At 70.0% G+C, this 44,765-nt stretch carries 38 protein-coding genes and 2 pseudogenes; 25 read left to right on the forward strand and 15 right to left on the reverse strand.

The genetic code is table 11. The annotated features are described in order from the left end of the window. The first annotated feature begins 70 nt into the window (after nt 1-70). The 6 genes from IEZ15_RS24785 to IEZ15_RS24810 are packed head-to-tail and all read left to right on the forward strand — an operon-like array spanning nt 71 to nt 11,087. Complete coding sequence (locus IEZ15_RS24785; protein ID WP_189279414.1) at nt 71-3,718, forward strand: DUF4132 domain-containing protein; 3,648 nt, start codon at nt 71-73, stop codon at nt 3,716-3,718. Beyond that, the gene (locus tag IEZ15_RS24790; protein WP_114247762.1) at nt 3,715-4,851 is read left to right on the forward strand and encodes an AAA family ATPase; all 1,137 of its coding nucleotides are present in this window, start codon (nt 3,715-3,717) and stop codon (nt 4,849-4,851) included. The genes IEZ15_RS24785 and IEZ15_RS24790 overlap by 4 nt, the downstream gene beginning before the upstream one ends. Then, the gene (locus IEZ15_RS24795) at nt 4,851-7,211 is read left to right on the forward strand and encodes a DUF5682 family protein (RefSeq protein WP_189279415.1); all 2,361 of its coding nucleotides are present in this window, start codon (nt 4,851-4,853) and stop codon (nt 7,209-7,211) included. The genes IEZ15_RS24790 and IEZ15_RS24795 overlap by 1 nt, the downstream gene beginning before the upstream one ends. Beyond that, nucleotides 7,208-8,401, forward strand: a complete 1,194-nt coding sequence (locus IEZ15_RS24800) for a VWA domain-containing protein (protein ID WP_189279416.1) — start codon at nt 7,208-7,210, stop codon at nt 8,399-8,401. Before IEZ15_RS24795 ends, IEZ15_RS24800 begins: the two co-directional genes overlap by 4 nt. After that, nucleotides 8,398-10,530 (forward strand): YehQ family protein, encoded by a 2,133-nt coding sequence (locus IEZ15_RS24805; RefSeq protein WP_189279417.1) that lies wholly within the window; start codon nt 8,398-8,400, stop codon nt 10,528-10,530. Before IEZ15_RS24800 ends, IEZ15_RS24805 begins: the two co-directional genes overlap by 4 nt. Then, nucleotides 10,527-11,087 carry an AAA family ATPase gene (locus IEZ15_RS24810; RefSeq protein ID WP_189279418.1) on the forward strand — a complete coding sequence of 187 codons (561 nt, stop codon included), beginning with the start codon at nt 10,527-10,529 and terminating at the stop codon, nt 11,085-11,087. Before IEZ15_RS24805 ends, IEZ15_RS24810 begins: the two co-directional genes overlap by 4 nt. A gap of 394 nt (nt 11,088-11,481) precedes the next feature. On the opposite strand, the gene IEZ15_RS24820 is transcribed toward IEZ15_RS24810, so the two are convergent. After that, nucleotides 11,482-11,934 (reverse strand): hypothetical protein, encoded by a 453-nt coding sequence (locus tag IEZ15_RS24820; protein WP_189279419.1) that lies wholly within the window; start codon nt 11,932-11,934, stop codon nt 11,482-11,484. Nucleotides 11,935-12,194: 260 nt separating this feature from the next. Between IEZ15_RS24820 and IEZ15_RS24825 the strand changes: the two genes are divergently transcribed. After that, a complete protein-coding gene (locus IEZ15_RS24825) occupies nt 12,195-12,977 on the forward strand; it encodes an isoprenyl transferase (RefSeq protein ID WP_114247756.1) in 783 nt (260 codons plus the stop codon). 185 nt (nt 12,978-13,162) lie between these two features. Here IEZ15_RS24825 and IEZ15_RS24830 read toward each other — a convergent pair whose 3' ends face one another. Next, nucleotides 13,163-16,783 (reverse strand): WD40 repeat domain-containing protein, encoded by a 3,621-nt coding sequence (locus tag IEZ15_RS24830; RefSeq protein ID WP_189279420.1) that lies wholly within the window; start codon nt 16,781-16,783, stop codon nt 13,163-13,165. A 481-nt stretch (nt 16,784-17,264) separates the two neighbouring features. Here IEZ15_RS24830 and IEZ15_RS24835 point away from each other — a divergent pair, with 481 nt between their 5' ends. The 6 genes and pseudogenes from IEZ15_RS24835 (at nt 17,265) to IEZ15_RS24860 (ending at nt 20,355) form a co-directional block, all read left to right on the forward strand. Beyond that, a complete protein-coding gene (locus IEZ15_RS24835; protein ID WP_229846096.1) occupies nt 17,265-18,569 on the forward strand; it encodes a glycosyltransferase family 39 protein in 1,305 nt (434 codons plus the stop codon). Nucleotides 18,570-18,587: 18 nt separating this feature from the next. Next, nucleotides 18,588-18,863, forward strand: a pseudogene (locus IEZ15_RS24840) (DUF8825 domain-containing protein); the annotation flags it as partial. Between the two features lie 2 nt (nt 18,864-18,865). Continuing rightward, nucleotides 18,866-19,273: a DUF6233 domain-containing protein gene (locus IEZ15_RS44995; RefSeq protein WP_229846098.1), complete on the forward strand. Its 408-nt coding sequence runs from the start codon at nt 18,866-18,868 to the stop codon at nt 19,271-19,273. A gap of 364 nt (nt 19,274-19,637) precedes the next feature. Beyond that, nucleotides 19,638-19,799 carry a hypothetical protein gene (locus IEZ15_RS24850; protein WP_229846099.1) on the forward strand — a complete coding sequence of 54 codons (162 nt, stop codon included), beginning with the start codon at nt 19,638-19,640 and terminating at the stop codon, nt 19,797-19,799. Nucleotides 19,800-19,906: 107 nt separating this feature from the next. Then, nucleotides 19,907-20,029 carry a hypothetical protein gene (locus IEZ15_RS46450; protein ID WP_268250419.1) on the forward strand — a complete coding sequence of 41 codons (123 nt, stop codon included), beginning with the start codon at nt 19,907-19,909 and terminating at the stop codon, nt 20,027-20,029. Beyond that, nucleotides 20,029-20,355 carry a hypothetical protein gene (locus IEZ15_RS24860; protein ID WP_189279422.1) on the forward strand — a complete coding sequence of 109 codons (327 nt, stop codon included), beginning with the start codon at nt 20,029-20,031 and terminating at the stop codon, nt 20,353-20,355. The genes IEZ15_RS46450 and IEZ15_RS24860 overlap by 1 nt, the downstream gene beginning before the upstream one ends. Before the next feature lie 19 nt (nt 20,356-20,374). On the opposite strand, the gene IEZ15_RS24865 is transcribed toward IEZ15_RS24860, so the two are convergent. Beyond that, complete coding sequence (locus IEZ15_RS24865) at nt 20,375-22,366, reverse strand: SMI1/KNR4 family protein (RefSeq protein ID WP_189279423.1); 1,992 nt, start codon at nt 22,364-22,366, stop codon at nt 20,375-20,377. Between the two features lie 530 nt (nt 22,367-22,896). Between IEZ15_RS24865 and IEZ15_RS24870 the strand changes: the two genes are divergently transcribed. The 4 genes and pseudogenes from IEZ15_RS24870 to IEZ15_RS45000 all read left to right on the forward strand — a co-directional run. Next, nucleotides 22,897-23,517 carry a DUF7691 family protein gene (locus IEZ15_RS24870; protein ID WP_189279424.1) on the forward strand — a complete coding sequence of 207 codons (621 nt, stop codon included), beginning with the start codon at nt 22,897-22,899 and terminating at the stop codon, nt 23,515-23,517. A 436-nt stretch (nt 23,518-23,953) separates the two neighbouring features. After that, nucleotides 23,954-24,202: a hypothetical protein gene (locus IEZ15_RS24875; protein WP_189279425.1), complete on the forward strand. Its 249-nt coding sequence runs from the start codon at nt 23,954-23,956 to the stop codon at nt 24,200-24,202. Then, on the forward strand, nt 24,199-25,467 hold the full coding sequence (locus IEZ15_RS24880; protein ID WP_189279426.1) for an MFS transporter: 1,269 nt from the start codon (nt 24,199-24,201) through the stop codon (nt 25,465-25,467). The genes IEZ15_RS24875 and IEZ15_RS24880 overlap by 4 nt, the downstream gene beginning before the upstream one ends. A 137-nt stretch (nt 25,468-25,604) precedes the next feature. After that, nucleotides 25,605-25,991, forward strand: a pseudogene (locus IEZ15_RS45000) (NF041680 family putative transposase); the annotation flags it as partial. An 8-nt stretch (nt 25,992-25,999) separates the two neighbouring features. On the opposite strand, the gene IEZ15_RS24885 reads toward IEZ15_RS45000, so the two are convergent. The 6 genes from IEZ15_RS24885 to IEZ15_RS24910 all read right to left on the reverse strand — a co-directional run bounded on the left by IEZ15_RS24885 (nt 26,000) and on the right by IEZ15_RS24910 (nt 32,132). Beyond that, nucleotides 26,000-27,346 carry a 6-phospho-beta-glucosidase gene (locus IEZ15_RS24885; protein WP_189279427.1) on the reverse strand — a complete coding sequence of 449 codons (1,347 nt, stop codon included), beginning with the start codon at nt 27,344-27,346 and terminating at the stop codon, nt 26,000-26,002. Between the two features lie 150 nt (nt 27,347-27,496). After that, a complete protein-coding gene (locus tag IEZ15_RS24890) occupies nt 27,497-29,089 on the reverse strand; it encodes a cytochrome P450 (RefSeq protein WP_189279428.1) in 1,593 nt (530 codons plus the stop codon). A gap of 68 nt (nt 29,090-29,157) precedes the next feature. Continuing rightward, a complete protein-coding gene (locus IEZ15_RS24895; RefSeq protein ID WP_114247744.1) occupies nt 29,158-29,772 on the reverse strand; it encodes a GTP-binding protein in 615 nt (204 codons plus the stop codon). After that, nucleotides 29,753-30,124, reverse strand: coding sequence for a DUF742 domain-containing protein (locus IEZ15_RS24900; protein ID WP_189279429.1), 372 nt, complete (start codon nt 30,122-30,124; stop codon nt 29,753-29,755). Before IEZ15_RS24900 ends, IEZ15_RS24895 begins: the two co-directional genes overlap by 20 nt. Further along, nucleotides 30,121-30,528, reverse strand: a complete 408-nt coding sequence (locus IEZ15_RS24905) for a roadblock/LC7 domain-containing protein (RefSeq protein ID WP_114247742.1) — start codon at nt 30,526-30,528, stop codon at nt 30,121-30,123. The genes IEZ15_RS24900 and IEZ15_RS24905 overlap by 4 nt, the downstream gene beginning before the upstream one ends. Further along, the gene (locus IEZ15_RS24910; protein ID WP_189279430.1) at nt 30,525-32,132 is read right to left on the reverse strand and encodes a sensor histidine kinase; all 1,608 of its coding nucleotides are present in this window, start codon (nt 32,130-32,132) and stop codon (nt 30,525-30,527) included. The genes IEZ15_RS24905 and IEZ15_RS24910 overlap by 4 nt, the downstream gene beginning before the upstream one ends. Before the next feature lie 429 nt (nt 32,133-32,561). On the opposite strand from IEZ15_RS24910, the gene IEZ15_RS24915 reads away from it, so the two are divergent. Beyond that, nucleotides 32,562-32,708: a hypothetical protein gene (locus IEZ15_RS24915; protein WP_189279431.1), complete on the forward strand. Its 147-nt coding sequence runs from the start codon at nt 32,562-32,564 to the stop codon at nt 32,706-32,708. 26 nt (nt 32,709-32,734) lie between these two features. Here IEZ15_RS24915 and thrS read toward each other — a convergent pair whose 3' ends face one another. The 3 genes from thrS to IEZ15_RS24930 form a co-directional block, all read right to left on the reverse strand. Continuing rightward, the gene (gene thrS, locus IEZ15_RS24920; protein WP_308427438.1) at nt 32,735-34,033 is read right to left on the reverse strand and encodes a threonine--tRNA ligase; all 1,299 of its coding nucleotides are present in this window, start codon (nt 34,031-34,033) and stop codon (nt 32,735-32,737) included. 191 nt (nt 34,034-34,224) lie between these two features. Next, nucleotides 34,225-34,731 (reverse strand): MarR family winged helix-turn-helix transcriptional regulator, encoded by a 507-nt coding sequence (locus IEZ15_RS24925; protein WP_114247739.1) that lies wholly within the window; start codon nt 34,729-34,731, stop codon nt 34,225-34,227. After that, nucleotides 34,728-36,446, reverse strand: a complete 1,719-nt coding sequence (locus tag IEZ15_RS24930; protein WP_189279433.1) for an FUSC family protein — start codon at nt 36,444-36,446, stop codon at nt 34,728-34,730. The genes IEZ15_RS24925 and IEZ15_RS24930 overlap by 4 nt, the downstream gene beginning before the upstream one ends. A 148-nt stretch (nt 36,447-36,594) precedes the next feature. Here IEZ15_RS24930 and IEZ15_RS24935 point away from each other — a divergent pair, with 148 nt between their 5' ends. Together IEZ15_RS24935 and pcaB are read left to right on the forward strand one after the other, a co-directional pair. Further along, nucleotides 36,595-37,362 carry a VOC family protein gene (locus IEZ15_RS24935; RefSeq protein ID WP_114247737.1) on the forward strand — a complete coding sequence of 256 codons (768 nt, stop codon included), beginning with the start codon at nt 36,595-36,597 and terminating at the stop codon, nt 37,360-37,362. Between the two features lie 255 nt (nt 37,363-37,617). Next, entirely contained in the window at nt 37,618-38,985 is a 1,368-nt protein-coding gene (pcaB, locus tag IEZ15_RS24940) for a 3-carboxy-cis,cis-muconate cycloisomerase (RefSeq protein WP_114247736.1), read from the forward strand. Nucleotides 38,986-39,034: 49 nt separating this feature from the next. Here pcaB and IEZ15_RS24945 read toward each other — a convergent pair whose 3' ends face one another. Continuing rightward, on the reverse strand, nt 39,035-39,643 hold the full coding sequence (locus IEZ15_RS24945) for a GNAT family N-acetyltransferase (protein ID WP_189279434.1): 609 nt from the start codon (nt 39,641-39,643) through the stop codon (nt 39,035-39,037). 148 nt (nt 39,644-39,791) lie between these two features. On the opposite strand from IEZ15_RS24945, the gene IEZ15_RS24950 reads away from it, so the two are divergent. From IEZ15_RS24950 to IEZ15_RS24970, 5 genes are all read left to right on the forward strand, one after another. Then, entirely contained in the window at nt 39,792-40,250 is a 459-nt protein-coding gene (locus IEZ15_RS24950; RefSeq protein ID WP_189279435.1) for a hypothetical protein, read from the forward strand. A gap of 88 nt (nt 40,251-40,338) precedes the next feature. Beyond that, a complete protein-coding gene (locus tag IEZ15_RS24955) occupies nt 40,339-40,989 on the forward strand; it encodes a thioredoxin-like domain-containing protein (protein ID WP_114247732.1) in 651 nt (216 codons plus the stop codon). Beyond that, entirely contained in the window at nt 40,986-41,630 is a 645-nt protein-coding gene (locus IEZ15_RS24960) for a DUF305 domain-containing protein (protein WP_189279436.1), read from the forward strand. Before IEZ15_RS24955 ends, IEZ15_RS24960 begins: the two co-directional genes overlap by 4 nt. A gap of 22 nt (nt 41,631-41,652) precedes the next feature. Next, entirely contained in the window at nt 41,653-41,793 is a 141-nt protein-coding gene (locus tag IEZ15_RS24965) for a hypothetical protein (RefSeq protein ID WP_157987214.1), read from the forward strand. A gap of 33 nt (nt 41,794-41,826) precedes the next feature. After that, nucleotides 41,827-43,068 carry an ROK family protein gene (locus tag IEZ15_RS24970; protein WP_189279437.1) on the forward strand — a complete coding sequence of 414 codons (1,242 nt, stop codon included), beginning with the start codon at nt 41,827-41,829 and terminating at the stop codon, nt 43,066-43,068. 119 nt (nt 43,069-43,187) lie between these two features. On the opposite strand, the gene xylA is transcribed toward IEZ15_RS24970, so the two are convergent. Beyond that, a complete protein-coding gene (gene xylA / locus IEZ15_RS24975; RefSeq protein WP_189279438.1) occupies nt 43,188-44,357 on the reverse strand; it encodes a xylose isomerase in 1,170 nt (389 codons plus the stop codon). Between the two features lie 155 nt (nt 44,358-44,512). Next, nucleotides 44,513-44,765, reverse strand: a 253-nt coding sequence (locus IEZ15_RS24980; protein WP_308427437.1) for a transposase family protein, incomplete at its 5' end; no start/stop codon positions are given.

Genomic DNA, 44,765 nt, shown 5'->3' on the forward strand with positions numbered 1-44,765 from the left:
GTTCTACTGTGGCACCACTGATCGAAAAGCCCGCGCCAGGCGGGCTGTCCGGGTGTGAAGGGGCGGGACTGTGCGTCGCTGGGAGTACGTCGAGGGCAGCGCCTCGAAGTTCTGGGAGACCGAGGCCGAGGGTGCCGTGGTGACGGTGCGCTACGGGCGGTGCGGGAGCGACGGGCGTACGCAGACGAAGGAGTACGCGTCGGCCGAGGCCGCGTCGGCGCAGGTCCGCAAGACGATCGCGGAGAAGGAGAAGAAGGGGTACCGCGAGGTGGGGGTGTCGGCTGCGGGGACCGCAACGGCCACAGGGGCTGCCGCAGCGACTGCGACCGCGCCGGGCGCGGTTCCCGGAGGGGACACTTCTGGGCTTCCCGAAGCGGACGCTCTTGCTCTGCCCGACGAGGACACCTTTGTTCTTCCCGCGAGCTGGCGGCGAACGCTCCACCCCCGGCGCGGCGGAGTACACCGGGTGCCCGGCAAGGCGCGGCAGGAGGCGCTCGGCAAGGTCGAGGACCGGATCACCGAAGAGACCGCCTGGATCCAGGAGTTCGTGAACGCGCCGCGTTCGGATGCCGGACTGGCCGACCATCTGCGGGCGCATGTCGCCGGAAGCCCTTCGCCGGTCGGAGCAGTCGCTATGGCCTCGGTCGTCAGACTTCCCGTGCCCGACTCCGCGTGGGCGGACCACTGGTCCGGGCGCTACGGTCTGCCGTTCGCCGCCCGGGCTGCGGTCGAGATGTTCTCGGTCGACGCCGACTGGCACCAGAGCGGCCACCGGCGGAGCGCGCCCCGGCTGGAGGCGCTCGCACGCCCGCGCCACTCGTACTGGGCGAGGGACCGACGATTGCCGATTGACCGGGTCCGTGCGCTGCTCGCGGCGGCCGACGAGGAGACCTATCGGGCGACGGTCGAGGTGCTGGCCAAGTGCCGCACCGACGCACTGCGCAAGATCATCGTCTCCTATCTGGTACCGAGCGAGACCGACTGGGTCGACGAGCTCTGCGCGGATCCCGAAGTGAGCGCGGAGCAGGACCGCACCCTGCGGACCATGGTGTTCAGCTCACTGAACTCGGCCGACCAGATGACGCGGTTCCCCTACCGGCCGGACTTCACCGACGGCGTCGCGTTCATCGCGACGGTCGCCGAGGGCATCGGCCCGGCGATCGCTCCGCTGCTGGCCGACTCCCTCAACGGCAACCACTACTACGCCGACGGCGTGAAGCTCGCTGCCAACTCCCTGGTCGAGCTTCCCACCGACGAGGCCTTCCTCGCTCTGCTCGCCCACGCGGACTCGAAGCACGTCCGCCCCGCTCTCCTCGACGCCATGCGCCGCTATCCGGTGCGTGCGGTGCGACTGCTGGCCGCCGAGGTTCGCGGCAGCTCGGCAGCGTCGTCCAGCCGGACGCTGCAACTGCTGCGCGGTCATATCGGCGCCCACCAGGAACTGGTCTCGCTCGCACTCGGGGAGCTGGACGCCGAGGTCGTGGAGATCGTCGAACCGCTGCTCAACCCTGCGGACCTGATCGCCGACGCACCCGTGGACGCCCTGCCCACCGTGCTGACGACGCCGCCGTGGTCCCGGCCCCGCACCCAGGCCAAGGCCGCGGTGGTGACGGGACTGACCGCGGTGTCCGAGCCCTCGCTGGAGTGGCTGCCCGAGGAGCAGGCGGCATGGGCGGCCAGCTCCTCCTGGTACACGGCCCGGCACAGCAACGGCGACTGGGAGAAGGACACCGCCACCCTGCATCACGACCTGGCCGTGGGCGGTCTACGGCCGGCCTGGGTCTTCGTGCACGGACCCGAGGAACTGGTCGCCCCACTGCTCGCCACCTGGGATCCGACCGACCTGTGGGACGGCGAGGACACCTTCAAGCCGATCGCCGCCCGCTTCGGCCTCGCAGCGCTGCCACTGCTGCTGCGCGCCGTGCCCCGGCAGCCCGGTGCGCTCGCGCCGCTGCTGCTCCCGTTCGTCGATGCGCAGGTCGCCCGGCACATGGCGGACTGGGCTGCACGGCTCAAGTCCACTGCGGCGACCGCCCGTTCCTGGTTCACCCGGCACGGCGTCGCGGCCGCCCCGCTCCTGGTGCCGGACGCCGTGGGCAAGGCGGGCGCCGCACGGCGCGCCGCCGAACAGGCACTGACGCTGATCGCCGCGGTGCACGGCGACACCGCGGTGCGTGATGCCGCCCGGTCGTACGGCCCAAAGACGGTTGCCGCGGTGGAGGCGCTGCTGTCCGCGGACCCGCTGGAGCGTGCGCTGCCCGCCAGGATGCCTGTGCTGCCGGGCTGGGCCGAGCCCTCGCTGCTGCCCCAGATCACGGTCCGGTCCGGCGGTGCGCTGCCGGTGCGGTCGGTGCGCCACGCCCTGACGATGCTTGCGCTGTCGAAGCCCGGCGAGGTGTACCCGGGGGTCGCTTCGCTCGTCGAGACGGCCGATGCCGCTTCGCTCGCCGAGTTCGCATGGGCCCTGTTCGAGCAGTGGCAGCTGGCCAATCTGCCCGCGAAGGAGTCGTGGGCGCTGCACGCGCTGGGACTGCTGGGCGACGACGAGACGGTCCGCCGGCTCACACCGGTCATCCGGTCCTGGCCCGGTGAGGGCGCGCACCATCGGGCGGTGGAGGGCCTCGATGTGCTGGCGTCCATCGGCACCGATGTCGCGCTCCTGCATCTGCACGGCATCTCGCAGCGGGTGAAGTTCAAGGCGCTGAAGGCACGCGCCCAGGAGAAGATCGCCGAGGTCGCCGCAGGGCTCGGGCTGACCGGGGAACAGCTCTCCGACCGTCTGGTGCCGGACTTCGGTCTGGACGCGGAGGGTTCGACGGTCGTCGACTACGGCACCCGTTCGTTCACGGTCGGCTTCGACGAGCAGTTGCGGCCCTATGTGCTGGACGGTGACGGCAAGCGCCGCAAGGATCTGCCGCAGCCCGGCGCCCGGGACGAGGCGGAGCTCGCCGCGGCGGAGCGCAAGCGGTTCATGGCTCTCAAGAAGGACGTCCGGACAATCGCCTCGGACCAGGTGCGCCGGCTCGAGGCCGCGATGGTGACCGGGCGTTCCTGGACGGCCCAGGAGTTCCAGGAGCTGTTCGTCGGTCATCCGCTGCTGTGGCATCTGGTACGCCGACTGGTGTGGCTGAGCGAGACGGACGACGGCGTGCGCACGGCGTTCCGGGTCGCGGAGGACCGTACGTTCGCCGACGCGGAGGACGATGTCTTCGCCCTGGCCGACGACGCTACCGTGCGGCTCGCGCACCCGCTGCATCTCGGGGAGGAATTGACCACCTGGTCCGAGGTGTTCGCCGACTACGAGATCCTTCAGCCGTTCGCGCAGCTCGGACGCACCGTGTTCGAGCTGTCCGAGGAGGAGAGGCCGGGTTACCGGCTCACCAGGTTCGAGGGGCTCAAGGTGCCGACCGGGAAGGTCCTGGGGCTGGAGCGGCGGGGCTGGGAGCGCGGGGTGCCGCAGGACGCCGGAGTGGAGCGCTGGATCTCCAAGAGGCTGACCGACGACTGCTACCTGGTGATCGCGCTGGACGAGGGCATCGCGGTCGGGGTGGTCGACATGTTCCCCGACCAGATCCTCGAAACGGTCTGGCTCGACAGCCAGCCCAATGATCACTGGGACAGTCGCAGCCACCTGCTCCGTTTCGCCGACCTGGACGCGGTGACCGTATCCGAACTCCTCGGCGACCTGACGGAACTCACCGAGGGCGTCGCATCATGACCGTACGGAACGAGACGCGCCTCGAGACACCGGACGGCGGTCCGGCACCGGTGCAGAGGCCACCGGCAGAGGTGCGGTACGCCGAGGAGCTGACCGCGCTGCGGGCCGGCGACCGTGATCCGCGGCCGCCGGGCTGGGAGTTGAGCCTGCGCGCTGCGCGCCGCTTCGTCATCGGTGACCCGGACGCGGGTATCAGCCGGAAGTTCGTCGGCAATCCCTCATTGGTGGACCGGGCGCTGGTGACACTGGCGACAAGTCGTGGGCTGATGCTGGTCGGGGAGCCGGGCACCGCCAAGTCGCTGCTGTCCGAACTGATCGCGGCCGCGGTCAGCGGTGACTCGACGCTGACGGTTCAGGGTGGCGCGGCAACCACTGAGGACCAGATCAAGTACGGCTGGAATTACGCACTGCTGGTCGCCGAGGGTCCCTCCACCCGCTCGCTGGTCCCGGCTCCGATGCTGCGCGGCATGGCAGAGGGCAGGCTCGTGCGGTTCGAGGAGATCACCCGCTGTCCGCTGGAGGTGCAGGACTCGCTGTTGTCGCTGCTCTCCGAGCGGGTGGTGGCGATCCCCGAGCTGACAGGGCCGGATGGCATGGTCTTCGCCCGGCAGGGCTTCAATGTCATCGCGACGGCCAACACCCGGGACCGGGGCGTCAATGAGATGAGTGCGGCGCTCAAGCGGCGGTTCAACTTCGAGACAGTGTTCCCGATCCCCGACCTGGACACCGAACTGGCGCTCGTCGAGGCGGAGGTGACCACTCTTCTGCGGCGTTCGGGAGTGGAGCCGCCACCGGACCGGGATGTGCTGGAGGTCCTGGTCGGTACGTTCCGGGAGCTGCGTGCGGGGGCCGGCGAGAAGGGCGGACCCGGTGGGGGCTCGGACCGTCCTTCGGCGGTGATGAGTACCGCGGAGGCCGTCTCGGTCGCCCATGCCGTGGGCGTTCGCGGCTGGTTCCTGCGCGGTGAGCCTGGCAGTGCCGCCGATGTGGTGGCGTGTCTGGCGGGGACGGCGGCCAAGGACAGCCCGGAGGACCTGGCCCGGCTGCGCCGCTATCTGGAACAGCAGGTGCCGCGCCGTCGAAGCCCGGCTTGGAAGGCCCTGTACGACGCACGCCATCTGCTGGCCGACTGATGTCCGCGGTGTTCCTGGGGGTTCGTCACCACTCCCCCTCCTGCGCACGGCTCGTCGAGCGGACCATCGAGGAGCTTCGGCCCGCCCAGGTGCTGATCGAGGGTCCGGCCGAGATGAACGGACGGCTGGACGAGTTGCTGCTCGGGCATGAGCTGCCGGTCGCGGTGTTCAGCCACTACCGCGACGGGCAGCGGTCCGCGACGTCCTGGGCGCCGCTCTGCGACTACTCGCCCGAGTGGGTCGCGCTGCGGGCGGGGCGGGCGGCCGGGGCGGAGGTCCGCTTCATCGATCTACCGGCCTGGCACCCGGCGTTCGCCGAGCGCACCAACCGCTATGCCGATGCGGAGGTCCGCTACGCGGAGGCGACACAGCGGCTGTGCCGGCACTTCGCGGTGGACTCCTCGGACGCCCTGTGGGACCGCCTTTTCGAGGTCGAGCCCGACGACGGTCTCGCCGAACGGCTCGACGCGTACTTCGCGCTGGTGCGCGGGGACGCGGAAGCCGATGCCTGCGACCGGGCGCGCGAAACGTACATGGCGACGTGGGTCCGGGCGGCGGTCGCCAAGGCCGGGGACCGGCCGGTGCTGGTGGTCACCGGCGGCTTCCACCAGCCCGCGCTCCGGGCTCTCACCGGATCCGGCGGGCAGAGCGCTGCCGGCGGCGACGGCTGGGAGCGGGGGGCGGACGGGTGGCCAAAGGTGCCCGCCCCGCCGGACGGGGCCATGGCCGGGAGTTTCCTCGTGCCCTACTCCTTCCGGCAGTTGGACGCCTTTGCCGGGTACCAGTCGGGGATGCCGTCTCCCGGCTACTACCAGCAGGTGTGGGAGGCGGGCCCCGAGGCCGCGGCGGACGGCTTGCTGCGCGTGGTCGTCGAGCGGCTGCGGGCGCGTGGATTCCCGGTGTCCACCGCCGATCTGATCGCCGCGCGAAGTCTGGCCCAGGGGCTCACGGCGCTGCGCGGCCATCCGCGCCCCGCCAGGATCGATGTGCTGGACGGTCTCGCGGGCGCCCTGATCACGGACGACCTGGACCGCCCGCTTCCGTGGACGAGCCGGGGCACGCTGACGCCGGGGGCCCATCCTGCGGTCGTCGAGATGGTGGCGGCCTGCAGCGGCGAGCGTACCGGGCAACTCCATCCCCGCACTCCAACGCCGCCACTGGTTCACGATGTGGCGGCGCAGCTGGCCGCGCTGGCGCTCGACGGCGGCCCCGAGGCCTCGTACCGCCTCGATCTCACGGACGCCACCGACCTGGAGCGCAGCCGGGTGCTGCACCGGCTGCGGGTGCTGAGGATTCCCGGTCACGGGCGGACGGCCGGTCCCGAGCACGGAATCGACCCGGTCTTCACCGAACGCTGGGAGGCGCAGTCCTTCTCGGGGCGCGAGGCCGCGCTGGTGGAGGCGGGGGCCTACGGCGCGACCCTGTCGGAGGCGGCGGCGGCCACGCTCACCGAGCGCACGCAGGACGCCGCGGCCGGGGCCGATGGCCTGGCCCGGGCCCTGTTCGACGCCGTGCTGTGCGGGATGGACGGGTGCTCCGAGCAGTTGCTCGGAGAACTTGCCGCCGGCGTAGGTGAGTTGAAGGACGCAGGATCGCTCGGAGACATACTCTCCACGGCCCTGGGGCTGTGGCGGCACGACCGAGTGTTCGGGGTGGCGCACGGTCCGCTGCTCGCCGCTGTGATCGACGGGGCGACGGGTCGGCTGCTGTGGCTTCTGGAGGGGGCGCGCGGTGCGTCGGGGGTGGACTTCCCTCGTCTGCGGGCCGTGGTCGCGGTGCGCGACGCCCTGCTGCACGCGCCGGAGTTGCTCTCCGTCCCGCGGGAGACGGCGGCCGCGATCGCGTGGCGGATCAGCGGCGATCCGGAGACACCGATCGATCTGCGCGGGGCCGCGTTCGGACTGCACCGGAACCTGACGCAGGCCCCGGACACCTCCGGGGACCCGGCCGAGGCGGTACGTACGGTCGTGACGGCCGGCACTGATGCGCTCGGCGACTGGCTGGCCGGACTGTTCGCGCTCGCCCGCGAAGAGGTGACGGGCGCGGTGCGGAACAAGGGTGGGAACGAGCGCGGCGGTGGCGCGGAGTCGCTGATCGATGTGCTGGACAGCCTGGTCTGCGCGCTGCCCGACAACGAATTCCTGTCGGGTCTGCCCGCTCTGCGCCAGGCCTTCGCATTCTTTCCGCCGCGCGAACGCGACCGGATCGCCGGTCGCCTGTTGGAACGGCGCGGGGTGCGCGGCTCGTCGCGTTCCCTGCTGCGGACCACCGAGGACCCGCTGCTGATCGCCCGGGCCCGCTCCCTGGAGGAGTCCGTGTCCCGACTGCTGGCCCGCTATGAACTGGGAGCCACCCCATGACCACGCCCGAACACGTACCCGGCCGGGCACCCACGCCCGGGGAAGGAGCCGACACGGCTCCCGACGCCGGGCTGGAACGCTGGCGGCTGGTCCTCGGTTCCGCCGCCGAACGGCACACCGGACCGCTGGGGCCGGGCGACGCCGGCCGGGATGCCGCACTCGACTGGCTCTACGGCCGCGACCCCGACCTCGCCAGACGTGGTGTGCGCCGCTCCGGCACCACCTCCCGTACGGGAGGTGACGGCCCGTCCGCCGTGACCGCGGTCGACTGGCTCGACGACATCCACCGGCTCTTCCCCAAGGAAACCATCGAGCGCCTGGAGCGGGACGCCGTCGAGCGGTACGGCATCCAGGAGATCGTCACCGACCCCGCGGTGCTGGAGCGCGTCGAGCCGAGCCCCACCCTGCTGCGGGCGGTGCTGCGTACCAAGCATCTGATGAACCCGCAGGTGCTGCGATTGGCCCGACGCATCGTCGAGTCGGTGGTGAAACAGCTCCTGGCCAAGCTCAGGCCGGAGATCCGCCGGGCGTTCCACGGCACCCGCTCCCGTAAACCCAGCCGGGTGCCGCTGGCGAGGGACTTCGACTTCCGGCAGACCGTACGGGCCAACCTCGCCCACTACCAGCCGGGCGAGCGGCGTCTTCTGATCGAGCGCGCCCACTTCCACTCCCGTACCCAACGCCATGTGACGCAGTGGCAACTGATCCTGCTGGTGGACCAGTCGGGCTCGATGGCCGGATCGGTGATCCACTCGGCGGTGACCGCCGCGTGTCTGTGGGGCCTGCCCGGCCTCAAGACGCACCTCGTCGCCTTCGACACCCAGGTGGTGGACCTGACCTCGGATGTGACGGACCCGGTGGAACTGCTGATGCGGGTCCAGTTGGGCGGCGGCACCGACATCGCTCGGGCCGTGGAGTACGGCGCGGGTCTGGTGGAGAATCCGCGGCGCACGATCGTCGCGCTGATCACCGACTTCTACGAGGGCGGCGACCCCTACCGGCTGCTGCGCACGGTGCGTGCGCTGGTGGAGCAGGGCAGCACCGTGCTGGGGCTGGCCGCGCTCGACGAGGACGCCAACCCCGAATACGACCGTGAGCTGGCCGGACGGCTCGCCGCGGCCGGGGCACACATTGGAGCGATGACACCGGGCCGCCTTGCCGAGTTCGTCGCCGAGAGGCTGGGACGATGACCGACACAACGAGCGGCGCCGTCGCCGCACGCCCCGATCTGCTCGCCCTCACTGCGGACACGCTCGCGGCACTGGCCAACCGCGGCCTGGTCAAACGGGCCACGAAGGAGCTGGACGCGGGCACGGTTCCCGCTCTGACGACCGACCCGGACACCACAGTGCGAGCCCGCTTCGGTGACGGCACCACCACGGCGCTGCCGCCCGGCAAGGGTCTGGACGACGGCGAGTGCAGTTGCGTCGCACCGGGCGTGTGCCGCCACCTCATCGCCCTGGTGCTGGCCTATCAGCGCCGGGCCGAGGCCCGAACGGACGGCGGCGCCCCCGTCCCCGTCGCCGACTGGTCCCCCGGCAGCACCGACGACGCGGCCCTGGCCGAAGCCGTCGGCGCCCGTCCGCTCGCCGTGGCCCGCCGCACCTTCGAGCGGGGTTACGCCGCCGTTGTTCACCGTCCGTCCCCGGACCACCCCGAGCCCCGGGTCGAACTCCCCACCTGCACGGTGCGGTTCCCGGTCCCCGGCGAGATCGCGTACGCGCTGACGGATGCGGCAGCCTCGCTGCGCGGCGAGGTGGTGGCGCTCGCGGTCTGGGCGTTCCGGGCCGCCGACGCAGCGGGGACCGACGAGCGGTCCGCCCCCGTCCAGGTCGGCGGACGCGCCACCGCCCCGTCCGCGGCCGGGCCCGTACTCGACGCGGCCGTCGGGTTGGCGGGTGAACTGCTGGCGGAGGGCGTGGCCCATGTCGGACCGGTCCATGGCGGAGCCCTGGCACGGGCCGGTGCCGGGCTGACCGCCGAGTCGCTGCACTGGCCCGCGGGTGCGCTCGCCGAGTTGACGGACCAGCTCACGGCGTACGCCGACCGCAACGCCCATTACCGCCCGGAGCTGGTCGCCGCCCTGGTCACCGAGTTGTACGCGCGTAGGCGGGCCGCCACACTCCCCGGTGTACTGGGTACCCTCGAGGCCGGGGACACCCCGCTGCGCCGGGTCCGGCTCACCTCGCTCGGCTGCCGTGTACACGGCACACCGCAGTCCCTGATCTGCGAGGTGTATTTCGCTCATCCCGGTGCGGGCACCGTCCTCGTCCTGCGAAAGACCTGGACGGCTGCCGAGGGCAAGGAGCTCACCGGCCACCTGCTGTCCACCCGCCGCGTCCTCGCCACGCCCCTGAGCTCACTGGCCGCCGGAAACCTGGTCAGCGAGAGCGTGCGGCGCACGCCGAGCCGCGCGCTGACGGTCGCCCGGGGCCGACTGGGCACGACGACCATCACGCCCGTCGGCGCCGCCTGGACGGAGCTTCCGGAACCGTTGCTCGTACGGGATCTGTCCGCGCTGACGGCGGGCTGGGAGGGCAGGGCACCCCGGCTGATCCGGCCGCGGATCGAGGCGGAGGCGGTCCATGTCGTCGCCCTGTCAGAGGTGGAGAGCGTCGGTTACGACCCCGGCGAGCAGCGCCTCGAAGCCGTCGTGCGCGATGTCTCAGGGACCCCCGCGCTGGTGACGTCGGGCCACCGGCCGGAGTGCCCCGGTGCGTTGTACGCCCTGGCCGACGCGCTGGAGGGCGGCGCCACGCACGTCAGTGGTTCGGTGCACCGCTCCGGCGGTGGAATCCGGATCGATCCGATCGCGGTGCTCACCCCTGCCGGGGTGGTCGTGCCGGATCTCGCGCCCGGTGACGGTTCCACGGCGTTGGCAGCGGCGGTGCACCGTCCGTCCGATCCGCTGACGGCGGTGCTGGACGAGGCGATATCCGCCATGTCGGCGGTGCCGCACAGCGGACTGCGCCATCTGAACAGCCCCGCCCGTTCCCGTATCGACGAGGCGGCGACCGCGCTGTCACACACCGGCCTGACCCGTGCCGCGACCCTGCTGCGCGCCTTCCTCGACGCCCTGGACAACGGCGCCGCGCCGAACGAGGAGGGCCTCGCCGCCCGTTGCGATGCGTGGCTGGAAGCACAGCTCCATCTCCTGGTCAGCAGCGAAGTCCGGTCTTCTCAGACGGAATTCGTGGCCGCGTCGGCACCCGTCCCGGGGCGGGTGCCGAAGGTGGATCAAGTAGTCGCCGGCTCGGCGGATCACGGGGCAGCGCGTACTCTCAGGGCCCTGATCGCTGCGCCTGGAGAAATCGTATGAGCTTGAATCCGGTATCCATCGACCGCGAGTCGGCCGCCGGTGCTGTCCTGCTGACCGGCATCCCGGGGAGTGGGAAGTCCACAGTGGCCGCTGCGCTGGCCGGCCGGCTCCGGATGTCGGCCCATATTGAGGTGGACGCACTCCAGCAGATGATCGTCAGCGGTGGGCAATGGCCCTCACCTGCCGAAAACGCGGAAGCCGACCGGCAGATCTTTCTGCGAGCTCGCAACGCGTGCCTTCTGGCGGACAGCTTCGCGCGGGCGAGTTTCGTCCCCGTGCTCGATGATGTGGTGGTCAGCCGTGCCCACCTTGACTTCTACCGCACGACGCTGGCGGCAGTGCCGCTCCACATCGTCATCCTGGCTCCCGGCCCGGCGGTCGCATGGCAGCGCAACCAGGCGCGGGAGAAGGTCTTGACCACGGACTGGTCGCCCCTGGATGAGCTGATGCGCTCCGAGCTCGGGCAGCAGGGAACCTGGATCGACAACGCTGCGCAGACGGTCGAAGAGACAGTCGAGGCGATCCGGTCGGTGACCGGTCTGGCGTCCATCCCCTGAGTCGGTCAACCTCTACACCCGGTTCAGACCGGACCTGGAGAAGATCCGCGTCCCCCGGCCCGGAGGGCAGGCCCCGCAACAAGCCGGACAGCCTCGCCGCCGACAAGGCCCACGGCAACGGGCCTGCCGCGAATACCTGTGGCGACGCGGCGTCCGGCGCCCGATCCCGGAGAAGAGCGACAGCCAGGCCGCCCGCCTCCGCGAAGGATCGCGCGGCGGACGGCCACCGGCCTTCGACGAAGAGCGGTGCAAGAAACGCAACACCGTCGAGCGGACCATCAACAAGTTCAAACACGCACGGGCCGTGGCGACTCGCTACGACAAACGCGGGTACGTCTTCCTCGGCACCTCGACCGCGGTAGCCGTCGTCATCTGGCTTCGAGCCTGATTGCCCTCACCAGGCCGGAGGCCGGGACTGGTCGCCGCCTTCGATCTCCTCCGGCCAGTCGATGGGGTGACTGTCCGTCCTGTTCAGGATCCCGGGGTCGGGTGGGAACGCTTCGTCGTGCGGTCTGGACCAGTAGGCCCGCCGCGTGCGCGGAAGGGGTATCTCCACCAGCTTGCCTTCGTGGATCATCCACAGCCCGAAACAGTCGTCCTCCTCGTCATGGATCAGGACCTGCACTGTCTCCGGCCGGGGCCACGGCAAGGACTCCAGGTGCTTCAGCAGCCCTGATCTGCTGTGCATCCGCACGAACTCCGCACCCCAGCCGAACCCCCAGTTTCCGCCGGGCCGCATCTCGGAGAACGCGCCGTTCCAGGTGCGCGTGTCGTCGTGCCGCGTCAGTGGCTCCATGACCTCGTCCGCGTCCTGCGCCAGCACGATGACCTCAGCGATTCTGCTCATGCCGGAATACCACCGTGAACCACGGATGCACCGCAACATCGCGCGTGCGCACACCGCGTCCTCGCGTCCGGTTCCTCCGGGCCGACGTGTTCGCATGGCAGCCGCCGCGCCGCTACGACACGGTCGCCCCGGGCTTCGTCGCTGAATAGCGCCCCGCGCCACCAGGCCGGCCCGCTCGTCGCCGGCCATTGAGCACGAGCCGAATCAAAGAAGCCCCTGGTAGGGTCCGCCGGGGTTCCACGACGCAATGGAGATGGTTCATGAAGCTGCTCCCGCTGTTCCTCCGACGGCCGATCGAGGCGGTGTACGAGCGCCGACTGGCCGCCACCCTGGCAGGGCTGCCACGCCCGCAGCACGTCGGAATCATGCTCGATGGCAACCGGCGCTGGGCCCGACAGGCGGGACACGCGGACGTCCGGGAGGGGTACCGGGCGGGCAGCGCCAAGGCGACCGAGTTCCTTGGCTGGTGTACTGCCGCAGGAATCGAGCACGTGACCCTCTTCATGCTCTCCGACGACAACCTGGGGCGCCCTGCCGAACAGCTCGGCCCGCTGATCGAGATCATCGAAGAGACCGTCCGGGACATCACGGCCGTAGGCCGTCCCTGGGAGGTCCAGGTGATCGGCTCGCTCGACATGCTGCCCGGCGTCAGCGCCCGGGTACTCAAGCAGGCCGCCGCCGCGACGGCCGGGCGCGGCGGGCTCAAGGTGGACGTCGCGGTCGGCTACGGCGGCCGACGGGAGATCGTCGATGCAGTGAAGAGCGCCTTCAAGGAACACATTGCGGCCGGTGGCGACCCGGCCGAACTGGTCGAGCGGTTCGAGATCGAGGACATCTCCCGGCATCTGTACTCGCCAACCACCGACCGCACCGACTTCATCATCCGAACCTCCGGCGAGCAGCGGCTGTCCGGCTTCCTGCTCTGGCAGTCCGCGTACGCCGAGATGCACTGGGTGGACTGCTACTGGCCGGCGTTCCGTCACGTGGACTTCCTGCGCGCACTTCGCTCGTACGCGAGTCGCGAACGGCGATTCGGTAAATGACCGTCTTCAGCGCCGGGCATCACCGGGGCGAGCGGGCCGGTGAGCTTCGCGGTCGCCTCTGAAGACGGCTTGAAGTAGCGGCGCACACTCTCGGTCTTCTTGTGCCGGGACTTCGCCATCAGCATCAGCAACGACGCGCCCACGAGGGCAAACCGATCGCCGACGCACGTTAGGCCCTGCAGGGTCTAGCAGGTCTCCCGGTAGGGGATCTTCGGGAGATAGGCGTCCCACTGTTCCCTCCCGAGTCCGCCCCCGACTCGTTCGCACACCCGTCGCGCGGCCCGTTGCGGGTCGAGCACGCCGATTTCCCGGTGTATGCCGTTCGAGGTCGCGATCCGCAGAGTGTCGCTGTTGTCGGTGAATCCGAGCCCGAGGATTCGGCCCTCGTCGATCTGGATGAGCGTGCCCGGGGTGCCGGGCGAGGCGGTTTCCCAGACTCGTACGGAATCGTCTTGGGTTCCGACCGCAACGAACGCGCCGTCGGCCGAGAAGGCGACGGCCGGCGACTCGTGTCGCCCGTCGTGGTTCGACGGTGCGAGGATCGCGATCCGGTGTTGGCCGAGGCGGTCCCAGAACGTGACCCGGCCCTGAAGGGTGCTGACCGCCAGGTGGTTTCCGTCCCGGCTGAACCGCGCAGACTGCAGCGTGTCCTCGCCGTGCAGGCCGGTGAATTTGCGGCCGGTGTCCAGGTCGTATCGATCGCCGTTCGACGTGAGCAGAGCGGTCGCGTCCGGTGTCAGGAACGCGGAGAACGTCTCCGTCTGCTTGCGCAGGAGACGGTGTCTGGCCTGCTCGGAGGCCCGCCACACCTCGACGACGCTCGGGGCGTCGTTCTGCCCGCCGATCGGCCGGGAGGTGGCGAAAAGCAGGGACGCGCCGTCCGAGCCCACGGCGATGGTCCAGATCAGTTCCGGCACCTTGATTCGCGCGGTCTCGCGCCGGTGATCCACGTTCCACAGGCGAACTTCGGAGTCTCCGTATGCGACGGTACGGCCGTCCGGCGAGAAGGCGACGTGGGGTGCTGCATCCCCGCGTGCCCGGCCCGGAAGGAGGATCGTCCTGCCGCCTCGTTCGTGCAGCTGGAACTCCCAATCCTGGCCGTGTCGCTGTGTCGTCACGGCCGTGTGTCCGTCCGGGCTGAACTCGGCCTGTTGGTAGGGCTGCTCTTGCCGCCCCGATCCGGGAGTCTCCAGTACGGCGCGGACGTCGAGCGTCTTCACGGTGTTCGTTCCGCCGACGACGAAGCGCAGCACTCCGTCTGCCGGATTGATCCGTGGCTCGATGGCGTCGGACGCTTCCGGTGTGTAGGTCGTCAGTGGGTGGTTCGGGCGCGCGGTGTGCCACAGGGCGATGCCGCCTTGGAGGGTGACGGCGTATACCCCGTCGGTGCTGAACGACACCTCCGGCCTGTCCTTGCCACCCGTCTTGATCACAGGGCGCTCCCGGCCGTCCCGTACATCCCAGGTTCGGACTCCGCCTTCCACCCCGACGGCGACGGCGCGGCTGTCGGGCAAGAACATGAATCGGGCGCCGTTGTCGCACAGTTCGCGATCCGCCTCGCGGGTCCAGGGCGCGGGCAGCCGGCGCTTCGACTTGATGTCCCAGACAGACAGTCGGGCGCCCTCGTATGCGCAGGCGGCCAAGAGCTTCCCGTCCGGGCTCAGCCGGGCGATCGGGCCGTCACCCTGGCGTGCTCCCACCGTGAACACGACCCGGCCCGTCTCCACGTCCCACACCTGCACCCTGGCTCTGCTCTGCTCCCCGTCCTCGTCCTCGGTGATGAGGAGCCGCCCATCGGGGCCGAACTCGGCTTCTGGATGGTCCCCCTGAAGATCGCCGATTCGCTGCGACCGCTGCCCGTCGCGCAGGTCCCGCACAACGACGGTGCCCCGGCTGTCGAGGTACGCGACCTGCCCGGCGTCGCCGCTGACGGTGAGGACTGACGCGAAGGCGTCGCCTGGGATCTTGACCGCGCCGAGCGAGCGGCCGGTGCGTGCATCCCACTGATTCACGCGGTCCCTGCCGACCTTTGTCAGGATCCGGCCGTCCGAGCTGAGCCGGCCCTGCGATTGCAGGTCGCCCGTGCCGTCGCGCGGTGTGAACGACGACTGCTCGCGCTGGGCGGCGGCGCCTCGCACCGCCCCGCGGGTTTCCGGCAGGTCGGCAATCCGCCAGGAGGCCACACTCAATTGCATGGCCAGGTGCGGGTCTGATGCGCGCAGGGCTGTGGCGACACCGGCGATGCGGCGGGCCTCGGCCTCGTCGCGGCGGCGGTCGCTGATGCGGCTCTGCTGCCAGGCCGCCGTGCCCGCTACGGCTGCCAGGCAGGTCAGCAGGGCCAGGGCTGCGATCAGAGTGCGGCGTCGGCGGGCACCACGCATGCGTGTCCGAAGCGCCTGCTCGTGGGCGGTCAGGCTCGCGAGGTAAAAGTCGCCTTCCAGGGCCGTCAGCTCATCGGTAGCTCTCTCGTGCCCCCGCGCCGCCTTGTCCGGATCGCCGAACGCCTCACGGGCCGCCGAGAGTCGTACGCCCCGAAACAGCGCCCCGGGGTCCCGATCCAGCGCCTCCCACGCACGGGCCGCCTCCGTCAACGCCCGATGCAGGCGCAGCCGTTCTCGGTCGGCCTCGATCCAGCCGCGCAGCCGCGGCCAGGCAGTGAGCAGAGCTTCGTGGGCGAGGTCGACCGTGGCACCGTCGATGGTGAGCAATCGGGCCCGCACCAGTTCCTCCAGGACTGCCGACTCGGCGAGCGCCGGTGAAAGTTCGGAACGTTCCACGGGCCGGCGGGTGTCCTGTGTGCCATCACCCGGGGAAACCATACGCAGCAGCAGCCGGCGGGCAACCGCAGCCTGCTCGTCGGTGAATCGGGTGTACACCGCCTCGGCGGTGTGGGCGATCGCGCCGCGCACTCCACCGATCGCGTCGTACGCCTGCTCGGTGAGCGTCTTGCCACGGCGTCGGCGCCAGACTTCGAGGAGGGCGTGTGCCATCAGCGGCAGACCACCCGGCTGCCTTTCGACGTCGGCAACGATGCGGGCGGTCAACGCCCTCTCCACGATCAGATGGTCGCGCTGTGCCGGCCCGATGACGGCCTCCCTGAGCTGGGCGGACGTCATCGGGCCGACGAGGAGCGTGGCAGATCGTAAGGCGTCGGCGAGCGGACCGTGCTCGGCGCAGCGGCCGTAGAAGTCCGCGCGTACGGAGATGACAACGCGCAGTCGGCTCTCGCGGGCGCGGGCTGCGAGCAGCGCGTCGACGAACCGGGCGCGGGCGGAGTTGTCGTGGCAGAGCGTGAACAACTCCTCGAACTGGTCGATCAGGACGATCGTGTCGCCCTTTTGAGCAGCGACCGGTGCGAGCAGGGAGGGATCGGGGCGATCCGACGGGGTGATGACACGGACGACGGCGGGTCTGCGCCGCGGGTCCTCTTCGTCGCGCAGGGCTGGGACGAGCCCCGCGCGCAGCAGGGACGACTTGCCGCTTCCAGAGCCGCCCACCAGAGCGACGATGCGGTGGCGGGCGATGGAGGCAGCGAGTTCCGCAACAAGTTCGCCGCGCCCGAAATAGGTATCTCGGTCGTCGGGCTCAAACCGGGCCAGGCCCTTGTAGGGGGAGGCCGCCACCTCCTCCACGGCCTCGGCTTCCTCGGCAGCGTCCGCGGTTGCCTCGCGCCAACGCGGCCCCCAGTCGGCCTCGTCGCCACCGCAGGCCCGCACATAAGCAAGCAGCACGGGCAGAGTCGGCACTCGCTCACCGGAGGCGGCGGCGGACAGGGTCGGGGCCGAGAATCCGACGCGCTCGGCCATCGCCCGATATGTAGGCCCGCCCGCTTCCCCACGCAACTTCCGCAGCTCGTATGCGAGGCGTGGAGCGGCGCCCGCAGCCGGGTCGAGCGGCTTCTCCCGGCGCCCCATCGGTGGCTCCCCCCGTCGTGCGATGCGCGCCCCACAACCACCGGTCGCGTCCCCCGTCAGCCCCACGACCCTATCCGGCCGGCGTTACTGCTGTTCGGCGTCCTGTCGGGAATTGATTGGGCCCCGCAACGGGGACTGCGCATCAATTCCTCGGCGGCTGGACTCGACCTGTCCCACCCGTCGAGCCATGCCGGAGTCAGCCATCGCCACCGTCCAGCCCCGCACGCTCCTCGCACGGTCTCGCACCACGTCCGCCCCCCGTGCAACAGTGGCCCTCGGCCGGCGGTGCGTTGTCGTCGTGCCGGTGCTGCTCGCTCTCGTGCTGGGTCTATGGGGTCTGCGGCGCGATGGTGCCGTTTGGCATGACGAGGCCGTGACAATCGGGCTGGCGAGTCGCGATCTTCCCGATCTGTGGCAGACGTTAGGGCGCATCGACGCGGTGCACGGTCTCTACTACCTGCTGATGCACGGCCTGTTCGACGTCTTCGGTACGGACGTGGTCGTGCTGCGGCTGCCCTCGGTGCTCGCCGCGGCGGCGGCCGCGGGCGGTGTCGCGATGATTGGGCTTCACCTGGCAGGGCCGCGTGCCGGGCTGTGCGCGGGCATCGTGTTCGTCGTTCTGCCCGGGGTGCAGCGGTACGCGCAGGAGGGCCGCTCGTACGCGCTGGTGTGCGCCCTTGTCGTCTGGGCGACCTACGCCTTGGTGCGAGCGGTCGAGCGCGATCGGCGGGGCATGTGGGCGGCGTACACGGCGCTGCTGCTCACGGCCTGCTTGGTGCACGAGTTTGCGGTGCTCGCATTGGCCGCGCATGCCCTGGTGGTGCCGCGCGCGATGCGCCGGACCTTCGTGGCGGCGGCCGTGCGTGTCGTTGCGGGGCTCGCCCCGCTTGTGCTGGTGAGTATGCGGCAGTCCACCCAGGTGGGTTGGCTGGACGCCACGAAACCTGACGAGTACGCCCACTTCTCACTCATGGTCGGCGTGGCCCTGGCGGCAGTACGGATCGCCGTGGCGGGCCGGCGGACCCGCACCGCGTGCGAGCGCCGGCTGGTTGTCCTCGGTCTCGGTCTGTTCCTCGTGCCAACCGGACTCCTGATGCTCCTGGCCCTGGCCAAGCCTCTGTACCTGGACCGGTATGTGCTCTACGGTGTCGCGGGCCTCGCGCTGCTCCTCGGTGCCGCGTTCGACCAGGTGCTGCGGCGCGGGCGCAGGATCCGCGCGGGCGCGGTCGTCGCGGCCGTCATCGCCTGCGCGGCACTGGTGCCGACCGCCCTGGACCTGCGCACTCCCGCAAGCCGCTCGGACGACATGACCGCACTCGCCGCCGTTCTGCGCGAAACCGTCCGGCCCGACGACGGCTTGGTGTACCTGTCCGTGAAGCGAAGGGCCTGGGAACTTGCCGCGCCCAGGCCCGCCCCGGGGGTGGATCCGGCAAGGGCACGCGGCCCGCTCACTTCGCACAGCCTGTACGGCACCGAGGTGGCCCCCGACGAACTGCGCACTCGAATGCTCGCACGCCACCGGATCGTCGCCATCGCCTCGCCATCCGGCGTGACGGTAGAGGACAGTGCCATGGCCCGGGTGAAGCGTGACACGCTCGCTGACCACTTCGAGGCGTGCGGCAAGCAAACGGTCGACGGTTCGGTGATCACGGTGTACGCGCGCCCCGGCCGCTGCTGAGGCCGGGTCCGCGAGCATCTCGCGGATACCCGACCCGCCAAGACCCTCCCGTGGTCGGCAGAGCCCATGCCGGGGTGGGAAGGTGAGAAGCAGCTGCACTCCGAGTACCGGTCCGGCAAGGCAGACAGCCCCGGGTACACGGAGGAGCAGGCCGCAGAGGTCGCCCGCTTTCAGGCCCGGCTGCTGGAACTCAGCATCACCGTGTCCACGCACTCCTTCTGGGGCACTCTCGATGGACGTGTCGTCGAAGCGCGAATGGCACTCAAGCACGCCCACGAGCCAGAGGCGTCGTAGCCGTGCCCGACGGCGGCATATCTGGCCTGGACAAGAACCGCGCCCTGGCCGAGTGGCTGGAGTGGCAGCTTCGCCAGGTCAGGGGCCGGATCCGGGAGCTCGAAGACAAGGCGGAGCAAGAACGGCGTGCCCGGAAGCGGGCACGTGCCGAGCAGTCGTGGAAGATCCAGCCCCGGCGTTCGGGCGAGATGGCGATGCTGCACCGCGGAGGGTGTGGCTTGTACAGCGCCCAGCTCGGGTTTCTCGACCGGGAGGAAGCGATGATTGCTCTGGCTGAGCCTTCTCTGAACTATGTCGGACCGCGCCCTGGCAGTGACAGACTGGGCAACATGACCGCGCACCCCAGGGTCGGCTCCGTCTGGGCCTTTCGCTATCCAGGCGCCCGCAGGGCGACCACGAGTTCCAGGTGACCGGGGTGTTCACGACAGACGGTGTCACCTACATCGAGTCTGAGCGGCTCGACAGCGGCGCACACCGCAGGGAACGGCTTGATTACGCCCTTGACTACGCGGAGCCCGTCAGCACCGACTAGACAGGCACCCTTCACGGCGTAGACATCGTCGCTATCTGCTACCTCAAGCCCCATGACGGCACGCCGTGCTGATCGTGTGCTTACGGGCGGCCGACTGACGCCCTACCTGGACACGGCCTAGTCAGCTGGAAGTGGTGTTGCCCCCGCCTCTTGGAGGCCACGGGCACGTTGACGGTCTTGCCCGTGGCCTCCGTCGCCGGATACCTGCCGGACGGAGTTCCCTCGATGGTGGCCGCTGGTGCGTGCTGTGCGAGCAGCCCACGCCGATGCGCTCCCACTCCAAGGAGCCCATTCACAAGGCGTGCGCTGAGGACTGGATCGCCGCAAACCCAACCGAGGCCCGCCTCGGCAGGTTCGCCTCCGACGCCCAGCCCAGGAGCCGGCGCGACGACGACCACGCCTGACCCCCTCCACCTGGAGGCACCCCATAAGCAGCACCGACCGCGACGTCGACTACGCCCTCGCCTGCCCCGAGCCGCCCGCGTCCCCGCTCTGGCACCGCCACGGCGGCGTGAAGGTGCGGCCGCTCACCAACGCCCAGAAGAAGCGCAACCGCGAGCTCCTGCTGCTCGCGCAGCGCACCACCCGACCCCACTCCCCTCGCCCCACCGAGACCCTGGCGGAGGCCAGCTGATGAACCCCCAGACGCACCTCGTCATAGACGGCTGCGTCGACGCGATCCCGGCCCCCGGCTGGGGCACCGCCGTGTTCGACCTGATCCACTCCCCTGCCAACGCGGACCGGGTCGCACCCGACGCCCCCGACACGGTGTATGCCTGCACCACCGGAGACCCGCGCATCGCCGACGTGCTGCTGCGCGAGATCCAGCCCGGCAACCTCCTGCGCGTCACCGGCACCGTCATCCAGCCCGACGACCCCGACGCCCCGGCCCGGCTCACCGTCGACGCCCTGAAGGTCCTGGAGGCCGCACCGCTCCCCGTTACTGGTAACTGCGGCTAACGGAACCTGCGGAGTGCGGTCAGGAGTCGGCGGACACATGAACGTGGCTCTGACAAGATTTTCGTAGCCGCAGATCATCCCAGGGTGAGGGGCGGCCGGTCCGCGCATGCGCGGCACAGGGGCGATCCGTACGACGCGACGTGTTACTCAGGTGAGCAGGTGAGCTGGTATGCCTGGGCAGATTGCCCTCGATCAGACAATGACGCTCGTCGGCCGACACCGGGAGGAGGGAAACCTGCAGCTCACGGCTGCTCCCGCAGCACCTGCCGCTGCCGTTCCTGCTCGATGAGCGGCACGCCTTGTCACTTTCCGGTGAGTTGGGCCACGAGCTGCTCTCGCCAGCGGGGGTCACGGCGCTCGTGGACCACAACTCCGATGGCTTCCCGGAGGGGCAGGGAGAGCGCTTCGATGAAGGCTCGCGCCGTATTGGCGCGCTGCTGCCAGGCGAATATGTCGTGACCTCCGAGCAGGGGCTGACCGTTGTCGTCTCGGGGGCATCGTCGTACGGCGCCCGCCTCCGGAGGATCAGGCGCAGCCGTACTCCCAGGGGTGAAGTTTGATCGATTCCGTGTTCCTCGTCCCATTCGGCCCGATGTACCGCTTCAAGGATCTCCGGGTAGATGTCGAGGCCGTTGTCGGCTGCGGCACTGGCTAGTTGCGCTCCCAGTGTGGGGCGCAAGTATGCCTCCGGTGCTGTGGTTATGTATTCGGCGACCTCAGCCGGTGGGCGGGTTCTTCCGTGAGGTGCGGGCAGCAGCGGCAGCACATGGGCACTGGTGAGGTCGCCACTGAGGGCCTCTGATGGCAGGCCGATACCGAAGTGGTCGCGGACGACCTCGCACACCTGCTGCAGAGCTGAACGCTGCCGCGCGGGCTCCTGCTCGCTGGACGACCACACGGCCCGTCCGTCCGGCAGAAGCCGGCCTGCGGCTGCATCGTGCGCAGGCAGCGCGGGAAAGACCCCGAAGGGATCCGCCTCACCAGGCAGCTGGTAGGCACGCCGCGTGTCGTAAACCGTCACCAGTTGCCCGTCCTCGTAGAAGGACAGCCTGGTGAAGCCCGAGAAGGCCACTGACACGGCCTGACTGCCGTGGGACAAGCGACGCAAAACCTCGCCGCGAGCACCTTCCCCCACCCCTTCCTCGATTCCGAACGCCCACTGCCCACAGCTGCCGGCCCGAACCACCGGGAGGTAACCACTGGTCCACCGGGCAGCATCGTCGCGGGCCTCCGCGCGTGAACGAGGGCGCCACGTTTCATTCAGGGCGCCGAAACGACGCAAGAGCTCTGCCTCGTCCACGCCGTGTACGAAAGTGAGACAAAACGCGTGGTATCCACCGGCCCACCCATCCTCCACGATCGGCGGCACGTGGCCGTATTCAGGTTCGGGAACGGCGGGTGCAGAAGCCGCTGCCGCGAGCTCGAAGACAGACCGGAGGGCGGATGGCGGTTCCGGAGCCTCCTCCCACAGCAGAGCCCCCTGCCAGGCGACCGGCACGCATTTCCGCGGCCACCCCATGGCATGCCCGTGCTCGAGGCATTCCGCCAGCTCATGCAGGAACGCCGCAAGGGAGGCCCACTGCCCGAAGCTGGTCCCTTCTCCCTTGAAATGCCAACCTAACGCTCCGAACGTGGCACCGCTGCGGCAGTCGAGGGCCAGCCCGTCCGGAGTGACGTTCCGCTCCGCGAACATCAAAAACTCCGGGTTCCAGTATCCGCTCTCAATAATCTCGTGGTCCCTGCCCCACAACTGCTTGTACATCCGCCCCCGTTCCAGCAGACCCTCCAAGGACATCAGCACCTCCCCACCGGGGAACGCGAAGCCGCCGTCGCCTCGAGCGACACCGTCGTGACGCAGAAGAGACTCGACCAGATCTGCGGGAAACCGCATCCCCAACTCATCAGCCGCGGCGCTGATCGCGTCCGCGGAGGCAGGCTGACTCAGCGACGCGAACGTCCGCGGCGCATGCACAGCCAGCCACATCTCGATCCGCTGCCACGATTCACTCACAGGTCTCACTGTCATGAACGGATAGTCGCAGCCACCACTGACACGGCAGGCCCCCTCAGAAAACCGACTGACCGCAGGGCATCGCCCCGGCGGTGTGTCAGGCCGAGGCATGAGGTCCCGCCCCGACGGGCAGTGCGCACCGCAATCCAGCCCAGATCCACCGGGTTTGAGCTGGCGGAGGTCTTGAGGGGCTTTACACCGCTGGTTCCTCGCGTCCACCTTCCCGTCTCGCTTGCCGAACCCGCGTCATCCGGTAGTTTCGGTGCGTCCCGTCGTTGTCCGGGCTGCTCTCCATCAGTTCCGGCCGACTCGCCGGGCCCGGCTGCCCCCTGCTTCTGTCGTCCCGCTGCGACGGGACAACGGTGTGGGTCTCACACCCGCACGCGGATCACAGCGCCTCGTGGCGCACGGTCCTCCACCTCCACTCGAACCAACAGCGCCTCACGGCGCAAACGGAAAGTGAGCCAGAACCGCAAGACGTGAACGAAGCCACGCGCAGCAATGTCAGCGGCTTCCCTTAGGTTCGTCCCATGAGTTCTTCTCTGAGCGTCTACCTGCTCGACGTGGCCGCTACGCGTGCCTTGGTCGGATCCCGTGATGACCAGTTGCTGGAGGTGATCCGCAACAGCTTCGGGGACGACCTGGCACGCGACGACGACTATTTCAGCCACGCAATCGAGGAAGGTGCCCCTACGGCCTACGAGGCACTGCGCGCGGTCATCAACGGCGGACCCTTCGGCGAGAACAAGGACCACGCCTTCCAGTACGGCTACGCCTACAAGCGGCTGTGCTCGCTCACCGGCTCGTTCCTGGACAACAACTGTTTTACGCCGCACCGGGGTGACTGGCTGTCGGTGGTCGACGAGGGCCTGAATGCTCTGGATGTCACCGCCGTGTCTGTCGAGGACTTCAGCTACAGCGACCTGCCCGGTCCTCTGCCGTACACATACATGCCGGGCTGCGGCGAGTGGACGCCCGATCACATTGCACAGGCGCTGGAGCAGTTCGAGGCCACCAAGCGGGCGGTCGACGAGTCGGGCCAGGCGCCACCGCTGGAGCCTGAAGTCATGGAGGCCGTTATGCAGTGTCTCGGCTGGATGCGGCACGCGGCGGAACGGCCGGGCTTTGGCGTTATCGGCTTCCGTTCCTGAAGTCCCGGACGGGGCACCGGGCTTCCCGTGCCACGGCTCCCCACGCCTCGCGGGTTCGTTGCTCTTCTTGAGCGGCTTGGCCCCGACGGGCAAGGGCGACGTCGTCGGTGCGATCGGCTGCAGTGCCATGGTGCTGACCGCACTGGTACCCGTCCTCGGCGGCAGCCACCCGAACCGCAGACTCCCGCGCCGCCCGGGGGCGGAGCGCCGTCGATACCGGCGCCACCCGCTCCCGGCCCGTGAGCCGGTGCCGGCACCCTGGAGCACGGCGCGGGGAGATTTCCTACTACATCGCCTACTGCCCCGCGGACACCACGCTCGATCAGCTGATCCGCATCGCCGGCAGCCGCTGGGCTGTCGAGGAGTGTTTCGTGCGACACGAGGCTGCTTGAGCTGAGTGAACTCACTGAGGTTTTCTCACTGAAGATCACTTCCAGTGGCAGTTGAGAGCGATGGCTTTGAGACCGCCGTGGAGTTTCCGGGCGGACGGGTCGAGAATCCCGTTGAGATCCCCAAGGACCAGCTGGGCAAGGCGGCCGAAGCGCGCCTCGGCGATGCCCGGTTCGTCCTCGACGAGCGGATGGCCGGCCCAATATCCTGCGCGAAGTATGGACTGGAGGTTCCGGTCCGCGGCGGAGGCCCAACACTAATGATCACCGGAGTCACCAGGGAGCCCGCAGCGTGACCGGCACCACGGAGGCCCTTAGCGGGTCGGCTGCAGTCGACAATGCAGCACGAAGTGTCACGCGCCCGTTCTACGTATACGCCGTGCTCGCCAACACCCTGTTCCAGCGCGGCGTATTCGTCCTCTTCCTTCAGCAGCGAGGCTTCTCCGCCGGGCAAGTGGCCCTACTGCAGACACTGCTCTACCTGGTCAGCGGACTTGCGGAGTTGCCGACGGGGGTCATCGCCGACCGAATCGGCAGGCGTGCCAGCATCGTGATCGGCCAGATGCTGATAGCTGGATGTCTGCTCGGCCAGGGGACGTTCTCCAACTACTGGGTGTTCCTGGCGCTGTTCATCGGGCAGGGCGTGGGCATGGCATGTGTGTCCGGCTCGGACACCGCCCTGCTGTACGACCTGCTCGTGCGTCGTGGTGCAACGGCCAACTACGTCAAGATCAAGTCCCGGTTCACCATGCTCGGGACGGTCACCTCGGGAGCCGCCATCGTCCTCGGCGGCCAACTGCAGCAGATCTCCTGGGGAGTCGTCTACGTCGGTTCGGCGGTGTGCCTCGCCCTAGCCGTGGTGGTGCTGATGTCACGGGTGCCCGAGATCCGCGGCGCGGACGCGGTGGACGAGCAGGACGGAGCCGAGGAGCACGGCGACGCCACAGCATGGCGGGCGATGCTTCGGGTCGCCACGCCGGCGCTCGTGACGCTTGTCGTGGTGTCCGGATTGATGCATGCGACTTTGACGCCGTACATCATCTTTGCGCAGAAGACCCTCTCCGATCAGGGAGCGGGCACCGCATTGGTCAGCGTGGTCATATCGGCGGGATTCTTCGCTGGCGGGCTCACTCCGCTGCTGTCGGACCGCGCGGACCGGCGCATCGGGTATCGGGTCATAGTCCCGGTGGCCCTCCTGACGCTCGCCGCGGCACTCGGCCTGAGCGGCCTCGGCCTTGTCTGGGTCACCATCGCCGCGTTCCTGGCCCTGGTCGGGATTCCCGAGATCACCGCCGTGATCGTGGACAACGTGTTCAACGAGGCCGTGCCGTCGCGCCACCGGGCGAGCCTGCTGTCGATGATCGCATTCGTGGAGTCGGCGCTCATCGGCATCGGCTATCTCGTCCTCGGCGCGCTCATGGACGGGCTGGGCTCCGGTGTGGGCATGGCCACCTACGCCGCGGTCCCCCTGCTGGCTTGTCTCCTGTGGCTCCCGGTGCTCTTCCGAGGGGCACGGGTGACCACCGAGATCGAGAAGCCCGCCGACCAAAAGGCATCCTGAAACAGACCATCTCGAGCAACGCCCTGCCCGATGGCAGAGGCGCGGCGCGGATAAGGTCATGGCGGTCGGACCAGCGCCGGTAGAGCACTGGGCGGCTGGTTCCGGCCGCCGTACGACAGCGTCCATGGTGAACGTGGCTGTTCAAGCAGACCCTGGGCTGGACCTGCCCGAAGATCCGCACCCCCGAAGCAGCCGACCGCTGGACCTGGCTGATCCTCGCCGTGTTCACCCAACTACGTCTGGCCCGCCCGCTGGCGGCCGACCTGCGACGGCCGTGGGAAAGACCGAGCCCGCCCGACAAGCTCACTCCCGCCCGAGTCCGCCGCGATTTCCGGCACCTCCGCCCGAAGGCGGCCTGTCCTGCCAGAGCACCGAAATCCTCCCGCCCCGGCCCAGGACGGCCATCCGGTCGCAAGAACACCTGGCCCACACCACGCTACGACGTGCACACAGTCGGCAAACCGGGCCCCGCAAAACGACGGACGAAGAAGTCAACAACCCCGCGTCCGCGCCGCACAGGTTAAAGATCAAGCTAGGGCCGGTTCAGATAGGCGAGCCCGGGATGGGCCTTTGTGTACCCGTCGAGGAGACGTCCGGCCACGGTCACCGAGTCGACCAGCGGGTGCAACGCGAAGGCCTTCACGGCGGCCGCCCGTGAGCCGCTCTCCGCCGCATCCAGTACCGCGCGCTCGACGGCCTTGACCGCGGTGACCAGTCCGACGGCGTGGTACGGAAGCGGATCGACGGCGACGGGACGGGCGCCGTTCGCGTCGACCAGGCACGGCACCTCGATGACGGCGTCCGCGTCGAGTACGGAAAGTGTCGTGCGGTTGCGGACGTTGAGGATGAGCGAGGTCCGTTCGTTGCGGGCGACGGCCCGCATGAGGGCGAGCGCCACCTTCTCGTAGCCGCCGGACTCCAGATCGCTCTCGTCCCGCTCGCCGACTCCGGCGACCTCGCGGTTCTCCGACATATAGGTGGCTTCGCGTTCGGCGCGGGTCCGGTCCCAGGCCGGCAGCGCGGGGGCGGCCGGGTCCTTCACCCGGGCGTAGAAACCCGCCTGCTGCTCACGGAGAAAGGCTCCCCGGGTCTGCTCGGCGTCCTGGTAGGCGCGTACGGCTTCCCGGTTGAAGTAGTAGTAGTGCAGATACTCGTTGGGGACGGCACCCAGCGACTGCAGCCAGTCGACGCCGAAGAGTCTGCCTTCCTCGAAGGAGCCGAGGAGGTCCGGGTCCGCCAGCAGCCGCGGGAGTTCGTCGCGGCCGTCGACATGCAGTGCGCGGACCCAGCCGAGATGGTTGAGGCCGACATAGTCGATCCGGGCCCGGTCGGGGTCGGAGCCGAGCACCCGGGCGATTCGGCGGCCGAGGCCGACCGGGGAGTCGCAGATGCCGATGACCCGGTCGCCCAGGTGACGAGACATGGCCTCGGTGACCAGGCCGGCCGGGTTGGTGAAGTTGATGACCCAGGCGTTCGGGGCGAGCCGCGCGATGCGCTTCGCGAGGTCGACCGCGACGGGCACGGTGCGCAGCCCGTACGCGATGCCGCCCGCCCCGACCGTCTCCTGGCCGAGTACACCTTCGTCGAGGGCGACCCGTTCATCGGCGGCCCGTCCTTCGAGGCCGCCGACGCGGATCGCCGAGAAGACGAAGTCGGCGCCCCTCAGCGCCTCGTCGAGCGCGGTGGTGGCGGTGACGGCGGGCGCGTCCGGAACGTTCGCGGCCTGTTCGCGGAGCACCCGGGCGATGGCGGTGAGCCGGTCGGCGTCTGTGTCGTAGAGGGTGACTGCGGACACGCGGCCCTCGGCGTGATCGGCGAGCAGCGCCCCGTACACGAGTGGAACCCGGAATCCGCCGCCGCCCAGAATTGTCAGCTTCACGCTTCCGCATGGTACGTGGGCGGGCCCGGACGGGGCCCGAGCGACTCCGGACGGCAGCTCTCCACCTGCTCCGACAGCGCCCGGCCCGGTGGCCGCAGACCTGTGGGTCCGCAGCCACCGGGCCGGCGATCCGTCTCGACTCCCGCCGGTTCAGTTGCCGCTCCACCAGCGCGAAACGGCCCGCCACAGCCTCGCCGGTGCGGTTTCGCTGCGCTGCTGCGGGATTCGGCCGGCGGCGGACTGCCCGGCGGACGTGCCCCCGGACTCGTCGGTCACCGTCGCGGTGGACGTAACGCCAGGCACACCAGGCACGCCCATCGCACCCGTCGAGGCAGGCGCCGGTGCCGCACCGGGAGGGCGGCCGGGTGTGGGGGCGGTGCGCCGGACCGTGGGCTGCACCTCCCGGTCCTGGCGCGGCAGGTTCGGCTTCCCCATGGACGGCGGTTCCTTGTCGTCCTGCGGCTCACGCGCGGCGAAGTCCGCCGGAAGCTCCACCAGGTGCCGGCCCAGGATGTTCCCGATCCAGCTCAGCTCGCTCTCGTCGACGGCGAGTTCGAGGTCGGGGAGCCGCATGAGCAGGGCGTCGACACCGACGTCCGCGATGGCGCGTCCGATGTCCTGCCCCGGGCATTCATGGGGGCCGCCGCTGAAAGCGAGGTGGGCGCGATTGCCTTCCATGTCGGCATTGAGGTCGGGCCGCACCACCGGATCGGTGTTGGCCGGTGCGATGCCGACGATGAGGGCGTCGCCCGCCTTGATCTGCTGCCCGCCCAGTTCGGTGTCGCCGACCGCCCAGCGGCCGAAGACCGCGGTGAACGGCGGTTCGTCCCACAGGATCTGCTCGACCGCTTCGGGCACCGTCATATGACCGCCGCTGAGCCTGGCCCGGAAGCGGGGGTCGGTGAGCACCATGCGCAGGACGTTGGCGATCAGGTTGGCGGTCGCTTCGTAGGAGGCGATGAGGATCAGCCGCAGATGCTCGCTGACCTCCCGGTCGTTCATTCCTGCCGGATGGTCGACGAGCCAGGTGGCGAAGTCGTCCGCGGGTTCGCGCCGGCGGCGTTGGACGAGCCGGGTCAGCACGTCAAGGACGTAGGCGTTGCTCGCGATCGCGGTCGCCGTGCCGCGGGTCATGTCGCGGGCGGCCCGGACCATCCGGTCGTTGTACTCCTCGGGCATGCCGAGGATCGCGCACATCACCATCATCGGCAGCCGCTCGGCGAACTGGCTGACCAGGTCGACACGGCCTTCCTGGCAGAAGTCGTTGACGAGCCGGTTGCTGTAGCGGTTGACATGGCGGCGCACCCCGCGGGTGTCGATGCGGCCCATGCTGTCGGTGACCGCGCCGCGCTGGCGTTCATGGGTGGCGCCGTCGGCGAAGACACAGACCGGCTGCCAGGTGAAGATCGGGGCCAGTGGGTGGTCCGGGGCGACGGTGCCGTCCTGAAGGGCCCGCCATCGCCGGGAGTCGCGGGAGAACTGCGAGGGGGTACGGGTCATGTGCAGGTTCTCGCTGTGCCCGAGTACCAGCCAGACGGGTACGTCTCCGTGCAGCAGTACGGGGGCCACGCTGCCGTGTTCGGCGCGCAGCTTGTCGTACAGCCCGTGGGGGTCCCGCTCGGCCTCCGGGCCGTAGAGTCGACGCAGTCCGCCGGGACCGGTACCGAGGCCGTGGGCCGGGCACTCGGGGGGCGGAACCGGCCCCTGGGCCGCTCCGGGCTCGTAGTGGAATGGGGTTGTCACGATCGCTCCAGGGATCAGGATTCCAAGGACCAGACGGATGGGACGCGCGGGGGGTGTGTGTACTGCTGTCAGGCGAGCGGGAGGGCCAGACTGTGCAGATAGCGCATCAGCGTCATCAGTACGTCGCGGCTGGAGGCACGCAGTCGGGCGTCGCAGTCGATCACCGGGACCTCTTCGGGGAGGTCCAGAGCGGCACGCAGCGCCTCGGCGGGGTGTTTCGGGGCGTCGGGGAAGGTGTTGACGGCGACGACGAACGGCACGCCGCGCTCCTCCAGCCGTCCGATGACGTCGAAGCTGACTTCGAGGCGGCGGGTGTCGATGAGGACCACCGCGCCGAGGGCGCCTTCGAACAGGCCGTTCCACAGGAACCAGAACCGTTCCTGGCCCGGGGTGCCGAACAGATAGAGGATCAGTTCCTCACTGATGGAGATCCGGCCGAAGTCCATGGCGACGGTGGTGGCGGTCTTGCTCTCCACCCCGAAGTTGTCATCCACGCCGACTCCGGCCTGAGTCATGGTCTCTTCGGTGGTCAACGGCCGGATCTCGCTGACGGATCCGACCATGGTCGTCTTGCCGACCCCGAACCCTCCGACGATCACGACCTTCACCGCGGCTGTCGCCGTGGTGGGGAGGACGTCCTCGCGCCGGGGGCCGGTGATCGTGTCAGAGCTTCTGAAGTCCATGCATCACCGCTTCGAGAAGGGACCTGTCCGGGAGAGTGGCGCGGACGATGGGCGCGCGCGATTCGATGAGTTCGGTCGCGAGGAGTTCCGTGAGGAGCGATGTCACCACGCTGAAGGGCAGTCCGAGGTACGCCGAGATCTCGGCGACGGATAAAGGCGCCTGACAGAGCCGCAGGATCACCGCCTGCTCGGGCTGGACCGTCGGCGTCGGCTGGGCCTTCGCGACGACCATGGTGACCAGGTCGAGCGGCGCCCGCTCGCTGCCGTCGGGATCGCCGGTGATCACGTACAGCCGTTCCGGGTCGCTCAGTGCCGGGTCGGCCTTCCGGCGTTCTCGTCGGGGAGAATTCATCCGGCCTGCCCGTCATGGCGCGGCGGGCTCGTCAGGTGGGCACCGATCCTGGCGACCATGTCACGCATCCGCGACCCGACGAGCCCCGCGTCGACCGTCTCACCGGCAAGGACCGCGAGGTACGCGCCGGTTCCGGCGGCCATCAAGTAGAAGAAACCGCCGGTGACTTCGATGACGACGAGGCGCATGAGGCCGTCGCTGTACGGGATTTCGGAGGCGACGGCGGCGGCCAGGCTCTGCAGCCCCGCGCAGGCCGCCGCGAGGCGGTCGGCGACATCGGGGTCGCCGCCGTGCCGGGCGATGCGCAGACCGTCGGCGGAGAGCACCACGATCTGGTGGATGTCCGGCACGTCGTCTGCCAGTTCCTTGAGCATCCAGTCCATATTTCCCCGCTGCTGGATCACTTCAGGTCTCCCTTGTCCCAGGCATCGTCAGAGTCTTCGTCGGTCTTCGGCTCCTGCGGCACACCGTTGACGGCGTTGGTGAAGGCCTCCAGCCAGAGTCCGGGGGGCTGCGCCTTGCCGCTGTCGTTCCCCTGGCCGCGGCCGCCGGTGTGGCCGTTGCGCTGTCCTGCGGTGGAGTCGACGGCCTGCGCGGGGAGGTTGTGCGAGCCCAGAGGGGCGCGGCCGCGGCTGCGGCGTTGCGGGAGACCGTCCGCGGTCCACTCGGTCACCACGGGGACGTCGTCCTCCATGGCGGTCGCGGGGACGGCCGGCCGGGTGACGGGTGCGACCGGTCCGGTGACGGGGCGCTGGGCCACGGGGCGGGGCTTGCGGCGTGCCGGCACGACGTGCTTCATGGCCTCCTGGTCGATGTCGCTGGTGGGCCTCGATGTGGCGCCGATACCGTGGGCGATGCCGGGAGCGGGTCCGGTGGTGATCATGGCGCGGGGCACGATGAGTACGGCGCGGACACCGCCGTACGCGGACTGCCGCAGCGAGACCTGGAGGTCGTACATCCGCGAGAGTCGTCCGACGACTGCCATGCCGAGTCGCGGGGACTCGCCGAGGTCGTTCATGTTGGAGCCGGCCTGGGCCCTGGCGAGCATGTTCTCGGCCCGCGCGCGGGCCTCCTCGCTGAGCGAGACGCCGCCGTCCTCGATCTCGATGGCGATGCCGGTCTGCACCTCGACGGCGGTGACGTGCACCCGGGTCTGCGGCGGCGAGTAGCGGGTGGCGTTGTCGAGGAGTTCGGCGCAGGCGTGGATGAGCGGTTCGACGGCCGTGCCGATGATGGCGACCTTGGCGATCGAGTGCAGATCGACGCGCGGGTACTCCAGGATGCGGGACATGGCGCCGCGCAGCACGCTGAACAGCGGTACGGGCTTGGGCCATTGGCGACTGGGGCGGGCGCCGCCGAGTACCGCGATGGAGTCGGCGAGACGGCCGATCAGCGCGGTGCCGTGGTCGATGCGGAGCAGGTCGTCGAAGACGTCGGGGTTGCGCCCGTGGTGCTCCTCCATCTCCCGCAGTTCACTCGCCTGGCGGTGGACGATCGCCTGGACGCGCCGGGCGACGTTGACGAAGGCGCGCTGCGCGGAGTCACGCATCGCCTCTTCGTTGTCGATGATGTTCAGCACCGTGTAGACGAGGGTGCGCTGGGCGTCGGGCAGGTCGCGGTACAACTCGTCCGCGTCGACGACGTCCCGGAGCACCTCTTCGGGTGAATTGCCCACGCGTAGCCGGTGGATGGCGGCCGGCAGGAGCTCCTTGCTGATCCGCACGGTCTCGTCGTCGTGTGTGGCGATGCGCCGCTCCAGGTCGACGAAGCGCCGTTCGTACACCGCACGCTGGGTGCGCAGATCGCGTGCCCGGCGGGCGAGTTGAAGGGTGAGTGCGGCGACCACGACGGTGGCGAGCGCGCCGCACCAGACGACTGGTATCCGCGCGGCCGCGGAAACCAGTGTCACCGCGGCGGCGGTGGCACCACCCATCAGGAGCACGGGCAGCAACATGGCGCGAACGACGGGGGTTTCTCGTTCGATCGGCGGTGATTCAACACGAACCATCTAAAACCTCTGGCGGTTGATTCTGGAGGTATACGCGCTTGCAGGACACTCGGGAACAAGCGATCGAATTCATATCAACTCGACTTCGCTGCGCGTGAGCTTAGTCAGATCGGAACAGTGCTTCGGCACATTCACCCAACCCCCTGCGCGAGCACTCCCGCGGTAATACACTCACGAGTTTTCGCACGCACCGCCTCCGCACGTACACAAGGAGTTACGAGTGAGGGGAATTCGCAAGGCGGAGCACTCGTCGTACTTCACATGGGGACAGTCACAGAGGTGCCCGGAAGGCCGATTCGAGCACTCTCACGGAAGGAGCACGGTGGATGGAGAAGTAACCGAACGACTCGATCCCAGGACCGATCCATTCCGTACCGCAGTGAGGGACGCTGGCACATGTGATCGAAGCGGATCGAAAGGAGCACGTTCATGACTGAAGGACGGGTGCACGGCAAGGTCGCCATGGCGACGGGCGGTGCGGTCGGTATCGCTGCGGAGATCTGCCGCGTCCTCACCGCACAGCTGATCCTGGCCGTGCATCCACGGATGAACAGGCACCCGGAGCAGGCCTTCTGAGGGCCTGTTCCGGGGCCCGGCATCTCTCACTGGTCCCAGAGGCCGGTGCTGTGGGCGTCCACCAGGGCGACGATGCGGGCGAGGACGTCGTCGGCGGACTGTGGATCGTGCCGGCGTCCGTCGCGCAGGCGCAGGGCGACATGGTCATCGGCGGCTTCCCTGGCACCGATGACGGCTTGGTAGGGCACCAGGCGGGCTTCCCGGATGCGGGCCCCCAGAGTGCCGCGTTCCGGTCCGGCGATCTCGGCCCGCAGCCCGAGACCGGTGCACCGCCGGGCGAGCGCCTCGGCATTCGGCAGTTCGGCTTCGGAGACCGGGAGGATCGCCAACTGGGTGGGGGCGAGCCAGGCGGGGAAGGCCCCGCCGTGTTCCTCGATGAGGTGGGCGACGGCTCGCTCCACGCTGCCGATGATGCTGCGGTGGATCATGACCGGCCGGTGCTTCGCGCCGTCCGGGCCGATGTAGTGCAGGTCGAACCGGGCCGGCTGGTGGAAGTCGACCTGGACGGTGGACAGGGTGGACTCCCTGCCCGCACTGTCGGCGACCTGGACATCGATCTTCGGGCCGTAGAACGCGGCCTCTCCCTCGGCCGCCTCGTAGGGCAGGCCGGAGCGGTCGAGGACCTCGGCCAGCAGGGCGGTGGACCGCTGCCACATCTCGGGGGCGGCGACGTACTTCCCGCCGGGTCCCGGGAGGGATAGCCGGTAGCGGGCCGGGCGGACGCCCAGCGCCCGGTACGCCCGGCGGATCAGCTCCAGCGCCGCCTGCACCTCCTCGGCCACCTGGTCCAGGGTGCAGAAGATGTGCGCGTCGTTCAGCTGGATGGCCCTCACACGGGTCAGTCCGCCGAGCACTCCGGAGAGTTCGGAGCGGTACATGCCGCCCAGCTCCGCCATGCGCAGCGGCAGTTCGCGGTAGCTGTGGGAGCGGGAGCGGTAGATGACCGCGTGGTGCGGACACAGGCTGGGCCGCAGCACGACCTGCTCCCCACTCAGGTCCATCGGCGGGAACATGTCGTCGCTGTAGTGCGACCAGTGCCCGGAGATCTCGTACAGCTCCCGCTTGCCGAGCACCGGCGAGTACACGTGCCGGTAGCCCGCCCGCCGTTCGGCGGTGCGGATGTACTCCTCCAGGGTGTGGCGCACGACTGCGCCGTCGGGCAGCCAGTACGGCAGTCCCGCGCCGATCAGCGGGTCGGTGTCGAACAGGTCCAGCTCACGGCCGAGCTTGCGGTGGTCGTGCATGACGGTCTCCTCGCGATCGTCGGACGAGTGACCGCAGCCGGAAGCCCCGGGGCACTCGCCCCGGGGCTTCGGACTGAACAGCTGTCAGCGCGCCGGGACACTCTCCGGCGTCGTCGTCATGGCAGCGCGCTTCATACGGCGGACGTTAGCAGCGACGTACCGATGTCCGCGCGGGATTTGTTTCCGGCGCCGGCGGCCCTGCGGTGCTGCCCGGTCCTCCGGTGCTGCCGGTCCCGACCGCGGGCCAACCCGGTGGAGTCCCGGCCCCCGGTTCAGCGCCGGGCGCCGCCGATGCGTCCCTCCAGCTGCACCAGCAACTCGCTGAGCTGGGTGCTGAGCCGGGTACGGGAATGTTCGTCGAGACCGGACAGCACCATGCGTTCGTACGCCAGTTGCCGGGGCAGCAGCCGGTCGACCAGGTCGCGGCCCTCCTCGGTGAGGCGGACATGGGCGACGCGGCGGTCGCGGGCGTCGCTGCGGCGGTCGACGAGCCCACGCTCCTGAAGGACGCGCAGACGCTTCGTGACGGCGGCGCCGGAGGAGAACGTCTCCCTGGCCAGCTCACCGGGGGTGAGTTCGCGGTCGGTACGGCGTACGGCACCGAGCAGGTCGAACTCGGCGCGGGTCAGGCCGGCGGCGCGCAGCGGGGCGTCCTCCGCCTGCTGGAGCAGGGCCGCACAGCGGTTGATACGGCCGATGAGCTCCATCGGTCCGGTGTCCAGCTCCGGGTTGACGGCCTGCCACTGCCGCACCACCGAGGCGACGATGTCGTCGGTCACACCGCTCCGTTCTCCTGGGCGGGGGCGATCAGCCCCTGCCGTGTTGCTGTCGCGGCGAGCGTACGGTGTCCGGCCTGCTCGGCCGCGAGGACCTGCTCCTGGGGCAGGGCGCGCTGCCACCATTCGCCCGCTGCGGTGTCGTCGGCCTCGCGCAGCTCGACGAGCGAGCCGGTCAGCCTGCGGCGCGCGGCGTCGAGAGCGGCGGGCGTGGGCTGCGGGGCGGCAAGCGCGTGTACGGCGTGGGCGCGGGCCCGGTCGGTGGCGGCCAGGGCCTTTTCGAGGCGTCCGGCGGCCCGGCGGTTGGTCACCAGCATGGCGGCGAGGATGCCCACCCCGGCGCCGATCACAGTGTCCAGGACCCGGTCGCCGATGAGCTCACCGGCCGGGTGGGTGCCGCCGAACTCCAGGACCAGCAGGGCCATCGGCGTGACGGCGATGGAGCCGAGCCAGTAGTTGCGGGTGATCAGGGCCTCGGCCGCGAAGCCGAAGAACAGGCAGAAGCCGATGAGGGCCAGCGGTCCGGTGCGGCTGACCGGGAGGACGGCGGCGAAGACGAGGACGCCGAGCAGATTGCCGAGGGTCCGCTGAAGGGCTCGGTTCCAGGACAATGTCACGTTGGCCTGGTACAGGGAGGCGGCCGTGACGATCGCCCAGTAGGGCCGTCCGACGCCGGCCGCCTGGGAGACATATCCGGCCAGGGCACAGCCGATGAGCACACGGGCGCCGATGGGGAGCAGCGGGGAGCCGGGGGCGAGGCTGCGCAGCAGTGCGCGGCGGGCGTCGCGGCGGCTTCGTGTGCGCCGGGCGGCCCGTTCGGCGTCGATGCCGAACAACTCATCGGACGTGCCGGGGGCGGGCGGCGGAGTGGGGACGGGTCCACGGGCACGGGTCTGCCGGGCCCAGGCGCGGAGCCGCTCGGGGTCGGAGGCGGGGGCAGCGGCGGGAGCGATCGGGGAGGCGTCGTGGGCGCCCCCGGCGAGGGCGGCCTCGGCGTGGACGACGAGACGTTCGAGAGCCCGGCGTACGGGGGTGGGGCGTCCGGCGGAGAGCAGCGCCTGCCAGGCCGCGTGCACGGCCGCGACCGCGCCGCGCCGGGTGCGGTGGCCGGGGGCTGTGACGTAGGCCGCGGCCGCGTCGAGTGCGCGGGCGGTCGCCCGGCGCTCCGGGCCCTCCCTGCGGATCACCGCGGGGCCGACCGTGACCAGCCAGGAGATCACGCCCGCGGCCAGGGTCAGCGCGAGGTGGCCGGGTACCTGGCCGAGGTGCTGCGGGGCAAAGAGTGCGGCCGAGGTGATGAACGTGAAGATCACCGGCCCCGGCGGGCCGATGCGGGTGGCGTCGCAGAGCATCTTCTGTCCGGCGGCGAGCAGCGCGCCCACCGCGATCAGCACGGCGGTCGATCCCGTGAGCGAGGCCGCGACGAGGGATATCGCCATGCCGATGACCATGGAGACGACGACCCCCGCGACGGCGCGGGCGCGGCGGGCGTACGGCAGGTTGTGGCCGTACAGCGCACAGAGCGAGCCGGCCATCGTGTACATCACGAGGTCGAGCCGGTCGATGGCGAACAGCAGCAGATCCGGTACCGCGGTGGCGACGACCACACTCAGCGCCGGCTTGAACCACATGTCCGAGGGCCGGGCGAGGCGCAGGGGGGCGACCAGCGGGAGTCTGCGGACCGAGGGCTGCCGGGATCGAATGGTTGTATCGCTCACCCAAATACTTTAACAGGTATTACACCCGTAAAACATTTTCTTCGGTGACGAGGCCGCGGCGCCGACGGCCGCCCCCTGCGCGAACCCATAGCGTTCAACTGCACGAGGACAGACAGGCACGTGTCTATGCACCCACGGAGGAATCCGAATGAAGCTCACCAAACCGGTGCCCAGCGGTCCCTGCTGGATCGAGCTGAGCACCCCCGACATCCCGGCTGCCAAGTCGTTCTACGCGGCGCTCTTCGGCTGGCGCTCCGAGACCGATCCGCGTGAGGAGGCGGGCGGCTACACCATGGCGCACCTCAAAGATGCGCGAGTGGCCGCACTGAGTCCGGTCTACCAGCCGGGACAGCCGCCCGCCTGGACGGTCTCGTTCGCCAGCGAGGACGCGGACGCCACGGTCGAGAAGGTGAAGTCGGCGGGCGGCTCGCTCCTGGTCGGCCCGATGGACGTGTTCGACCAGGGCAGGTTCGCGGTGGTCGCGGATCCGTCCGGTGCGGTGTTCTCGCTGTGGCAGGGCCGCGCCTTCGCCGGCGCCGAGCGGCTGAACGACCCGGGCACGCTCGGCTGGGTCGAACTCATCACCCGGGAGGCCGACCAGTCGCTCGCTTTCTACCCCGCGGTCTTCGGATGGACGGTGAACACCGCTTCGGAGAGCTACACGCAGTGGGGCGTGGCCGGCGAGGACTTCGGCGGCATGCTGATCATGGACGACAGGTTCCCGCCGGAGGCGCCACCCAACTGGCTGCCGTACTTCGCCGTGACGGACGTCGACGTGGCGGCGGCCACCGCGCAGGGGGCGGGCGGCGAACTGCTGATGCCCCCGACGAGCGTTCCGGACGGACCTCGGATCGCGGTGGTCCGGGATCCGCAGGGCGCGGTGTTCGGTATCCACCGGGCGGGCGGCGAGGGCTAGGGCCCCCTCGTCGGAGCCGGACGCCGGGCGGGGCCGGATGCCGACGCGCAATCGGACGGTACGGGCCCTGCCGCCGGGCGGTGTCCCGTACCACTCCCGTACCACTCCGTCGCCGTTCCGGCAGGTGACACGCTTTTGGAGTCGCTGGACGCCGAGCACCGGGCCACACTGATCGCGACACCCACGGACCCGCGTACCCACCGGTTCGGCATCCGCCTGCGGGGGACGGCGAACGGTCTTCCTGGAGTTCAGTTGATGTACGAGAGCGATGTCGGACTGCTCGCCCCCGGGTGGGCCGGCTCACCCGCCGAGACGGCCACCGGCGACAGCGCCTTTCTGCAGGCGATGCTCGACGCCGAGGCCGCGCTCACCCGCGCCCAGTCCCTCTGCGGGCTCGCCCCCGCCGAGGCCGGGCGGGCGGTGACCGCGGCGGCCGACGCGAGCCGATTCGATGAGCGGGATGTGGCACTGCGCGCACGTGCGAGCGGCAATCCGGTCACCCCACTGGTCTTCGACCTGGTCGACGCCGTCGAGCAGGACGTCCGGCCGTACGTGCACCGGGGCGCCTCCAGTCAGGACATCCTCGACACGGCCGCCATGCTGATCGCCGCCCGGGCCCTGGCACCCGTGCTCGACGATCTGGCGCGGTCCGCGGAGGCGGTGGCACGGCTCGCACTCGCACATCGCAACACCCCGATGGCCGGCCGTACGCTCACCCAGCACGCCGTGCCGACCACCTTCGGGCTGAAGGCAGCCGGATGGCGTGCGCTGATCCTCGACGCACGGGACCGGCTCTCGGCCGTACGGGAATCGCTTCCCGCGCAACTCGGTGGCGCGGCAGGAACGTTGGCCGCCTTCAATACCTTCGCTCCCATCGGCGAAGCCGAAGTCGCCGACGACGACCGCCGTGGGCTGACCGTGCTCCAGGCATTCGCGAAAGAACTCGGTCTGGCCGAACCGCTCCTGCCATGGCTCAGTCTGCGTACCCCGATCGCCGATCTGGCAGGCGCGCTCGCCTTCACGGCAGGTGCGCTCGGCAAGTTGGCGGCCGATGTGCTCAACCTGTCCCGCACCGAGATCGGTGAGGTCACCGAGGGGAAGGGCGGTGGTTCGTCCACCATGCCGCACAAGGCCAACCCGGTGCGCGCCACGCTGATCGCCGCGGCCGCCCGCCGCGCCCCCGGCCTGGCGGCGACGCTGTACGGCTCGCTCGCAGCCGAGGACGAGCGGCCGGCCGGGTCGTGGCACGCCGAGTGGGAGCCGCTGCGCGAACTGCTGCGGCTCGTCGGCGGGGCCGCGTACGACGCCGCCGAACTCACCGACCAACTGCGCGTCGTCCCGTACGCCATGCGGGAGAATCTCCAGCTCACCGACGGGCTGATCGTCTCGGAACGGCTGGCCGCCGTGTTCGCCGAGCGCATCGGCCGCAAGCGCGCCAAGGAGGTACTGGTGAGCGCCGCCGCACGGGCCCGTGCGGAGACGACGGATCTGGCCGATGTCCTCGGCGATGTGCTGGACGAGGAGCCCGAACTTGCCGGTCTCGATCTTTCCGATCTGACCGAACCCGCCCGGTACACCGGCTGCGCAGGCGCCCTCACCGACCGTGCACTGGACCGCGGATGACCGCACTCGCCGTCCGCTTCCCGGTGGCGCCGCTCATTCGCCACACCGGTCAACGAGAGACGTCGTCTCCACGGATCCGGGCATGGACGTGCATGTCGTGCCAGCCGTCGGCATGCAGATGGCCCCGGCGCCTGGTGCCCTCCAGGGCGAAGCCCGCTTTGGCCGCCACCCGGCAGGACGCCTCGTTCAGCACGGAGTGGACGAGTTCGAGGCGCTCGAACCCGATCTCGTCGAAGGCCCAGCGCGCCAGCACCGAGACGGCTCGTGGCGCGACGCCGCGTCCGCGGGCGGCCGGCAACGTCCAGTAGGCACATTCGGCGTGTCCGATGGCCGGCGTCAGGGAGCGGAGCGCGACCCGGCCGACCACTTCCTCGGCTCCATCGGCCGCGCTCGCGGGGCAAACGACGGCCCAGTGGGCTCCGGTCTCGCAGTACCAGGCGCTCTGCCACTGGTCGATCCAGTCGCGCGCCTCGTCCTCGGAGTCGGCCCGGCGCAGATGCCAGCGCTGGATGACCGGGTCGGCGAAGGCGGCGAGGACGGCCGGTGCGTCCGTGTACCGCCACGGCCGCAGGAGCAGGTGGTCGGTGACGGGCAGAGCGGGTTGTACGGAGTCCGCGAGGCGCCCCGGCGGGATATGGGGCGGCACCAAGTACGGCATGGGCGCATCATCGCACGGGGCGGAACCCGTTCCGGCGGCACACGGGAGCCCCCTTGCGCGGAAGATCGCACACGACAAAGGCCGCGTCCCGCACTTCCACAGCATGCACCCCTCGTTGAAACTTCACACACGTCGTACGATGGCGGTGATGAACAGGCTGAGCGAACGGACGCACCGACGACGGCAGAGCGCCCACGCGTCGGCCGTTCTCGGCTGGCTGTTCGTACTGCTCGCCATGGTCTCGTGCTGTTCGGTCACGGCCCCGGACTCGTCCGCGCACCGGATGGCAGCCCCGGGCTCGGCCTCGCACCAGTCCGGTACCCATACCGCAGCCACCGCCCGGGCCATGACGCCCGTGCATGCCGTGGTCGTACGGACGGTGGTGGCCGATGCCCCTGAGGGCCGGGGCATGGGCAGTTCCTGCCACGGAACCTCCGAGCATGCGACACCCGTCGTACTGCCCGGCCAGAGCGCGCCCGTGGCCCTTCCCGGCGTGACCGCCACAGCTCCCGTCACCCCGCTCACCGGCGCCGCCGCGATCCGCGGCCCGTCCAACGACGCCGTGCGGGAAGTCGACCATCTGCGTCTGCAGGTTCAACGGATCTAGAGGCAGGGCCCGTTCCTCGGGACACCGAGGACGTTCTCCCGCATGCCCTCAGCTCCATCAGTCTTGCTGAACCGAAGGACGACTCTCCATGGCATCCGCCAAGAAGCAGAACACCCCTGCCGCCGCACGCCGCGCCAAGCTGGAGGAGGCCCGCCGTAAGGAACGGGCCCGCGAGCGGCGCAGCCGCATCATCACCCTCACCGCGTCCGTCGCCGTGATCGCCGCGCTCGTCGCGGGCGGCGGCTACCTGATGTCCGCCGCCAACGACAAGGAAGAAGCCGAGGTCGAGGCCAAGTCCTCGCCCGTACAGGGCGAGCGGACCTGGGACAAGCTCTCCCAGAACCATGTCGAGAAGAAGGTCGACTACCCGATGAACCCGCCGGTCGGCGGCGATCACAACCCGGTGTGGATGAACTGCGACGCCGATGTCTACACCAAGGCGATACCGAGGGAGAACGCCGTCCACTCCCTTGAGCACGGCGCGGTCTGGGTCACGTACACGAGCAAGGCGAAGCCTGCCGACATCAAGAAACTGGGCGAGCGGGTCGAGGCAACGCCCTACTCGCTGATGAGCCCGGTCGAGGACCAGGCCGCCCCGCTCCTGCTCAGCGCCTGGGGCAAGCAGGTGACGGTGACGAGTGCCACCGACGCACGCGTGGCGCAGTTCTTCACCAAGTACGTGCAGGGTCCGCAGACCCCGGAGCCGGGCGCGGCCTGCACCGGCGGGGTCGCACAGTGACGTCCGCGGTCCGCTCCTCGCGCCCGATGATGACGGCGGGCGGTGTGGTGCTGCTGCTGGCACTGGGCCTGGTCGCGCTGATGCTCGTACGGCCGTCGTCCTCCGCGGGCTCCGCCGCACCGGCGGCCGCTCCCTCGGACACGTCCGCCGATGTCGGGTTCGCGCGCGACATGTCGATCCACCATCAGCAGGCGGTCGAGATGTCGTTCATCGTGCGGGACCGTACGTCCGACGTGGCGGTACGCCGGCTCGCGTACGACATCATCAACACCCAGGCCAATCAGCGCGGCATGATGCTCGGCTGGCTGGAGATGTGGGGCCGGGCGAAGTCGTCGAGCGCACCTCCCATGGAGTGGATGGGGCATACCGTCACGCCCAGGGGCGACGGTTCGCTGATGCCGGGCATGGCGACCGACACCGAACTCGACGCACTGCGGGCGGCGAAGGGCAAGGACGCCGAGGTGCTGTTCCTGAAGCTGATGGCCGCGCACCACCGCGCTGGTGCGGAGATGGCACAGGCGGCGGCCGACGCGGCCGGAACCGATGAGATCAGAAATCTGGCGACGGGCATGGTCCGGGGCCAGCAGTCCGAGATCGCACTCATGGCGGACATGCTCAAGGAGCGCGGTTCGACGGCCTGAGCGCCGTACGTTCCGACGGCCCGTGCGCGCGCACGGGTTCACCTTCACCGGCGGCCCGTTCGCGGCGGGTTCCTTCTCCCGCGAACGGGCCGCCCCCGGCGATGAGACGGCGAACGGCCTCAGGACTTGCCGGTCGCACAAGCTCACCGGCTCACCGGACTGATCGCACAAGGGATCGCATAGGCTCGGATCCAACATGAAGAGCAACCTCACACCGCTGGGGCCCAAGGCCGACAAGGACACTGTGCGCCGCAGCAACCTCAGTCTGGTGCTGCGGGCCGTCCGCGACGAGGGCGAGGCGACCAGGGCCGGGGTCGCCGCGCGGGTGGGGCTGACCCGGGCCGCGGTGTCCTCGCTCGTCGAGCAACTCATCGACATCGGGTTCCTCACCGAGTCCGGCAAGACCTTCAGCGGGCAGGCGGGGCGCCCCGGGACCGCGCTCAAAGTGGCGCGCACGGGGCCTGCCGGGCTCGGCGTGGAGGTCAACATCGACTATGTGTCGGTATGTGTCGTCGATCTGGCGGGCACCGGCCGGGTACGGCTCACCGAGCACCTCGACAACCGCGGCGCGCCGCCCGGGGAGGTGCTGGCGCGGGCGGCCGGGATCGCGGCGCGCACCCTGGAGTCGGCCCGCGAGCAGGAACTGTTCCCGGTCGGGGTGGCGCTCGCCCTGCCCGGTCTGGTCTCCGGCGGTACGGTGCGCCAGGCGCCCAACCTGGGCTGGAATCAGGTTCCGGCCGAGGAACTCTTCGCCGCTTCGCTCGCCGCCGAGCAACCCGGTCACGAGGCGCTGCCGGTGAGTTCGGAGAACGAGGCCAATCTGGCGGCGCTCGCCGAGCTCTGGTTCGGCGGACTCGGCACGGTCCGCAGTTTCCTCTATCTGACGGGCGAGATCGGCGTCGGTGGTGCCCTGGTCATCGACGGTGAACTCCTGCGCGGGGCGCACGGGTTCGCCGGGGAGATCGGGCATGTGGTGGTGGACGCGGAGGGACCGCAGTGCCGGTGCGGCTCGCGCGGCTGTCTGGAGCAGTACGCGGGACAGGCGGCGCTGTTGCGGGCCGCCGGGATCCAGGAGTCCGGCAGCGGCTCCGGAGTGGCCGAGCTGGAACGGCGCGCCCGGGCTGGCGACGAGCAGGCGGTGGCCGCTGTCGCGGAGGCCGGCCGGATGCTGGGGCGAGTGCTGTCCGGGACGGTGAATCTGCTGGACCCGGACGCGGTGGTGCTCGGCGGGATATACCGGAACCTGATGCCGTGGCTGTCACCGCCCGCCGACGAGGAGCTGACCGGCCGGGTGGTGTCCGGGCTCTGGGCTCCCGGGAGCGGCCGTCTGCGCGCCTCGTCCGTGGCGGGTGACGCTGCGCGGGGCGCTGCGGCGCTGGTGATGACGGGGGTACTGGCCGACCCGGTGGCGTACGCGGACGGCCGGGAAACCGGCTGATCCGCCCCACCGGGTACAGGCCGGACCGTCGCCCGCTCCACGCGAACGCGAAAGGGGGTGGGGCCGGACACACGGTGTCCGGCCCCACCCCCGGGGCCCCGCGTCGCTGCGGGCCGGGATCAGCGGACCCCGAGCAGGTGGTCCATCGCCAGCTGGTCCAGGGCCTCGAACGCCATGCCCCGTTCCGCCGCCGCGTTCACGTCGAACTCCTCGAACGCCGACCGGTCGGCCAGCAGCCCGGCCACACCGTCCTCGGCGGTGGGGCGGGCCAGCTCGTCGAGCCGGGACGCGCGCAGCGCCTCCTGCACGGCGGGGTCGGCGCGGAAGGCGGCGGCGCGCTCCTTGAGGATCAGGTAGTTGCGCATGCAGCCCTCGGCCGAGGCCCAGACACCGTCGTAGTCCTCGGTCCGCGGCGGCTTGAAGTCGAAGTGCCGCGGGCCCCGGTAACCGGCCGTCTCCAGCAGGTCGACGAGCCAGAACGCCTGGCGCAGGTCACCCGCGCCGAAGCGCAGGTCCTGGTCGTACTTGATGCCGGACTGACCGTTCAGGTCGATGTGGAAGAGCTTGCCCGCCCAGAGTGCCTGCGCGATGCCGTGGGGGAAGTTCAGCCCGGCCATCTGCTCGTGCCCGGTCTCCGGGTTGACGCCGACCAGCTCCGGGCGCTCCAGACGCTCGATGAAGGCGAGGGCGTGACCGATGGTCGGCAGCAGGATGTCGCCGCGCGGCTCGTTCGGCTTGGGCTCGATGGCGAACTTCAGGTCGTACCCCTGCTCGGTGACGTAGTCGCCGAGCAGGTCGAAGGCTTCCTTCATACGGTCGAGGGCGACCCGGATGTCCTTGGCGGCGCCGGACTCGGAACCCTCGCGGCCACCCCAGGCCACATAGGTGGTGGCGCCGAGCTCGACGGCGAGGTCGATGTTGCGCAGCGTCTTGCGCAGGGCGTAGCGGCGCACGTCCCGGTCGTTGGCGGTGAACGCGCCGTCCTTGAACACCGGATGGGTGAAAAGGTTCGTCGTCGCCATGGGAACGACGAGTCCGGCCGCGTCCAGCGCCTGCCGGAACCTCTTCACGATCCCTTCGCGCTCGGTGTCCGTCGAGCCGAACGGGATCAGGTCGTCGTCGTGGAAAGTCACACCGTACGCACCGAGCTCCGCGAGCCGCTGCACGGAGTCGACCGGGTCGATCGCTGTGCGGGTCGCATCGCCGAAGGGGTCGCGCCCCTGCCAGCCCACCGTCCACAGTCCGAAGGTGAACTTGTCGTCGGGCGTGGGCGTGAAGCGTTCCGTCATCGTCTGGCCGCCTTCAGTGCTGTCGGGTTCCATGACCGGTCGAGGTGGCCGAACCCTATTTGTTTACTGTCATGACTAATCATGCACCGAGCACGTCCGGCACGTACACCCTCCGCAACCGGAAATCCGGAGAGATCACTGAGCCTTTTCCAACCTCATGTTGAGGCGTGATGGAGGACGGGGACGGCATGGACGATTGCTGTGATGCGGTTGGTGCTGCAGCGGGGCTTCCGCAGGAGGCGCCAGCCCTTGAGTGTGGCAATGGCTCGCTCTCCGAGGCAGCGGATCTTGGTGTGTGCGCTGCTGTGCCGGCGTTGCCACCGCTTGAGGTGACGGCTGAGGAAGGGTACCCGGATGGTGCTGCCGGCGCCCTGGTACGCCTTGTCGGCCCAGCACTTGAGGCCGTCC

The organism is Streptomyces atratus (assembly GCF_014648655.1).
GTDB classification, from domain to species: domain Bacteria; phylum Actinomycetota; class Actinomycetes; order Streptomycetales; family Streptomycetaceae; genus Streptomyces; species Streptomyces atratus.

Excerpts from the sequence above, each read along its gene's own strand:
- IEZ15_RS24800 (WP_189279416.1), top strand. The coding sequence starts at position 7,208 with ATGACCACGCCCGAACACGTACCCGGCCGGGCACCCACGCCCGGGGAA.
- IEZ15_RS24825 (WP_114247756.1), top strand. The coding sequence starts at position 12,195 with ATGAAGCTGCTCCCGCTGTTCCTCCGACGGCCGATCGAGGCGGTGTAC.
- IEZ15_RS24955 (WP_114247732.1), top strand. The coding sequence starts at position 40,339 with ATGGCATCCGCCAAGAAGCAGAACACCCCTGCCGCCGCACGCCGCGCC.
- IEZ15_RS24950 (WP_189279435.1), top strand. The coding sequence starts at position 39,792 with ATGAACAGGCTGAGCGAACGGACGCACCGACGACGGCAGAGCGCCCAC.
- IEZ15_RS24945 (WP_189279434.1), bottom strand. The coding sequence starts at position 39,643 with ATGCCGTACTTGGTGCCGCCCCATATCCCGCCGGGGCGCCTCGCGGAC.
- IEZ15_RS24870 (WP_189279424.1), top strand. The coding sequence starts at position 22,897 with ATGAGTTCTTCTCTGAGCGTCTACCTGCTCGACGTGGCCGCTACGCGT.
- IEZ15_RS24810 (WP_189279418.1), top strand. The coding sequence starts at position 10,527 with ATGAGCTTGAATCCGGTATCCATCGACCGCGAGTCGGCCGCCGGTGCT.
- IEZ15_RS24805 (WP_189279417.1), top strand. The coding sequence starts at position 8,398 with ATGACCGACACAACGAGCGGCGCCGTCGCCGCACGCCCCGATCTGCTC.
- IEZ15_RS24935 (WP_114247737.1), top strand. The coding sequence starts at position 36,595 with ATGAAGCTCACCAAACCGGTGCCCAGCGGTCCCTGCTGGATCGAGCTG.
- IEZ15_RS24790 (WP_114247762.1), top strand. The coding sequence starts at position 3,715 with ATGACCGTACGGAACGAGACGCGCCTCGAGACACCGGACGGCGGTCCG.
- IEZ15_RS24830 (WP_189279420.1), bottom strand. The coding sequence starts at position 16,783 with ATGGCCGAGCGCGTCGGATTCTCGGCCCCGACCCTGTCCGCCGCCGCC.
- IEZ15_RS24795 (WP_189279415.1), top strand. The coding sequence starts at position 4,851 with ATGTCCGCGGTGTTCCTGGGGGTTCGTCACCACTCCCCCTCCTGCGCA.
- xylA (WP_189279438.1), bottom strand. The coding sequence starts at position 44,357 with ATGACGGAACGCTTCACGCCCACGCCCGACGACAAGTTCACCTTCGGA.
- IEZ15_RS24820 (WP_189279419.1), bottom strand. The coding sequence starts at position 11,934 with ATGAGCAGAATCGCTGAGGTCATCGTGCTGGCGCAGGACGCGGACGAG.
- IEZ15_RS24970 (WP_189279437.1), top strand. The coding sequence starts at position 41,827 with ATGAAGAGCAACCTCACACCGCTGGGGCCCAAGGCCGACAAGGACACT.
- IEZ15_RS24900 (WP_189279429.1), bottom strand. The coding sequence starts at position 30,124 with ATGAATTCTCCCCGACGAGAACGCCGGAAGGCCGACCCGGCACTGAGC.
- IEZ15_RS24895 (WP_114247744.1), bottom strand. The coding sequence starts at position 29,772 with ATGGACTTCAGAAGCTCTGACACGATCACCGGCCCCCGGCGCGAGGAC.
- IEZ15_RS24910 (WP_189279430.1), bottom strand. The coding sequence starts at position 32,132 with ATGGTTCGTGTTGAATCACCGCCGATCGAACGAGAAACCCCCGTCGTT.
- IEZ15_RS24915 (WP_189279431.1), top strand. The coding sequence starts at position 32,562 with ATGACTGAAGGACGGGTGCACGGCAAGGTCGCCATGGCGACGGGCGGT.
- pcaB (WP_114247736.1), top strand. The coding sequence starts at position 37,618 with ATGTACGAGAGCGATGTCGGACTGCTCGCCCCCGGGTGGGCCGGCTCA.
- IEZ15_RS24860 (WP_189279422.1), top strand. The coding sequence starts at position 20,029 with ATGAACCCCCAGACGCACCTCGTCATAGACGGCTGCGTCGACGCGATC.